58 protein-coding genes (1 of these 58 running past the window's edge) are annotated in these 57242 nt (G+C 56.6%); 31 read left to right on the forward strand and 27 right to left on the reverse strand.

Annotated features, from left to right (window positions below):
* The 6 genes from WMO45_RS11155 to WMO45_RS11180 form a co-directional block, all read left to right on the forward strand.
* A partial coding sequence (locus WMO45_RS11155) for an S-layer homology domain-containing protein (RefSeq protein ID WP_349140838.1) occupies positions 1–867 on the forward strand: 867 nt, incomplete at its 5' end.
* 147 nt (positions 868–1014) lie between these two features.
* The gene (locus tag WMO45_RS11160) at positions 1015–1227 is read left to right on the forward strand and encodes a FeoA family protein (RefSeq protein WP_349140839.1); all 213 of its coding nucleotides are present in this window, start codon (positions 1015–1017) and stop codon (positions 1225–1227) included.
* Between the two features lie 13 nt (positions 1228–1240).
* The gene (locus WMO45_RS11165) at positions 1241–1462 is read left to right on the forward strand and encodes a FeoA family protein (protein ID WP_349140840.1); all 222 of its coding nucleotides are present in this window, start codon (positions 1241–1243) and stop codon (positions 1460–1462) included.
* Between the two features lie 54 nt (positions 1463–1516).
* A complete protein-coding gene (gene feoB / locus WMO45_RS11170; RefSeq protein WP_349140841.1) occupies positions 1517–3685 on the forward strand; it encodes a ferrous iron transport protein B in 2169 nt (722 codons plus the stop codon).
* Positions 3686–3724: 39 nt separating this feature from the next.
* Positions 3725–3889, forward strand: coding sequence for a FeoB-associated Cys-rich membrane protein (locus tag WMO45_RS11175; RefSeq protein WP_349140842.1), 165 nt, complete (start codon positions 3725–3727; stop codon positions 3887–3889).
* Positions 3890–3924: 35 nt separating this feature from the next.
* Positions 3925–4311, forward strand: a complete 387-nt coding sequence (locus WMO45_RS11180; protein ID WP_349140843.1) for a metal-dependent transcriptional regulator — start codon at positions 3925–3927, stop codon at positions 4309–4311.
* A 61-nt stretch (positions 4312–4372) separates the two neighbouring features.
* On the opposite strand, the gene WMO45_RS11185 is transcribed toward WMO45_RS11180, so the two are convergent.
* Both WMO45_RS11185 and WMO45_RS11190 read right to left on the reverse strand, forming a co-directional pair.
* Positions 4373–5974, reverse strand: coding sequence for a peptide chain release factor 3 (locus WMO45_RS11185; protein ID WP_349140845.1), 1602 nt, complete (start codon positions 5972–5974; stop codon positions 4373–4375).
* Between the two features lie 50 nt (positions 5975–6024).
* Positions 6025–6681: an HAD family hydrolase gene (locus tag WMO45_RS11190; RefSeq protein WP_349140846.1), complete on the reverse strand. Its 657-nt coding sequence runs from the start codon at positions 6679–6681 to the stop codon at positions 6025–6027.
* A 158-nt stretch (positions 6682–6839) separates the two neighbouring features.
* Between WMO45_RS11190 and WMO45_RS11195 the strand changes: the two genes are divergently transcribed.
* Positions 6840–7217, forward strand: a complete 378-nt coding sequence (locus WMO45_RS11195) for a hypothetical protein (RefSeq protein ID WP_349140847.1) — start codon at positions 6840–6842, stop codon at positions 7215–7217.
* Between the two features lie 21 nt (positions 7218–7238).
* Here WMO45_RS11195 and WMO45_RS11200 read toward each other — a convergent pair whose 3' ends face one another.
* The 3 genes from WMO45_RS11200 to WMO45_RS11210 are packed head-to-tail and all read right to left on the reverse strand — an operon-like array spanning position 7239 to position 9305.
* The gene (locus WMO45_RS11200) at positions 7239–7658 is read right to left on the reverse strand and encodes a PaaI family thioesterase (RefSeq protein ID WP_349140849.1); all 420 of its coding nucleotides are present in this window, start codon (positions 7656–7658) and stop codon (positions 7239–7241) included.
* Positions 7642–8565, reverse strand: coding sequence for a SufB/SufD family protein (locus WMO45_RS11205; protein ID WP_349140851.1), 924 nt, complete (start codon positions 8563–8565; stop codon positions 7642–7644). Before WMO45_RS11205 ends, WMO45_RS11200 begins: the two co-directional genes overlap by 17 nt.
* A 2-nt stretch (positions 8566–8567) precedes the next feature.
* On the reverse strand, positions 8568–9305 hold the full coding sequence (locus tag WMO45_RS11210) for an ABC transporter ATP-binding protein (protein WP_349140852.1): 738 nt from the start codon (positions 9303–9305) through the stop codon (positions 8568–8570).
* 139 nt (positions 9306–9444) lie between these two features.
* Between WMO45_RS11210 and WMO45_RS11215 the strand changes: the two genes are divergently transcribed.
* Positions 9445–10068, forward strand: a complete 624-nt coding sequence (locus tag WMO45_RS11215; RefSeq protein WP_349140853.1) for a ferritin family protein — start codon at positions 9445–9447, stop codon at positions 10066–10068.
* A 55-nt stretch (positions 10069–10123) separates the two neighbouring features.
* On the opposite strand, the gene WMO45_RS11220 is transcribed toward WMO45_RS11215, so the two are convergent.
* A complete protein-coding gene (locus WMO45_RS11220) occupies positions 10124–11497 on the reverse strand; it encodes a penicillin-binding transpeptidase domain-containing protein (RefSeq protein WP_349140854.1) in 1374 nt (457 codons plus the stop codon).
* Positions 11484–13292: an FtsW/RodA/SpoVE family cell cycle protein gene (locus WMO45_RS11225; RefSeq protein ID WP_349140855.1), complete on the reverse strand. Its 1809-nt coding sequence runs from the start codon at positions 13290–13292 to the stop codon at positions 11484–11486. Before WMO45_RS11225 ends, WMO45_RS11220 begins: the two co-directional genes overlap by 14 nt.
* Before the next feature lie 180 nt (positions 13293–13472).
* Here WMO45_RS11225 and yedF point away from each other — a divergent pair, with 180 nt between their 5' ends.
* A complete protein-coding gene (gene yedF / locus WMO45_RS11230; RefSeq protein ID WP_349140857.1) occupies positions 13473–14069 on the forward strand; it encodes a sulfurtransferase-like selenium metabolism protein YedF in 597 nt (198 codons plus the stop codon).
* Positions 14069–14329 (forward strand): putative Se/S carrier protein, encoded by a 261-nt coding sequence (locus WMO45_RS11235; protein ID WP_349140859.1) that lies wholly within the window; start codon positions 14069–14071, stop codon positions 14327–14329. Before yedF ends, WMO45_RS11235 begins: the two co-directional genes overlap by 1 nt.
* Here WMO45_RS11235 and WMO45_RS11240 read toward each other — a convergent pair.
* The 5 genes from WMO45_RS11240 to secA all read right to left on the reverse strand — a co-directional run bounded on the left by WMO45_RS11240 (position 14326) and on the right by secA (position 23496).
* Entirely contained in the window at positions 14326–14565 is a 240-nt protein-coding gene (locus WMO45_RS11240; RefSeq protein ID WP_349140860.1) for a phage-shock protein, read from the reverse strand. The genes WMO45_RS11235 and WMO45_RS11240 overlap by 4 nt on opposite strands.
* 118 nt (positions 14566–14683) lie before the next feature.
* Entirely contained in the window at positions 14684–18349 is a 3666-nt protein-coding gene (locus WMO45_RS11245; protein ID WP_349140861.1) for a phosphoribosylformylglycinamidine synthase, read from the reverse strand.
* Between the two features lie 20 nt (positions 18350–18369).
* Complete coding sequence (locus WMO45_RS11250; protein WP_349140862.1) at positions 18370–19908, reverse strand: ABC transporter substrate-binding protein; 1539 nt, start codon at positions 19906–19908, stop codon at positions 18370–18372.
* Complete coding sequence (gene pgeF / locus WMO45_RS11255; RefSeq protein ID WP_349140863.1) at positions 19905–20717, reverse strand: peptidoglycan editing factor PgeF; 813 nt, start codon at positions 20715–20717, stop codon at positions 19905–19907. Before pgeF ends, WMO45_RS11250 begins: the two co-directional genes overlap by 4 nt.
* Positions 20718–20748: 31 nt before the next feature.
* The gene (gene secA, locus WMO45_RS11260; RefSeq protein ID WP_349140865.1) at positions 20749–23496 is read right to left on the reverse strand and encodes a preprotein translocase subunit SecA; all 2748 of its coding nucleotides are present in this window, start codon (positions 23494–23496) and stop codon (positions 20749–20751) included.
* A 275-nt stretch (positions 23497–23771) separates the two neighbouring features.
* Here secA and WMO45_RS11265 point away from each other — a divergent pair, with 275 nt between their 5' ends.
* The 4 genes from WMO45_RS11265 to WMO45_RS11280 all read left to right on the forward strand — a co-directional run bounded on the left by WMO45_RS11265 (position 23772) and on the right by WMO45_RS11280 (position 28084).
* A complete protein-coding gene (locus tag WMO45_RS11265; RefSeq protein WP_349140866.1) occupies positions 23772–24584 on the forward strand; it encodes a hypothetical protein in 813 nt (270 codons plus the stop codon).
* Positions 24577–26205 (forward strand): 23S rRNA (uracil(1939)-C(5))-methyltransferase RlmD, encoded by a 1629-nt coding sequence (gene rlmD, locus WMO45_RS11270; protein WP_349140867.1) that lies wholly within the window; start codon positions 24577–24579, stop codon positions 26203–26205. Before WMO45_RS11265 ends, rlmD begins: the two co-directional genes overlap by 8 nt.
* Before the next feature lie 11 nt (positions 26206–26216).
* Positions 26217–26465, forward strand: coding sequence for a DUF6061 family protein (locus WMO45_RS11275; RefSeq protein WP_349140868.1), 249 nt, complete (start codon positions 26217–26219; stop codon positions 26463–26465).
* A 107-nt stretch (positions 26466–26572) separates the two neighbouring features.
* Positions 26573–28084, forward strand: a complete 1512-nt coding sequence (locus tag WMO45_RS11280) for a hypothetical protein (RefSeq protein WP_349140869.1) — start codon at positions 26573–26575, stop codon at positions 28082–28084.
* Between the two features lie 257 nt (positions 28085–28341).
* Here WMO45_RS11280 and WMO45_RS11285 read toward each other — a convergent pair whose 3' ends face one another.
* The 9 genes from WMO45_RS11285 to WMO45_RS11325 all read right to left on the reverse strand — a co-directional run bounded on the left by WMO45_RS11285 (position 28342) and on the right by WMO45_RS11325 (position 35733).
* On the reverse strand, positions 28342–28776 hold the full coding sequence (locus tag WMO45_RS11285; RefSeq protein WP_349140870.1) for a DUF3021 domain-containing protein: 435 nt from the start codon (positions 28774–28776) through the stop codon (positions 28342–28344).
* Entirely contained in the window at positions 28773–29216 is a 444-nt protein-coding gene (locus WMO45_RS11290) for a LytTR family DNA-binding domain-containing protein (protein ID WP_349140871.1), read from the reverse strand. Before WMO45_RS11290 ends, WMO45_RS11285 begins: the two co-directional genes overlap by 4 nt.
* An 11-nt stretch (positions 29217–29227) precedes the next feature.
* Positions 29228–29959 (reverse strand): ABC transporter permease, encoded by a 732-nt coding sequence (locus WMO45_RS11295; protein WP_349140873.1) that lies wholly within the window; start codon positions 29957–29959, stop codon positions 29228–29230.
* Positions 29956–30687, reverse strand: a complete 732-nt coding sequence (locus WMO45_RS11300) for an ABC transporter ATP-binding protein (protein WP_349140875.1) — start codon at positions 30685–30687, stop codon at positions 29956–29958. The genes WMO45_RS11295 and WMO45_RS11300 overlap by 4 nt, the downstream gene beginning before the upstream one ends.
* A gap of 576 nt (positions 30688–31263) precedes the next feature.
* On the reverse strand, positions 31264–32490 hold the full coding sequence (locus tag WMO45_RS11305) for a hypothetical protein (RefSeq protein WP_349140876.1): 1227 nt from the start codon (positions 32488–32490) through the stop codon (positions 31264–31266).
* Between the two features lie 35 nt (positions 32491–32525).
* Positions 32526–33260, reverse strand: a complete 735-nt coding sequence (locus WMO45_RS11310; protein WP_349140877.1) for an alpha/beta fold hydrolase — start codon at positions 33258–33260, stop codon at positions 32526–32528.
* 1 nt (position 33261) lies between these two features.
* The gene (locus WMO45_RS11315) at positions 33262–34071 is read right to left on the reverse strand and encodes an alpha/beta fold hydrolase (protein ID WP_349140878.1); all 810 of its coding nucleotides are present in this window, start codon (positions 34069–34071) and stop codon (positions 33262–33264) included.
* 16 nt (positions 34072–34087) lie between these two features.
* A complete protein-coding gene (locus tag WMO45_RS11320; protein ID WP_349140879.1) occupies positions 34088–35197 on the reverse strand; it encodes a DUF6076 domain-containing protein in 1110 nt (369 codons plus the stop codon).
* 41 nt (positions 35198–35238) lie between these two features.
* A complete protein-coding gene (locus WMO45_RS11325; protein WP_349140880.1) occupies positions 35239–35733 on the reverse strand; it encodes a helix-turn-helix domain-containing protein in 495 nt (164 codons plus the stop codon).
* A gap of 322 nt (positions 35734–36055) precedes the next feature.
* Here WMO45_RS11325 and WMO45_RS11330 point away from each other — a divergent pair, with 322 nt between their 5' ends.
* The 8 genes from WMO45_RS11330 (at position 36056) to WMO45_RS11365 (ending at position 44031) form a co-directional block, all read left to right on the forward strand.
* A complete protein-coding gene (locus WMO45_RS11330) occupies positions 36056–36685 on the forward strand; it encodes a CHC2 zinc finger domain-containing protein (protein WP_349140881.1) in 630 nt (209 codons plus the stop codon).
* A 61-nt stretch (positions 36686–36746) separates the two neighbouring features.
* Entirely contained in the window at positions 36747–37997 is a 1251-nt protein-coding gene (locus WMO45_RS11335; RefSeq protein WP_349140923.1) for a DNA primase family protein, read from the forward strand.
* A gap of 383 nt (positions 37998–38380) precedes the next feature.
* Positions 38381–38602 (forward strand): type 2 periplasmic-binding domain-containing protein, encoded by a 222-nt coding sequence (locus WMO45_RS11340; protein ID WP_349140883.1) that lies wholly within the window; start codon positions 38381–38383, stop codon positions 38600–38602.
* Complete coding sequence (gene mobV, locus WMO45_RS11345; RefSeq protein ID WP_349140884.1) at positions 38602–39582, forward strand: MobV family relaxase; 981 nt, start codon at positions 38602–38604, stop codon at positions 39580–39582. The genes WMO45_RS11340 and mobV overlap by 1 nt, the downstream gene beginning before the upstream one ends.
* Positions 39545–39766, forward strand: a complete 222-nt coding sequence (locus tag WMO45_RS11350; protein WP_435387689.1) for a hypothetical protein — start codon at positions 39545–39547, stop codon at positions 39764–39766. Before mobV ends, WMO45_RS11350 begins: the two co-directional genes overlap by 38 nt.
* A 103-nt stretch (positions 39767–39869) precedes the next feature.
* Entirely contained in the window at positions 39870–41543 is a 1674-nt protein-coding gene (locus WMO45_RS11355; protein ID WP_349140885.1) for a recombinase family protein, read from the forward strand.
* 146 nt (positions 41544–41689) lie between these two features.
* Positions 41690–42085 (forward strand): BlaI/MecI/CopY family transcriptional regulator, encoded by a 396-nt coding sequence (locus tag WMO45_RS11360; protein WP_349140886.1) that lies wholly within the window; start codon positions 41690–41692, stop codon positions 42083–42085.
* Entirely contained in the window at positions 42076–44031 is a 1956-nt protein-coding gene (locus WMO45_RS11365) for a M56 family metallopeptidase (protein WP_349140888.1), read from the forward strand. Before WMO45_RS11360 ends, WMO45_RS11365 begins: the two co-directional genes overlap by 10 nt.
* Before the next feature lie 69 nt (positions 44032–44100).
* On the opposite strand, the gene WMO45_RS11370 is transcribed toward WMO45_RS11365, so the two are convergent.
* From WMO45_RS11370 to WMO45_RS11395, 6 genes are all read right to left on the reverse strand, one after another.
* Complete coding sequence (locus WMO45_RS11370; RefSeq protein WP_349140890.1) at positions 44101–45516, reverse strand: DUF4340 domain-containing protein; 1416 nt, start codon at positions 45514–45516, stop codon at positions 44101–44103.
* Positions 45503–46957 (reverse strand): GldG family protein, encoded by a 1455-nt coding sequence (locus WMO45_RS11375; protein WP_349140891.1) that lies wholly within the window; start codon positions 46955–46957, stop codon positions 45503–45505. The genes WMO45_RS11370 and WMO45_RS11375 overlap by 14 nt, the downstream gene beginning before the upstream one ends.
* Positions 46957–47820, reverse strand: a complete 864-nt coding sequence (locus WMO45_RS11380) for an ABC transporter permease (RefSeq protein WP_349140893.1) — start codon at positions 47818–47820, stop codon at positions 46957–46959. Before WMO45_RS11380 ends, WMO45_RS11375 begins: the two co-directional genes overlap by 1 nt.
* A complete protein-coding gene (locus WMO45_RS11385) occupies positions 47817–48797 on the reverse strand; it encodes an ABC transporter ATP-binding protein (protein WP_349140894.1) in 981 nt (326 codons plus the stop codon). The genes WMO45_RS11380 and WMO45_RS11385 overlap by 4 nt, the downstream gene beginning before the upstream one ends.
* A 137-nt stretch (positions 48798–48934) precedes the next feature.
* Positions 48935–50143 carry a sensor histidine kinase gene (locus tag WMO45_RS11390; RefSeq protein WP_349140895.1) on the reverse strand — a complete coding sequence of 403 codons (1209 nt, stop codon included), beginning with the start codon at positions 50141–50143 and terminating at the stop codon, positions 48935–48937.
* Complete coding sequence (locus WMO45_RS11395; protein ID WP_349140897.1) at positions 50136–50813, reverse strand: response regulator transcription factor; 678 nt, start codon at positions 50811–50813, stop codon at positions 50136–50138. The genes WMO45_RS11390 and WMO45_RS11395 overlap by 8 nt, the downstream gene beginning before the upstream one ends.
* 243 nt (positions 50814–51056) lie before the next feature.
* Here WMO45_RS11395 and WMO45_RS11400 point away from each other — a divergent pair, with 243 nt between their 5' ends.
* From WMO45_RS11400 to WMO45_RS11440, 9 genes are all read left to right on the forward strand, one after another.
* Positions 51057–51668, forward strand: a complete 612-nt coding sequence (locus WMO45_RS11400; RefSeq protein WP_349140898.1) for a hypothetical protein — start codon at positions 51057–51059, stop codon at positions 51666–51668.
* A gap of 137 nt (positions 51669–51805) precedes the next feature.
* Positions 51806–52891, forward strand: a complete 1086-nt coding sequence (locus WMO45_RS11405; protein ID WP_349140899.1) for a tetratricopeptide repeat-containing glycosyltransferase — start codon at positions 51806–51808, stop codon at positions 52889–52891.
* Between the two features lie 233 nt (positions 52892–53124).
* Positions 53125–53898, forward strand: coding sequence for a threonine/serine exporter family protein (locus WMO45_RS11410; RefSeq protein ID WP_349140900.1), 774 nt, complete (start codon positions 53125–53127; stop codon positions 53896–53898).
* A 4-nt stretch (positions 53899–53902) separates the two neighbouring features.
* Positions 53903–54361: a threonine/serine exporter family protein gene (locus WMO45_RS11415; protein ID WP_349140901.1), complete on the forward strand. Its 459-nt coding sequence runs from the start codon at positions 53903–53905 to the stop codon at positions 54359–54361.
* Between the two features lie 12 nt (positions 54362–54373).
* Positions 54374–55072 carry a YjjG family noncanonical pyrimidine nucleotidase gene (locus WMO45_RS11420; RefSeq protein ID WP_349140902.1) on the forward strand — a complete coding sequence of 233 codons (699 nt, stop codon included), beginning with the start codon at positions 54374–54376 and terminating at the stop codon, positions 55070–55072.
* Positions 55073–55100: 28 nt separating this feature from the next.
* The gene (locus WMO45_RS11425; RefSeq protein ID WP_349140904.1) at positions 55101–56042 is read left to right on the forward strand and encodes a GDSL-type esterase/lipase family protein; all 942 of its coding nucleotides are present in this window, start codon (positions 55101–55103) and stop codon (positions 56040–56042) included.
* Positions 56039–56518: a DUF4358 domain-containing protein gene (locus WMO45_RS11430; RefSeq protein ID WP_349140905.1), complete on the forward strand. Its 480-nt coding sequence runs from the start codon at positions 56039–56041 to the stop codon at positions 56516–56518. Before WMO45_RS11425 ends, WMO45_RS11430 begins: the two co-directional genes overlap by 4 nt.
* A gap of 92 nt (positions 56519–56610) precedes the next feature.
* The gene (locus WMO45_RS11435; protein WP_349140906.1) at positions 56611–57093 is read left to right on the forward strand and encodes a sigma-70 family RNA polymerase sigma factor; all 483 of its coding nucleotides are present in this window, start codon (positions 56611–56613) and stop codon (positions 57091–57093) included.
* Between the two features lie 3 nt (positions 57094–57096).
* Positions 57097–57242 carry the 5' end (the start) of a DUF3298 and DUF4163 domain-containing protein gene (locus tag WMO45_RS11440; RefSeq protein ID WP_349140908.1) on the forward strand. It continues 715 nt past the right edge of the window, so the window shows 146 of its 861 coding nt (coding positions 1–146); the start codon lies at positions 57097–57099; its stop codon lies off the right edge, out of view.

Below are 57242 nucleotides of genomic sequence, written 5' to 3' on the forward strand. Positions count from 1 at the left end.
AACTACGAGGCCATCCCGGTCACCAACGTCACCGGCGTGAAGCTGAACGTGGAGAGCGTGTACCTGTACTCCAACTTCGGTCCCCGCGGTGAGCAGCTCATCGCCACCGTGGAGCCCGCCGACGCTGACGACAAGTCCGTGACCTGGACCAGCGCCGACGAGAACGTGGTCACCGTCAACGACGTGGGCTACATCACCGTGGTGGGCGAGGGCATGACCACCGTCACCGTCACCACCAATGACGGCGGCTACACCGCCCAGTGCCTGGTGCAGGTGGGCTCCTACAACGACGGCAGCGATGCCGAGGACGAGGATACCACGCCTCCCACCGAGACCGAGGAGCCCGGCGAGACCACCGAGCCTACCGAGCCTGAGACCCCCGCCTTCTCCGACGTGCCCGCCACCCACTGGGCCAGCGAGGCCGTGGACTATGTGGTGAGCGAGGGCCTGTTCAACGGCACCTCCGACACTACCTTCTCCCCCGACGCCTCCATGACCCGCGCCATGTTCTTCACCGTCCTGGCCCGCCTGGACGGGGTGGACACCACCGGCGGGGCCACCTGGTATGAGAAGGCCATGGCCTGGGCGGTAGCCGAGGGCATCACCGACGGCACCAACCCCGAGGCCACCATCACCCGGGAGCAGCTGGCCGTCATGCTCTACCGCTACGCCGGTTCCCCCGCCACGGAGGGCAGCCTGACCGGCTTTGCCGATGCCGCCTCCGTGTCCGTCTGGGCGCAGGACGCCATGGAGTGGGCAGTGGCCGAGGGCATCCTCACCGGCAAGAACGGCTCCGCTCTGGATCCCCAGGGCACTGCCAGCCGCGCTGAGGTAGCCACCATGCTCATGCGGTTTACTACCCTGTAATATCGCCTTTTGAAAATTTACCCCTGCAGGTGAATACCTGCAGGGGTAAATTTTTTCCACATTTAGGGGTTGACAAAGGCAGTTAGTTGGTGTAAACTCAATGCAGTTTCACGGTTAGTATTCGCTAACCAAAGGAGGGAGGCATCCATGATGCCCTTAACAATGGCCCGGCAGGGGGAACGCGTCACCATCCGGAAAATTACCGGTAAAGATGAAGTCCGCCAGCACCTGGCTGAACTGGGCTTTGTGGTAGACAGTCAGGTAACTGTGGTCAGTCAGCTGGCAGGCAACTTGATCCTTCAGGTCAAGGACAGCCGGATCGCACTGGACAAAACGATGGCTAATCGGATTATGATTTGAGAGGAGACGGGACATGAAGACACTGCGGGATGCAAAGGTGGGCGACACGGTTACAGTCGTCCGTCTGCACGGCGAAGGTGCAGTCAAGCGCCGGATTATGGACATGGGTATCACCAAGGGCGTGACCATCCATGTACGCAAGGTGGCTCCTCTGGGAGACCCCATTGAGCTGAATGTGCGGGGCTATGAGCTGAGCGTGCGCAAGGCCGATGCGGAGATGATCGAGACAGCCTAATGGTTTGCCCATCGATTAGTTATAACTAATCGTCAGTTAGAAGGGAGAAGCAAGATGGAACTCAAAATTGCGCTGGCAGGCAACCCGAACTGCGGTAAGACCACGCTGTTCAACGCCCTGACCGGCTCCAATCAATACGTGGGCAACTGGCCCGGCGTAACAGTGGAAAAGAAAGAGGGAAAGCTCAAGGGCCACAAGGATGTGGTGATCCAGGATCTGCCCGGCATCTATTCCCTGTCCCCCTATACCTTGGAGGAAGTGGTGGCCCGGAGCTACCTGGTCAATGAAAAACCGGATGTTATTCTCAACATCGTGGACGGTACCAACATCGAGCGCAACCTGTATCTCACCACCCAGCTTATCGAGCTCGGCCTCCCCGTGGTGGTGGCGGTGAATATGATTGATCTGGTCCGTAAAAACGGGGACAAGATCGACCTCGCCAAGCTGGGTGAGGCCCTGGGCTGCCAGGTAGTCAGCATGAGCGCCCTGAAGGGCGAGGGCGGCATGGAGGCCGCCGAACGGGCCATCGCTCTGGCCAAATCCCACCGTGCCGGCGAGCTGCCCCATGTATTCACCGGCAGCGTGGAACACGCCATCGCTCACATCGAAGAATCGATTGCCGGCCAGGTAGATGACCGATATCTGCGCTGGTTTGCCATCAAGGTGTTTGAACGGGACGACAAGGTCATGGACCAGCTGCACCTGGAGGGCGAGCTGAGAGAGCATCTGGAGGCCCATATCGCCGACTGTGAGCGGGAGCTGGACGACGACGCCGAGAGCATCATCACCAATCAGCGCTACTCCTACATCAGCTCCGTGGTAGACCGGGCGGTGGCCCGCAAGAAAGCGGTCCACGGCCTGACCCCCTCCGACCGGATCGACCGCATTGTGACCAACCGCATCCTGGCCCTGCCCATCTTTGCCCTCATCATGTTCGCAGTGTATTACGTGGCCATCGGTACCGTAGGCGACTGGGTCACCGGCTGGACCAACGACGTGCTCTTCGGCGAGATCATCCCCCCCGCCGTCAGCGGCTGGCTGGAGAGCGTGGGCTGCGCTCCGTGGCTCCAGGGCCTCATCGTGGACGGCATCATCGCCGGCGTAGGCGCGGTATTGGGCTTCGTACCCCAGATGCTGGTACTCTTTTTCATGCTCTCCATCCTGGAAGACGTGGGCTATATGGCCCGAGTGGCCTTCATCATGGACCGGATCTTCCGCAAATTCGGCCTGAGCGGCAAGAGCTTTATCCCCATGCTCATCGGCTCGGGCTGCGGCGTGCCCGGCGTCATGGCCTCCCGCACCATTGAGAATGAGCGGGACCGCCGCATGACCGTCATGACCACCTGCTTTGTCCCCTGCGGTGCCAAGATGCCCATCATCGGCCTGTTTGCCGGCGCCATCTTCGGCGGCAGCGGCCTGGTGGCCGTGTCGGCTTACTTCATCGGCGTGGCCGCCATCGTCATCTCCGGCATTCTGCTTAAAAAGACCCGCGCCTTCGCCGGCAACCCCGCCCCCTTTGTCATGGAGCTGCCCGCCTACCACGTACCCGCCGTGGGCAACGTGCTGCGGGCCACCTGGGAGCGCGGCTGGTCCTTCATCAAGCGGGCCGGCACCGTTATCCTGGCCTCCTCCATCATTTTGTGGTTCCTCCAGGGCTTCGGCTTTACCGAGACCGGCTTTGGCCTGGTGGAGGACAACAACTCCTCCCTGCTGGCCGCCATCGGCGGGGCGGTATGCTGGATCTTCGCCCCCCTGGGCTTCGGCACCTGGCAGGCCACCGTGGCCAGCGTCACCGGCCTGATCGCCAAGGAAAACGTGGTATCCACCTTCGGCGTGCTCTTCGGCCTGGGCGCCGACCTGACGGAGGAGGACCCCGGCCTGCTGGCCGCTGTAGGCACCCACTTTACTGCCCTGTCGGCCTACTCCTTCATGATCTTCAACCTGCTGTGCGCTCCCTGCTTTGCCGCTATGGGCGCCATCAAGCGGGAGATGAACAACGCCAAGTGGACCCTGGGTGCCATCGGCTATATGTGCGGCTTTGCCTATGTAGTCTCCCTTATCGTCTACCAGATCGGCGGACTCTTTACCGGCGAGGTGTCCTTCGGCGTAGGCACTGTAGCCGCTGTAGCAGCCATTGCAGCCCTGCTCTATCTGGTGGCACGCAAGAACAAGTACGATGAAACCACCCTCACCCTCTCCGCCGTGGCCGCCGCTTCCAAGTGAGGCCCCAGCGGAAGGCCGGATGCAAAGGAGTGTCTGTCTATGAACCTACCCACTCTGCTCATTGCCCTGGCCGTGCTGGCCGTATTCGTAGCCATTGTGGCCCGGGGCATCCACAACCGGCGCGCCGGCAGGAGCAGCTGCTCCTGCGGCGGCTCCTGCGGCCACTGCGGCTGCGGTGAGCTGTGCCACCCCAAGAAGTCGTAAAAGCCCGCCTCTCTGTCTGGAAAGGAACTGTAACCATGGATCTGACCGATACCAACGTGCGTTATCTTCTGGCCATCTACCACCTCTCCCAGGCCCGGCTGGAGGTTTCCTCCAAGGACATCGCCGATGCACTGGACGTCTCCCGGGCCTCGGTTACCAGCATGATGTCCATCCTGACGGACAAGGCACTGGTGACCAAACAGCGGTATGGAAAGGTCCACCTCACTGCCGCTGGGAGCCGCTGGGCCTCCCTGCTGGCCGGGCGGACCGATGAGTTGGCCCGAACTCTGCAGGCCCGAATGAATCTGTCCTATGAGGAGGCCTGGAAAGCCGCCTGCGCAGCGGTATCCACTCTGCCCCGGCACTGTCTGGAGGCCTTTCCCCGGCCCGAGCGCAGCCGGACGGAATCCATCCCCTGCTGATCAAAACACAGCGCCCCCGGGCGCGGCCTTACGGCCGTGTCCGGGGGCGCTGTTGGTTTTATCAGAATCGGGTGCCGCCGAATTCGTGGAAGGTCAGTCTGGGGTTGCGCTCCTGAGTCCAGTTCACCGCCCACTGGGAGCCGAAAAGCAGCAGCTGGTTGCCCTTGTAGTCCTCCACCAACTTCACGTCGGTGCCCAGGATCAGATCCTCTTCCTTTACTGGCTCGCCGTCGTCGGTCTCGATCCAGCGCAGGTACTCATAGGGCAGGCCCTCCATATAGAGGTCCACATTGTATTCGTTTTTCAGTCGGTACTCCAGCACGTCAAACTGCAGGGTACCCACCACGCCCACAATGACCTCTTCCATACCGGAGTAGGGAGTCTTGAAGATCTGGATAGCGCCCTCCTGGGCGATCTGCTCCATTCCCTTCAAAAACTGCTTGCGCTTCATGGTGTCCAGAGAGCGCACCCGTCGGAAGTGCTCCGGGGCAAAGGTAGGAATCGGGTCAAATTTAAACTTTCTGGCAGCGGTACACAAGGTGTCGCCGATGGAGAAGATGCCCGGGTCAAACACGCCGATGATGTCCCCGGCGTAGGCCTCCTCGATGATCTCCCGCTCGGCGGCCATCAGCTGCTGAGGCCGGGAGAGTCGGATCTTCTTGCCGCCCTGAACGTGGTAGACTTCCTTGTCCGCCTCAAACTTGCCCGAGACAATGCGCATGAAGGCGATCCGGTCCCGGTGGGCCTTATTCATGTTGGCCTGGATCTTGAATACGAAAGCGGAAAAGGCGTCGTCCATGGAGTCGATGACCTCGTCCCCTGCCGCCCGGGGCAGCGGGGCGGTGGTCATCTGAAGGAAATGCTCCAGGAAGGGCTCCACGCCGAAGTTGGTCAGAGCCGATCCAAAGAACACTGGGGAGAGCTTGCCATGGCGCACCCGGTCCAGATCGAACTCGGCGGCAGCGCCGTCCAGCAGCTCAATCTCGTCGGTCAGCTGCTGGTGCAGCCGCTCGCCGATGAGCCCATCCAGGTTGGGATCCCCCAGCTCTACCTCGGTGGCAGTGGCCGCCTTGGAACCGCCGTTGGAGGTAAAATGGATGATCTTCCGGCTGCCCCGGTCATACACACCCTTAAAGTCCTTGCCGCAGCCAATGGGCCAGTTCACCGGATAGGTCTCGATGCCCAGTTCCTTCTCCAACTCCTCCAGCAGCTCAAAGGAATCCCGGGCCTCCCGGTCCATCTTGTTGATGAAGGTAAAAATGGGGATGTCCCGCATGGCACATACCTTGAAGAGCTTGCGGGTCTGGGCCTCCACGCCCTTGGCGGCGTCGATGACCATGACGGCCGAGTCGGCGGCCATCAGGGTGCGGTAGGTGTCCTCAGAGAAGTCCTGGTGTCCGGGGGTGTCCAGGATGTTGATGCAGTAACCCTCGTACTGGAACTGCATGACGGAAGAGGTGACCGAGATACCGCGCTGTTTTTCGATCTCCATCCAGTCGGAGGTGGCGGCCCGGGTGTTCTTCTTGCCCTTTACCTGGCCGGCCTGGGCAATGGCCCCGCCGTAGAGCAGGAATTTTTCCGTCAGAGTGGTCTTACCGGCGTCGGGGTGGGAGATGATGGCAAAGGTGCGCCGGCGCTTGATTTCAGCTTCATATTGTGACAAGGTCTGGTTCCTCCTTGTAAATGGTGATGGGGGCAAGCGGAGGGCGCCGGCTACGTGGGCCTGCCCTCCAGGGCGGCCACCGCCTGGGGCAGCTGGGTAAAAGCAGTCACAGCGGGTACCGGGCGGTCAATGGTCCCGAAGCCGTAGGCCGCGTGGAGGAAGGGTACCCCTGCCGCCGTAGCAGCGTCACAGTCCCCCTGAGTATCCCCGATATAGAGCGGCCGCTGCAGGCCGTTGCGGGCAACCACCAGGGCAATGTTATCCGCCTTGGGTTTACCGGTGCGGCCGGGACACTCATAGTCGGTAAAGTATCCGCCCAGCTTATGGGTTTGCAGGAACGCTTCAATATATCCATCCTGGCAGTTGCTGACGATGAACAGCCGGTACCGGCCGGCCAGCTGCTCCAAGGTCTCCCGCACCCCGGGGAACAATACGCTGCCGGCGGCACACAGGCCGATGGTCTCCGGCCCGTCGCATTGCCCGGCAATGCGGGCGCACTCCTCCCGGTCCATCCAGGGGAAGAGTTTACAGGCAATATCGGGCAACAGCATCCCCAGGCAGGGACGCATCCGCTCCGGAGTGACCGTCCCGGCCAGCTCGGGCATCACGCGCCCCAGCACATGGTTCCAGGCCGCGCAGATGCCCTCGGTGGCGTCCCACAGCGTCCCATCCAGATCAAACAGCAATCCGTCGAACAGAGCAAACACCTCAAATCAGAAAAAGGACCACATCCGTTGGGATGCAGTCGGCCAATGGTGATACATGGATACTATAGCATATCTGCCAGCCGCTTTTCAAGCCTTCACACCCCATATTTTGCACAAAACCAGCCTATTTGGATACACTGGGGCAGGAGGTGCTGAATATGGATCAGAACACGCTGTGCCGGCAGCTGCGTATCGCCGACCAGTCCCTGGTGTTTCTTCTGCTGCTGATTGCATCGGTGTTGCTCTCCTGCCAGGGCATACGCCTGCAGCGGGAAGCGCTGTGCCGGCAGCTGCGGGGGGAGAGCGGTGAAACTCCCGGTCTTTTCCCCGTACGCCTTGGAGCCTCGGCCCTGGTGGTGGGGGTGCTTGGCTTCTTCTTGTGCCTGGCAGTACATACATGGCAGGAGATCGCTCCGGAGAGCGCCCCGGCCGAACGCCAGTCGGCCCGGACCAATCTGTGGGCCTCCCTGCTGGTGTTCCTGGCCGCCCTGCTGCGGCTGGATGATCTGATGCAAAACGCCCCGTGTCCGGATTGACCGGCCACGGGGCGCATATTTTTATTTCTGCTCCTGCTCTTTGGCAAAGAACGTGAAGGTCCCGGCCGCAACCAGCCGTTCCTGTGAGTCGGTAATGGTCACGTCATATACCACAATGGTACGCCCGATCTTCTTGGGCCTGGCCAGGCAGTAGATCCGGTCTCCCCTGGCCGCCGCCAGGAACTGCATAGAGCTGTCCAGTGTGACACAGGGCCGGCCAAGGGTAAAGGCGGCCGTACCCGTCACCGTATCCGCCAGGGTAAACAGGGCTCCTCCGTGGATCACCCCCAGAGGGTTCTTGGTATCCTCCCGGACTTCCAGCACACCCTCCGCCTCATGGCCCCGGATGGCAGTGACCCGCACTCCGCTCCTGGGCCCAAAGAAGGGGCCGCTGTTTACCTGCTCCAGCATCTGGCTGTAATCGTTACTGTAAGAATCCATCCAGGATTTTCTCCTCTGCCTCCTGCTCCGTAAGGCCCAGGGTCATGAGCTTGAGGATCTGGTCGCCGGCGATGCGGCCGATGGCAGCCTCGTGGATGAGCTGGGCGTCCACATGGTTGGCCACAATGGCCGGGATGGAGGAGATCCGGGCCTGGCCCATGATGATGGAATCGCACTGTACATGGCCAAAGCATTTGGCGTTGCCTGTCATTTTGGGATAAAACACCTGCTGGGAGTCGTCCTGCGCTACCGAACGGGAGATCACCCGGCCGGAGGCATCCTCACCATCCAGAATGATCTCCATATCGCTCTCGGCGGTCTGCTGGCCGTGGGTGAGCAGCTTTTCGGTGATAACCACCTCGGCCCCCTTGCCGGCTACGATCTTGGTCTCCCGCTTGGTGGAGTCCACCCCCCGGATCTGGGTGCTCTCCATGTTGAGCGAGGCGCCCTCCTCCAGATACACCACGGTCTGAGGATTCATAATGCGCTTGCCGGTACCGGGGCCTTCGCCATAGTGCCGCTCCACATAGCGCACCTTGGAGTTCTTGCCGATATAGAACGTGTGCAGGCCGTCGTGCTGACTGGTCTCGCAGCCAGTATTGTGAATACCGCAGCCGGCCACAATGTCCACATCGCAGTCCTCGCCGATAAAAAAGTCGTTGTACACCATCTCACTCAGTCCCGTCTGGCTGATGATGACAGGGATGTGGACCGACTCATGCTTGGTGCCGGGCTTAATGTGGATATCGATACCCGACTTACCCGGCTCGGTCTTGGTGGTAATCTCAATGTTGGCGGTATTGCTGCGGGAGTCCAGCTGACCGTTGCGGCGGATGTTGTAGGCCCCCTGGGGGGTCTTCTCCAGGTCCGCGATCTCCTTGAGGAGCTTCCACTCTGCCTGATCCATGGTTAGTTCGCTCCTTCCGTCATATAGCTGCACCCGGCCGTGGTATTGGCCAGGATCTGGGGGAAAATCTCCTCCTTGGGGCCGTGCTTCTGGATCTTCCCGTCACCGATCATCACGATCTCGTCGGCCAGGTTAATGATGCGCTCCTGGTGGGAGATGACAATGAGGGTGGCCTGCCGCTTGGCATGGATGGCCCGGAAGGTCTCCGTCAGCTTGGCAAAGGACCACAGGTCGATGCCCGCCTCCGGCTCGTCAAAGATCATCAGTCCCGATTTCCGGGCCAGGATGGTGGCAATCTCAATGCGCTTGACCTCGCCGCCGGACAGAGAGGCGTCCACCTCCCGGTCAATATAGTCGTGGGCGCACAGGCCCACCTTGGTGAGGTACTGGCACCCCTCCTCCCGGGTCAGCTTTTCACTGCCCGCGGCCAGGGCCAGCAGATCTTTTACCCGCAGGCCCTTAAAGCGGGGCGGCTGCTGAAAGCCATAGCTGATGCCCAGCCGGGCCCGGCTGGTAATATCCAGATCGGTGATGTCGGTGCCATTCCAGGTAATGGAGCCCCCGGTGGGCTTCACAAGACCCATGATGGTCTTGGCCAGCGTGGTCTTACCACCGCCATTGGGGCCGGTGATGACCACAAATTGATTATCCTCCACCGTGAGGGAGACGTCGTTGAGGATGCCCAGCTCCTCTCCGGCTTCGCCTTCCACCTGATAGCAGAGGTTGCGTATCTCCAGCATTGGCTGTCGCTCCTTTGTAAATTCCGTTCGTGATTTGTTATTGTACCATGTTAAGCAGAAAAATACAACCCTACGGGCGCAAAAGAAGCCTTCTGAGCATAGAATGAAGAGAATTCATCCAGAATCAGGAGGCAATGCCATGCAACAAGATCATTTGCCCGCACCCTGCGACCGGGAGGTCTTTGAGCGGGTCTGGCGGCGGGTCATGCCGGGCGACCGGGCCGACTGTCCCATCACACTGGGCCAGGCCGACCCGCCCTCTGCCGAGGTGCCGGAGACCCTGCCCGCGGTATCCGCCGTCCCGCTCCCCGCCCGCCAGGCTGTGGAGGCGGAAGAGCACCGGGTCCCCTGTCTGGGGGCCGCCTCTGCTGTGTACGGCGCTCAGCTGCAGCAGTTCATTGACGGAGAACTGTCCGACTGGCGTGCCTATCAGGCTCTGGCCCGCCGGGCCCAGGGCAACGGCGGCAAGGTCCTCTCCACGCTGGCCGCCGATGAACGCCGGCACGCCAAGCGGCTCTCCACCGCCTACTTTCTCATCTCCGGGGTCCGCTACTGGCCTGCCGACCGGACCTCCACGCCTTCTCCCGCGCCGCTCACCGCCGCTCTGCGGGAACACTTCATGGAGGAACAGCGGGGAGCGGCCGCCTACCAGTCTGCCGCCGCTGAGACCGTCGATCCCTGCCTGAGGGAATTATACCTGGAACTGGCCGGTGAGGAGGACGCCCATTCCTGGGCACTGCGCGGCCTGCTGGAACAGATGTGACCGCGTGCAGAACGGGCGCCCGTCTTTGGCGGGCGCCCGTTCTGCGGATTTCTGCTCAGTAGCCGTTGACCACTGCGTCCAGCACCTTAGCAGCCACAGAACCTGCCACATCCGCGCCCGAGCCGCCGTTCTCCACCATCACCACAAAGGCGTAGGGAGCATCCTCGTTGCGCAGAAAGCCGGCAAACCATGCATTGGGGGACTTGCCGCCTCCCACTTCAGCCGTACCGCTCTTGGCACAGATGTCCATATTGGGGAACCGGCCGGCGCCGTAGGTTTGGGTAACGTTATAGGCCATCATATCCGCCATGACCGCGGCAGTGTCGCTCTCAACGAGGGTTTTGGTACGCTTGGTAACAGTCGGAAGCGAGGGCAATCCCAGGGGGCTCTCGGTCTTGAGTACCAGTCGTGGCACCGCCGTCTTGCCTTCCTGAGCGATAGCCCCCATATAAACCATCAGGGCACATGGGTTCACCAGGTCGTTGTATTGTCCGACACCGGCCCAGCCCAGTTGATTGCTGGTCAACCCGTCAAAATCAAAGGTTCCGGCCGCCGTATTCAGTCCACTCACCGGATAGGCGCTGGTGAGGCCGGCCTTTTGTGTATACTGCTCCATCACATCCTCCCCCAGCTCGTCAGCCAACAGGGCAAACACTCCATTGCAGGAGTTGGCCAGGGCGTCGTAGATGTCCATCTCCCCGTGTGCCGAGGGGCAGGTGACTGCCCCGTCGCCCACCATGGTGGAGCCGGTGCACGTCCAGGTCCGGGAGAACAGGTCCGGGATGTGCTCGATGGCTGCGGCCAGAGTCACCGTCTTATACACCGAGCCGGGCGTAAAGGTCCCCGAGAGGAAACGGTTGACATAAACACCATCGTACTGCTCATCCCCCTCCTGGATGACCGGCGGATCCAGGGGGTCAAAGGTGGGGGTGGAGACCATACACAGGATCTCTCCCGTCTCATAATTGTATACACCCACCGCTCCCTTGCGGCCGCCCAGGGCCTCATAGGCAATGTAATTATACCGGGCATCCAGCGTCAAATAGAGGTCATTGCCCTCTCCCAACGGAGAATAGACCCCCGTAAACAGGTTGTAGCCTGAAAGCAGATCAGCAAAGGCCACCAGTGCCCCGGTGCCGATGTTGCCCTGGGCATCTCCCACAGCGTGAAGGGTCGCCTTGCGGACGGTGGCATTGTCATAATAGCGGCGGCTGCCGTTCTCATCCACCCAGGAGAGTACGTCTCCATCCCGGTCCAGGACCCGGCCCACCGAGAGCTGGCCCTGGCTGTTGTAGAGATGCCGGTTGGCGGCAAAAGAGACCCATCGCCCACCGTTGACCACGAACCGGAACACGAACAGCAGCGTACCCGCCAGCAGGGCCGCCGCCAGCAACAGGCACAGCAGGGCCCGTTTTTCAATCTTCTTCATCTTCCGCCTCCCATTCTTCCGTCTTTCTTGGCGCCAGCCGGGCGCTCTTGCGCTCCTCCCGGCGGGAGGGCAGGCGGATGGCAAAACTGGCGTTTGGCCGGGTATCGGTGGCCTTGAGGAAGGCCAGCAGGCCCCAGGAGGCAATCATGGCTGTACCGCCGTTGGACACAAAGGGAAAGGTCACGCCGGTAAGGGGCAGGATATCCACCGCGCCAAACACATTGAGGCAAGTCTGGAATACCATCATGGAGGTAGCGGCACAGGCGGCAATGATATAAAAGCTGCTCCGCCCGGCCCGACAGGCCCGCACGGCAAATACCGCCAGGGTGAGGATGGAACAGACCGCCAGCAGGGCGATGATGAGGCCCCACTCCTCGCACAGCATGCCGAACACCAGATCGGTGTCTCCTGCGCCCACATTGTGCAGCCATCCCTCCCCGGGGCCCACGCCGACCAGGCCGCCAGAGGCGGCGGCCGACATGGTGCGGGTCTGCTGATAGCCGCTGCCCACCGAAGCATTCTGCCAGGCATGCCCCCAGGTGGCAAAGCGGTTGAGGATATAGGGCTTGACAGAGAGGATCGTGAGCACGGCAAATACGCCGCCGCCGCAGATGAGGGCCAAGGTCGCCCAGTCGCCGGAGCGGAGGTAGGCGATGACCAGGAAGGTCACAAAGAAAATGGCTGCGGTACCGAAGTCGCTCATATAGGCCAGGCAGCCCAGACACAAGCCGGTAAGCAGGATGAACAGGCCCAGGTTCCGCTTGCGGAAGAGCCGGTCCAGCGTGGCCGCACCGGCAAAGATATAGCAGATCTTGGCAATCTCCGAGGGCTGCACCGACACCCCGCCGATGGTCAGCCAGTTCGCTGCACCGTAGCGGACCTGGGCCAGCAGGGCGGTGAGTCCCAGCAGACCAATGGCCGCCGCTGCCATGAGCCAGCGGATCTGTTTGGCCCGGTCCAGTTCCCGCAGGAAGATCCCCAGCACCAAAAACAGCACCAGCCCCAGCACCACGCAGAGAAACTGCTTGAACAGCGCCGGTGTGTTGGACGAGCAGGTGACGGCCAGAGACAGAGTAGACAGGAAAAAAGCAATGGTCTCCATCTCAAACCCCACCCGCCGCAAAACCCGCAGGGTAAGGTAGTAAAGCCACATCACCGCCGTCAGACACAGGAAGGTCAGGGGGATCATCACGTCAGCCCCCTCCCCCTCGCTGATGATGAGCTGCAGGGCAGTGAGTACCTGAAATACCGTCAGCAGTACCAGTCCCAGCCAGGGAGAGACTGGCCGGTCCACCTTCCGGCGCTGGCGGCGCTGCGCCTTCTCCTCCGGCGAGAGGGGAAGCAGCACGGTCTCCACCCCGCCGATACCCAGCACGTCGCCGTACTGTACCGTGGCCTGTCCCTCCACCGGCTTGCCGTTGACCGTCACGCCTCCCTTGGAGCCCAGATCATAGGCCGTCCAGGTGTCATCCTCGGCCCGGATCAGGGCAGCATGCTGCCGGGAGACGACGGGGTAATTCAGAATCACATCCGAGTTGCCTCCCCGCCCCAGGATGTTCTCCCAGTGGGTCAGGGGCTCCTGAGCCCCGTTTGGCAAGGTGAGATAGGCCCACACCTCCGGCAGGCAGGGCACGGTCAACAGCGAGCGGATGGTCCGGATAAGAATAAGTAGCGCCAGCACCGGGAAGAGAAAACGCACCGCCGTGGTAAACCAGGCACAGAGCTGGGCATGCTCTCCCATCCAGAGGGTAAGGGCATCCATCCACTGCTGCGGCAGGGTAAGCAGAGAGTCCATCCACCCACCTCCTTTCTTTCTTATCGAGGAGCAGTATAGCACAAGTTTTCCCGATAAAAAAGCGGAAGCCCGCCCGGCTCCCGCTTTTTTCACAAATTCTTCATACTTTTGTCCCGTAAAACCTGCTTGTTCAGACTCTCGCCCGGCGGTATAATAAGGAAAAACAAAGGATGTGATCCCATGTCTCAGATCATCGATGCCAAGGGCAAGCCATGCCCCACCCCTGTACTGATGGCCAAAGGGGCCATTACCGCCGGTGAGAGCGCTTTCACTGTTTTGGTGGACAATCCCACCGCGGTGGAAAATCTCAAACGTCTGGCGGGCAATCAGGGGTTTACCGCCGCAGTCTCCCAGGCAGAGGGGGGCTACTCAGTGGCCTTCTCCCGCACCGGCTGTGTCTCCTGTGAGCAGGCCGTCTCCGCTCCCCTGCCCGTCCCCGGTACGGACTGGGCCGTATTTGTGGGGCGGGACACCGTGGGCGACGGCGACCGGGAGCTTGGGACCAACCTGATGCGCATGTTTTTCTACACCCTGAGTCAGAGCGACGATAAGCCCGGCGCGGTGCTCTTTATGAACGCCGGGGTCAAGCTGCCCACCCTGGACGAGCAGGTGGCCGAGCATCTGAAGGCCCTGACCCAGGCCGGTACGGAAATTCTGGTGTGCGGCACATGTCTAAATTTCTACGGTCTCACCGACCAGCTGAAGGTGGGCACCGTGAGCAACATGTACGACATCGTCACCCGGATGCAGCGGGCCGGAAAGGTGCTCAGCCTGTAATGGACTACGCCCTCATCACCTTTGCCTCCACCTATGGGGCCATCTATGCCCAAAAGCTGCTGGCCCCGGTGGCGCCGGTGCAGGTCATGCCCGTGCTGCGGGAGATCTCCCTGGGCTGCGGCATGGCGGTGCGCCTGCATCCGGAGGACCTGCCCGCCGTCCGGGCCGCCATGACCGGCTCCCAGCTCAAGCCGGAGGAGTACGCCTTTTATGCCGTCACCGGCACGGGAGAAACCCTGCAGGCCGACCGGCTGACTTAAAACAGCCAACCCAGCAGCAGCGACAGGGCAAACGCGGCGATGGCAGGTATAAAATTTTCTCCCCGTACCGGCTTTTCAAACAGGGCCCGGAGCAGCAGCACCACTCCCGCTACCCGCAGCAGCCAAGGCAGCAGGCCCATCAGCAGCAGAAACGGCAGGCCGATGATAGCCAGCACCACAGGGATCAGCACCACTACCACCAGACAGATGATACACAATGTCAGCAAGGTAACCATGTCTCTTCCTCCTTTGTGGTATCAGCTTACCACGCGGCAGGTAAAAGCGTCCTGAAGGGATGCTTAAAATCCCATGAAAAACGCCCGGCGCATCCGCGCCGGGCGTTTGTTCTGCCGTTTACCGGAAGTACTCCGCGCCGCTCTCCAGCAGAGGCTGGTGCTTGTCGCCGGGGATGTTGATCCCCACGAAGGGGCCCCGCCGCTCCGAATGGCCCATCTTGCCAAAGACCCGGCCGTCGGGGGAGAAGATACCCTCGATGGCACACAGCGAACCGTTGGGGTTGACATCGATGTCCATGGAGGGCACGCCCGCTGCGTCCACATACTGGGTGGCCACCTGGCCGTGGGCGATCAGGCGCTCCAGCTCCGCCTGGGGCGCCACAAAGCGCCCCTCGCCGTGGGAGATGGGGATGGCATGCAGGTCACCCACCCGGCTTTTGAGCATCCAGGGGGAGTTGACACTGGCCACCCGGGTGGTGACATACCGGCTCTGGTGGCGGCCAATGGTGTTGTAGGTCAGGGTGGGGCAGTGCTCGTCCATATCCCGGATCTCACCATAGGGCACCAGGCCCAGCTTGATGAGAGCCTGGAAGCCGTTGCAGATGCCCAGCATCAGACCATCCCGGTTCTTAAGCAGGTCGTGGACCGCGTCGGCAATGCGGGGATTGCGGAAGAAGGAGCAAATGAACTTGGCCGAACCGTCAGGCTCGTCACCGCCGGAGAAGCCGCCGGGGATGAAGAGGATCTGGGCGTTCCGGATGGCGCCCTCCAACTCCACGGTGGACTGGCGCAGATCGTCGGCCGTCAGGTTGCGGATGTTCACCGTCTCGGCCGTCATACCCGCCCGCAGGCAGGCCCGGACCGAATCATACTCGCAGTTGGTGCCCGGGAACACAGGGATGACCACCCGTGGACGGGCCACCTTGGACTTGCACACGGCGGGGGAACGCTTGTCCCAGGAGATGGGCTCCACCGCAGCGGTCTTGCCCGCCCGGGTGGGATACACGTCCTCCAGCACCCCTTCGTTGAGGCGCAGCAGCTCATCTACGGTAGCCCGGTCGTCTCCCAGGACGATCACCGGCTCGGCGGTGGTGCGGCCAATGCGCATGCCCTCGCTGCGCTCTCCACTCAGCTCGGCCACGATGGCGCCGGGGCAGGAGGCATACCAGTCCAGCTCCACACCGGCATCGGCGTCAAAGCCTACGCTGTTGCCGAAAGACATCTGCATCACAGCCTCGGCCGCGCCGTTCTCCACGGCCCAGGCTGCCCGCACCACGCCCTCCCGGCGGAGGGCCTGCAGCTGCTTCCAGCCCTCCACACCGCGGAATAGGTACACCGGGTCTCCCGCCGCCTTGAATTCGGGGGAGAGCACCGCATCGGCCTCCACCGGTGCGATGGCAAAGGAGATGAGGGTGGGGGGCACATCCAGGTCCAGGAAGGTTCCGGACATGGAATCCTTGCCGCCAATAGCGGCCGCCCCCAGCTCCAGCTGGGCATCCAGAGCGCCCAGCAGAGCGGCAAAGGGCTTGCCCCAGCGCTCAGGCTCCTGGCGCAGCTTCTCAAAGAACTCCTGGAGGGTCAGATAGGCCTTTTCATAGTCGGCGCCAGCCGCCACCAGCTTGGCCACCGAGGTATATACCGCGCTGTGCGCGCCGACATAGGGGTCGGCGGACAGCTGGTCGGGATCGCAGCCCCAGGCCATGACGCTGGCCTGGGCAGTCTCCTGATTGGGCTCTACGGGGAAGAGGGCCGCCATGGCCTGGGCCGGAGTGCGCTGGGTAGCTCCGCCGAAGGGCATGAGCACGCTGCCCGCGCCGATGGAGCCGTCGAACCGCTCGGTGAGACCACGGCGGGAGGCGGACTTCAGGCTACCGGCCATCTCCCGCAGGGAGTGGGCCGGACGGGCCTGTGTCCGGGTGGGGCAGGCCACCTTCACCTGGGCGTGCTTTACCGCGCCGTTGGTGTTCAGGAAGGCCCGGGACAGGTTGGCTACGGTCTGGCCCCGCCAGGTCATGACCATCCGGGGGCTCTCGGTGACAGTAGCCACCGGGTAAGCCTCCAGGTTCTCGATGGAGGCAAAGTTCATCAGAGCCTGGGCGTCCTCCGGCGCCACCACCACGGCCATGCGCTCCTGAGACTCGGAGATGGCGATCTCAGTGCCATCCAGGCCGTCATACTTCTTGCGCACCGCGTCCAGATCGATGGACAGGCCGTCGGCCAACTCACCGATGGCCACGCTGACGCCGCCGGCGCCAAAGTCGTTGCACCGCTTAATGAGGCGGGTCACGTTGGGGTTGCGGAACAGCCGCTGGAGCTTGCGCTCCTCAGGAGCGTTGCCCTTCTGCACCTCGCTGGCCATGGTATCCAGGCTGGCCTTGTTGTGGCTCTTGGAAGAGCCGGTAGCGCCGCCGATGCCGTCCCGGCCGGTGCGGCCGCCCAGCAGGATGACCACGTCGCCGGGTGCAGGGGTCTCACGGCGCACATGATCGGCAGGGGCGGCCCCCACCACCGCGCCGCACTCCAGGTGCTTGGCGATGTATCCCTCATGGTAAAGCTCGGCTACGTGGCCGGTGGCCAGGCCGATCTGGTTGCCGTAAGAGGAGTAGCCCGCTGCCGCAGTCTGGGCGATTTTGCGCTGGGGCAGCTTTCCTTCCAGCGTCTGGTCCACCGGCACCCGCGGATCGCCGCAGCCGGTGAGGCGCATGGCCTGGTGAACATACACCCGGCCGGACAGGGGATCGCGGATACACCCGCCGATGCAGGTGGCAGCGCCGCCGAAGGGCTCAATTTCGGTGGGGTGGTTGTGGGTCTCGTTCTTGAACATCAAAAGCCAGTCCTGCTCCCGTCCGTCCACCAGGGCGGGCACATGGATGGAGCAGGCATTGATCTCCTCGCTCTCATCCAGCTCGGGCAGCAGGCCGCGTTTTTTCAGGGTTTTGGCTCCGATGGTGGCAATGTCCATCAGAGTCTGAGGCCGCCGGGCGGCCTTCTCTTCGCCGTACACCTCCACCCGGGCAGCCAGGTAGCGCTCATAAGCGGCCTGGACGGCCGGATCCGCAATCTCCACCTGATCCAGATGGGTGGAGAAGGTGGTGTGGCGGCAGTGGTCAGACCAGTAGGTATCCACCACCCGCACCTCGGTCAGAGTGGGGTCCCGCTTCTCCTCATCCCGGAAATAGCTCTGCAGGAAGGTCAGGTCGGCCAGGTCCATGGCCAGACCGTACTGGCCCAGCATCTGCTCCAGCTGCGCCTGGTCCAGGGTGGTAAAGCCCTCCAGCACGGGCACCGCATCCGGCACGGGGTAATCCTGCTGCAGGGTCTCCGGCTTGTCCAGGGTAGCTTCACGGCTCTCCACGGGGTTGATCAGATAGCCCCGGGCCTTATTCACCTGACTCTGATCCAGGGTCCCCTCCAGAACATAGACGGTAGCCGCACGGACGGTGGGCCGTTCTCCGCCGGTCATCATCTGGATGCACTGGGCGCAGGAGTCGGCCCGCTGGTCATACTGACCAGGCAGCGCCTCCACCGCCAGCAAAGTGTGCGCCCCCTCCGGGTCTGGCATGGTCTCGTCCCAGATGTCATCCACCTGAGGCTCGGACAGGATGGTCGTACGGGCGGCCTGGTAGACCTCCCGGTCCACACCTTCCACATCGTAGCGCCGCAACACCCGAATACCGGTCAGGCCGGTCAGGCCCAGGGTGTGGTGCAGCTCGGTGAACAGATGCTCTGCCTCTACGGCAAAGCCGGGCTTTTTCTCCACAAAACAGCGAAATACGTAACCCATTCTCGTTCTCCCCACTCTCTTTAGACTAAGTTCCAGTCGGCAAAGCCGTAGAATATATTCTGCTGGGTAGGCGTCATTCCTGAGATCTGGCTCCACTGGGTAAGCACCGATCCGTTTTTGAAGCAGAGCACCGCGAAGGGCGGCTCCTCCATAAGGCGCGCATACAGCCGCCGCCCTGCCAGATCCCGCCCCTGCCCGGAGGCTATCCGGAAGGCCTCCAGCAGGCTGGACGCTTCGGTATCCTGATATTTTCCGTAATTCAATGTCCCATTCGGCGTGATAAGTGCGGTCAGATCGAAGTCGGCGGTCAGGCGCACTTCTCCCAGATAGAGATCAAACTCCCCCTTCTGCAGGGCCTGGAGGTAATCCGCCCAGGCCAGGGCCTTCACCTCTACCGCGATTCCCTCCTGGCCCAATCCATCGGCCAGGTGCTGGGCCACCGCCAGGCGGTCGGCGTTGCCTGTGGGTACCACCAGGGTGAGCGCCAGTGTCTCTCCGCTCTTTCGCCAGCCGTCCCCCGACTGGCTCCAGCCCGCTTCACTTAAGGTCTGGGTCAGCATCTGGGGCGAGTACTCCAGCGTCTCCACCAGATCCTCCGGATAGTAGGCACTAGCCGGCGAAATGGGCAGCGCAGCGGACCAGGCGTGGCGGGAGAGCAACACCGTAGCCACCGCCGAGCGGTCAAAGCCCCACTGCAGCGCCCGGCGTACTCCGCTGTCCCGACAGGGGCCCTTCTGGGTATTAAAGCCTACATACAGCATATTGCTGGTCGGATAATCCACCGTATCAAAGGATCCCGAAAAGCCCAGTGCATTGGTCCCGGTCAGATCCGTGGCCACCAGGGCAATATCTCTGGTATCAAAGGCATGGATAAGGTCGTCCGCCTCCTGGATGCTGCGTAAAGGGATGGACTGCTTGGGCAGGTCCTTTCCCTGCCACCAGTCTGTCCGGGCCGTGAGGGCCAGGGTCTCCCCTTCCCCCGTGAGCACATAGGGTCCCGTTCCCAAGGGGTTCCCCCCCGTCTCCTTTACAATTGGAATATCCAGCAAAGAAGGCAGCGCCCCATTGGCCCGGCGGAGAACCACCTGTACCTGAGAGCCCTCTCCCGTCACACTCTGCACATCTGCCAAGCGGTTGGCATACAGCTGGCTGGTGCGTGCCAGGTTCAGGCTGGCCGCCACTTCCGCTCCAGTGAGGGCACTGCCGTCGGAGAAGGTAACGCCACTCTGCAGCACAAACGTCCAGGTAAGTCCATCCTCCGACACGGTATACGACTGGCACAGCTGCTGCTGCACCTGGAAGCTCTGGTCCAGGGCAAACAGGCCTTCATAGAGCAGTCCACCCAAATCCAGGTTGGTCCTGTTGGTGCCGGTGATGGGGTGAAATCCCGCATCGGGATAGCAGGCCAAAGCAAATTCGGCCGCCTCCGGCGCCGGTTGGGCGCTGGGGGCGGCCGTAAGTTCCGGCGAGGGGGTGGGCGCCGCTTCCTCCCCACAGGCCGTCAGCACCGCTACCATAGCCAATGCCAGCAGCAGCGCGATCCATCGTCTTCTCCTCATGCCAGTGCGATCATGGCGGCCTGGCTTCCCCGCTCCCCGTGGGTATAGCGATGAGACCAGTATTTTTCCGGCAGGCAGCAGGTGCAGTCCTCCGCCACAGCGATGTGCTCGGGATCCAGGCCCGCCGCCTCCAACCGTCTTGCATTGAGTCCCTTCAGATCCACACGGAACTTGCCGGTGGGCAACACCTGAATAAAAGACAGAGCCGCCGCACCCATGGCCTCGGTCATGGCATTGGGCACATCCTCGTGGGTCTCAAAGCAGCACTTGGAGATCCCAGGTCCAATGGCCGCCAGGATGTCCATGCGCTGACAGCCATAACACTGGCTCATGCGCTCCACCGCCCGGGTCACGATGCCCAGAGCGGTACCCCGCCAGCCGGCGTGAACCGCACCCACAACCCGGCGCACCGGGTCATAGAGCAGGATGGGCAGGCAGTCCGCGGAAAAGACCGTGAGCGTCACCCCGGGGATATCCGTCACCAGTCCGTCCGCCTGCCACGGCTCAGGCTGGTCCAGCCCCACTCCCAAATCAGCGGCGGTAACGGTGCGCACCGTATCTCCATGGACCTGGCTGGAGCAGACGATCCGTTCGCTCCCCGCGCCGATGGCAGCACAGAAGCGGCGGTAGTTCTCCCGCACATGGTCCGGGTCGTCTCCCCGGTTCATACTCAGGTTCAGCGTGGCGTAGATCCCCTGGGACACGCCCCCCAACCGGGTGGAAAAGCCGTGTACCACACCGCCGGCGGCCTCAAAGCCGTCGGCGGAAAGGTACACCACGCCATTGACGTTGTGTTCGGTGATCTTCATGCTCGGAATCCTCCATAGCCTCAGGCGCCTGTCAGTCTTCCTCGTGCATTCCGCAGCACTTCTTGTACTTCTTGCCGCTGCCGCAGGGGCAGGGGTCGTTGCGGCCGGGCTTGTCGCCCCGCTTGACGGGCTGTTTCTTCACGGTCTGATCGTTGCCCGCGCTCTCGCCGGTGACCTTGGCCACCCGCTGGCGCTTGACCTCGCCGCCTACCTGCACCCGAGCCAGGAAGATACGCCGCAGAGTCTCCTCCTGGATGGCGGCGATCATCCGCTCGAACATCTCATAGCCCTCGCGCTTGTACTCCACCACGGGGTCGTTCTGGCCATAAGCCCGCAGACCGATGCCCTGGCGCAGTTCCTGCATGGCGTCGATGTTGTCCATCCAGTACTCGTCTACCACCCGGAGCATCATCACCCGCTCCAGCTCACGCATCAGAGGCTCGCCCAGTTCCTTTTCCTTCTGGGCATATACCTCGCCAGCCCGGTCCCGCAGCAGCTGAATCAGCCCGTCGGCATCGTACTGCTGCAGTTCTTCGTCGGTAAAGGTAAACTCATCCGGCTGCAGGAAGAGCCCACGATACTGGGCGCACACCTCCCGCCAGTTCTCCGCGTCCATATGCTTGAGCTCACCCATATGGGCATGAACCTCGTTGGAGATGATGGTGGTAAGCATGCTCTGGACCGCTTCCTTCAGGTTCTCGCCGTCCAGCACCTTGCGCCGCTGCTCATAAATCACCTGGCGCTGGGTGTTCATCACGTCGTCATACTCCAGCACGGTCTTACGGGTCTGGAAGTTGCGGGACTCCACCTGGCGCTGGGCGTTTTCAATGGCGCCGGAGAGGATTTTGGCGTCGATGGGGGTATCCTCGTCCACACCCAGCTTCTCCATCATGTTCATCACCCGCTCAGAGCCGAACAGGCGCATGATGTCGTCCTCCAGGGACAGGTAGAACCGGCTCTCGCCCGGGTCGCCCTGACGGCCGGCACGGCCGCGCAGCTGGTTGTCGATCCGGCGGGACTCGTGGCGCTCGGTGCCCAGGATGAACAGACCGCCCACCTCACGAACCTTGTCTGCCTCGGCACGAATCTCATCTTTATACTTGGCCTCCGCCTCGGCAAACATCCGCCGGGCGTTGAGGATCTCCTCATTGTCGGTCTCGGCATAGCCGGTGGCCTCGGCCATCAGTTCGTCGCTCAGACCTGCCTTGCGCAGATCGGCCAGGGCCAGGTACTCGGCGTTGCCGCCCAGCATGATATCGGTACCACGGCCGGCCATGTTGGTGGCCACGGTAACCGCACCCAGCTTACCGGCCTGAGCAACGATCTCGGCCTCTTTCTCATGGAACTTGGCGTTGAGCACGTTGTGCTTGATGCCCTTGCGCTTGAGCATGCCGGAGAGCTCCTCCGACTTTTCAATGGAGATGGTGCCCACCAGCACAGGCTGCCCCTTGGCGTGGCACTGCTCGATCTGCTCCACGATGGCGCGGAATTTGCCCGCCTCGGTCTTGTACACCACGTCGGAATGGTCCACGCGCTGCACCGGCTTGTTGGTGGGGATCTCCACGATATCCAGGGAGTAGATGGTGCCGAATTCCTCCTCCTCCGTCATGGCGGTACCCGTCATACCAGAGAGCTTGTTGTACAGACGGAAGTAATTCTGGAAGGTGATGGTGGCCAAAGTCTTGGACTCCCGGGCAACCTCTACATGCTCCTTGGCCTCGATGGCCTGGTGCAGGCCCTCGGAATACCGGCGGCCATACATAAGGCGGCCGGTAAACTCATCAACAATGATGACCTCGCCGTCCTTCACCACATAGTCGATGTCCCGCTTCATCAGGCCCCGGGCCCGGATCGCCTGGTTGATGTGATGGGACAGGGTGGTATTCTCCGGGTCGGCCAGGTTCTCGATCTGGAACTGCTGCTCCGCCTTCTGAATGCCACGGGCGGTGAGGGTAACGGTGCGCGCCTTCTCATCCACCACATAGTCGGCATCGATATTGGGGTCCTCTTCCTCTTTGGTGTCCACGCTGGCCACCCGCTGGCCCTTCAGCTTGGCCACGAAAGCGTCTACCACCGTATACAGCTGGGTAGACTTATCCCCCTGGCCGGAAATAATCAGGGGCGTACGGGCCTCGTCGATGAGGATGGAGTCCACCTCGTCCACGATGGCAAAGCTGTGGCCCCGCTGGACCATCTCATGGGCATAAATGGCCATGTTGTCCCGCAGATAGTCAAAGCCAAACTCATTGTTGGTGCCGTAAGTGATATCGGCAGCGTAGGCAGCCTTACGGTTTTTGGGTTCCACCTCGTGGATCACCAGGCCAACGGTGAGGCCCATGAACCGGTAGACTTTACCCATCCACTCACTGTCGCGCTTGGCCAGGTAGTCGTTGACCGTTACGATATGCACGCCCTCGCCGGCCAGCGCGTTCAAATAAGCCGGCAGGGTGGCCACCAGGGTCTTGCCTTCACCGGTCTTCATTTCAGCAATGCGGCCCTGGTGCAGAATGATGCCGCCGATGAGCTGCACCCGGTAAGGCTTCATGCCAAGCACACGCCAAGCCGCTTCGCGGCAGGCAGCAAACGCCTCAGGCAGGATGTCATCCAGGCTCTCGCCGTTGGCAAGCCGCTCCTTGAATTCAGGGGTCTTGGCTTTGAGCTGCTCGTCGGTGAGCTTGGAGTACTCCTCATCCAGGGCCTCGATCTTGTCCACGATGGGTCGAATGGCCCTCAGTTCCTTCTCAGAGCTGGTGCCGAACAGCTTTTTCAACAGTCCCATGCGTCTTGTTCACCTTTCTTGTTCTGGATCATCCGCGCCCCCAGGCGCTGGACTTTCAGGTTAATTCAGTTTCCTAGTATACCATATCTACCCCCAATAAAAAAGGGGAAATTGTGAACAAATCCAGTCTTTCGTCCGGAGTCTGTATGAAATCCGCTCCTGCCCGGCAGATAATTGAACATAAAAATTTACAAAACGCGTTTTTCCATTTACGGACGAGACGACGGATGGTACAATAACAACATCCCGATCCACCCCCGCAAAGGAGTTTATGTATGAAAAGACGCACTGTTTTATCCACTCTTCTGGCGTTGACCCTGGCTGCTACGCTCACAGCCTGTACCGGCACGCCGGAAGCACCGGAGATCTCCCCTACCCCCACGCCGGAACCTGCTCCCACTGTCACCCCCACGCCGGAGCCCACCCCCACCCCCGAGCCTGAACCGCCCGTGTGGAGTGAGCAGGTTATCCAGCGCACCTTCACCGCCGGGGACGGCACCCAGGTGATGCAGGTAAGCTACACCCTGCCCCTCATCCAGAATACCGACGCCTGCCCCGCCGGGGCGGCCATCAACGACTGGTACAAGTCTGAGGGCTCCCGCCGTCTGGCCGAGGCGGAGGAGAACTATGAGATGGTGGTAGCCGATTACGACGTATCCCAGGCCTCCGGCTTTCCCTTTACTCCCACTACGGAAGAAATGACCTCCCAGGTCTGCTATGAAGATGAGGCGGTCATCAGCATCTGCCGCAACTGGTACCTGAGCAGCAGCGCTCCCTATCCCACCACCTTCCGCCTGTCCGAACAGTTTGACGCCCAGACCGGTGAGCAGCTGGGCTCGGTGGATTTCTTCTCCGATCCGGACACGGTGCAGGAACGGGTCGTGGACGCTTTCCTGGCCCAGGAGGTCATCCGCTCCGGCGGCTTTACCCGGGACCAGGTGACCCTCGCCTACCAGGCTGAGCACTTTTACCTCACTGACGAGGGATATGTGTTCTGGATCCAGGGCAACACCCTCACCGGCCTGCATGAGCCGGTGGAAGTCACCCTTACCTATGACGCGCTGAAGGACGTGAGCAGCCATGGATAACACTCGGCCCAAGGAGCAGTCGGTCCACCGCCTGCACATCGACGGCTATGCCAGCGATGGTTCCGGCGTGGCCCGGCTGGACGGCATGGTGGTCTTTGTCCAGGGCGGTATCCGCGGGGAGGAGTGCGAGGTACAGCTCACCCATGTGGGACGCAGTGCCCTGTGGGGCAAGGTGAAGCAGATCATCACCCCCTCTCCGGCCCGTACGGACCCCCAGTGTCCCTATTATGGCCGCTGCGGCGGCTGCCAGTACCGGCACATGGACTATGCCGAGGAACTGGAAGCCAAGCGCATCCGGGTGGAAGACGCTCTGCGCCGGCTGGGCGGGGCGGAGGTGACCGTTCCGCCGGTGCTGGGCGCGGCACATATTGACCGCTACCGCAATAAGGCCCAGTTTCCCGTCTCTCCCGGCCCCCGCATCGGCTTTTACCGCTCCCGTACCCATCAGGTCGTGGACGTAGAGGACTGTCTGCTCCAAAGCGAGGCGGCGACCCGCCTGCGCCGGGCGGTAAAACAGTGGATGCAGACATGGTCCATTCCGGGCTACAATGAGCGCACCCGCACGGGACTGGTACGCCATGTTTATGTGCGCACCAACCGGGCCGGGCGCAGCCTGTGCTGTCTGCTGGTCAACGGCCGGGGGGTTCCCCGGCAGTCCGAGCTGGTAGCTGCCCTGCGCCAGGCAGAGCCCGGGTTGGCCGGGGTGGTGCTTGGAATCAACGAAAGCCACAGCAACGTCATTCTCGGAGAGCACTACCGCACCCTGTGGGGGGAGGACTTTTTGTCCGATCTCCTGTGCGGCCACCGCTTTCAGCTGTCGGTCCCCTCTTTTTACCAGGTCAATCCCGACCAGGCCGAGGTTCTTTATGCCAAAGCTTTGGAATTCTCCGGCCTCACGGCTGGTGAAACCGCTCTGGATCTCTACTGCGGCATCGGCACCATCAGTCTGGTTCTGGCCAGCCGGGCGGGCATGGTCTGGGGCGCGGAGGTGGTACCCCAGGCGGTGGACGACGCCATCCGCAACGCCCAGTGGAGCGGCATAGAAAATGTCCGTTTCCTATGCGCCGACGCGGGAGAGGCCGCCCGACGTCTGGCCGCGGAAGGGGTACGTCCCGACGTGGTCTGTGTGGACCCGCCCCGGAAGGGACTGGCCGAGGACGTGGTGAATACCATCGCCGCCATGGCCCCCAGCCGGGTGGTCTACGTCTCCTGCGACCCCGGCACTCTGGGCCGGGACGTGAAGCGGTTTGCCGCTCTCGGATATACCTTACGCAAAGCCGCCGCCGTGGATATGTTCCCCCGCACCGCCCATGTGGAGACGGTATGTTTATTGTCCAAACTTAATGCAAAGCAACATATCGAGATAAACTTGGATATGGACGAGCTTGATTTGACCGATGCAGAAAAGAAAGCTACCTACCAAGAGATCAAAGATTATGTGTTGGAGCATAGCGGCTTGAAAGTCAGCAGCTTGTATATTGCACAGGTAAAGCAGAAGTGCGGTATCATCGAGCGAGAGAACTATAATAAGCCGAAGTCTGAGGACGCTAAACAGCCCCAATGCCCGCCGGATAAAGAAAAAGCAATCGAGGAGGCATTGACGCACTTCGGTATGATTTGAGGAGGGCGGATATGACGCATTTGATTTCTTGTGAGTTCAACATGGATACCGCTTGTGTGGAGCTGAAATTTGCAGATGGCAGCATGATTGCCATTGATACGATTGCGGTAGAGAATGAGGTTGCCGATAATATGTATCAGCGGTCGGAGCTTGACTATCTGATCTACAATGCTCCATTGGAGTATGCAGACCTAATCTTGAACGGTGATCCCGAAACCTATTTGAAAACTGTCACAGAGTATAAATCTTTGGATAGCTGATAAATTTTAAGGCGGCAGGGAGATTGATTTCTTCTTGCCGCCAAACCTTTTGCAGAATATGGGATACAGCGATATTCCACAATACACATATGAAAGGAGTGTGCAAGATGAAATTATCCTACAGCAAGGTATTCGATAGATATACAATGTCTTTTTCGGATAAACTGGCTGAACTTTCGTATTCTCTGTACAAAACATTGAGATTGCGGTTGACAAAAATATTCCCTCTTTCAGAACATGACAAATATCGGTTCCATGATGACGATCCGTTTTCGAAAGAAAAATCTGCTGATATGCCGCAAGGCTTTGACTACATAAAAAGGGAGAGTGTCGATGGATTTATAAGGTTGGACTACATAGATTTGTATGATTATCTTCCAAAGGAAGACCTACCAAAGTTTATGAAAGAACTAAAAAAATGTGTTCGCCGTAATAAAACAACTCCTTTTGGGGCATTTCGTTCCCGCGAGGATATTGATAGAATCGACAATTTTGGTCAGTATTATGATGGTCAGGCTTTTACAAATATTTTAACGGTTCGATTTTGCAAAAACAAAAAACTTCAACAGTTTTGTTCTGATATTTCCGTATCTCTTCGCAATTTATCGGCTACATTTCTTTTAGTAAAATATCGTGTATATATTACAAAGGAGTTTAACGCCAAAATAGCAGAAATATGTAAGGAAAATTACTCTGGATATACGAAAGTTTGTAGGCAATTCAATACACCTTGGTATGCAGTGAAAAAATTTGGTAGATCATCTTATACGGGCAATAATGTTCGTCAAGAAAAAGTCTACACAATGGTTTCCCAACTGAAGTGGCAAATACTGAAGGAAATTCGCAAAACATTTTCCATCAGGTTTTGGGAAGACAGAATATTTACGCCGACATTTGAAACATATTCGACCAATATCCGTCCCAGTAATGAGCGTCGCAATTTAGAGTTTTGGGATAGTATCTCGTTTGACAGAGTTGCCGACTATGCACCAACGTATAACGCCTGCGTATGCTGGGATTATAAGCATGGAGAAAATGAGGGGTTACGTTTATCTGCTTTCTGCGGCGGAAATTACTCCAAAGACGATCATTTGCCGGAGATAGCCCACCATGATATCTCGGATATATATGGGGTTTATTTAACTGCGGCTACATTAGAATATGTTGCAGATAGAGACATTGCGATCTGCAATAAAAAAATCAGCAAAGTGATTAGAAAAGCTAAAACATCCTCTGTTCTAAAAGTCAGAGTTGCGGTTGAACGGAAGTTATATTATTGTTATCGTTTTATTTCGGAATTTTCAGGTAAATCTATAGATCACGATGATGCTAAAGCCTTTAGACATCAGTTTTATAAAAAAGGTTCTGTATCGTCAAGAAGTCTTGAAGGTATATCTAAAAGAATCCGGGAGACAAAAACGCAAATTGATAATATACTAAAGTTGTTAAATGATGCGGCTGAATACAGAAGCAGTGAATCAAATATCAAACTGCAGTGGATTATGATGATTGTAACCGTTCTGTCTTTGTTTGTTGCATTGTCCAGTATTAATAATAACGATGTTGTAAATGAGATTAAGAACTTGATTGAGTGGATAGAAACAATAATGCCAAAATAAATCTACTACTCAATAGATGCAACGCTGTGGGGAGCGAGTGAAGCGTACCAACTAAAACTTGGCGGCAAAATGCAACAGCGTTTCCTGCTCTGTTACGATAACTGCATCGTCGAAATTGACTTCGAGTGGGATTGGCAATTAACATCGGAACAAATGACCGTTGTTACAGAAAAACTTGAAAAGGAAAATCTGCAACACAACAAACCGCTGCAATTTTCATCCCCATGTAGGATGGAGGTTGCAGCGGTTTTTCTGTTTTATGGATTCTGTTGTTTTTGCCTTAACATTTCATTGAGCTTTTCCGTATTCTTTTTGGTTATGGAATAAATGATCGCCCAAATCACGACATAGCCCACGACAAAAATAGCCGAAAAAACTATAATCGGCATTACACCCCAATCCAGCCAGTCATTGAGCAGATAAGTGCCGAGATAGCTGACATACAACACACCACCGTGAATCAAAATCGCCACCATCAAGGGCAGCCGTTCAATTTGATAAATGGCGTTCATACCGCCTGCAATAAAAGCAAGTGCGGTTATTGAAAAGATTCCAATGCATACCTGATTTACGGTTAGAGTAGCTACGGCAGCGGTCTGTTGCAAAATCAGATAGAGTATCGCTAAAATGATGGGGCCCATGCCGCAAGCTGTAAATCCTCGGCGTAAAAACTCGAAAACAAACTTTCTCATATTCCTTCATACCTCCTTCTGATTTCCGCAAAGCAGCGTCTGGAAACATATTCCCGATAGCCACATTGAAATACGGCATCCACACCGCCGCTGAACACCGCATCAAATCGCAGAATACGATGCTCATTTGCAAGGGTTGATTTGTTGATGCGGATAAAGTAAGAGGGCAGGATATCCTCCAAATCACGAAGCCTGTCTTTGAGCGAAAAGTGGTTGCCGCCTGTATCAATGGCAATCACTTTTCTGTTAAGAATGGTGATACATTCGATTTCTGAAAATGCCAGTTTCCGCATCTCATCATCCCTGTATCCCATAATGTAGTCCTCACCGGAATAACTACAGACAAGATTCTCGATTTGCTGTGTCAGAGAAGAAGGTGCATGAACAACTGCTATGATTTCTTCTTCTGCGTTTTTGTCGATAATGAGCTTATATTTCATCTCCTCAATCCTTACTGTTTTTTCATTTGCCTGAGAAAGCAGAATACGGCAATTACCGTTACCAATACACCATACAGCAGAACAGGCAGAATGTGTGGTGCTGCAAGTTCAAAACTACCGCTGAATAACGCTTTCTCAAGTTCCGCTGCGTGCATAAAAGGCAGCGCATTGGCAATTTTCTCGAATGCTCCTCCAACAAGTTCAAGATCAAACCATACGCCGGAAAGCCATGCGGAAAGATTGGTCAACAGTGCGCCGCAGATGCCGCCTACCTGCTTTACACCAAAAACGCTGCCGCACAAAAGCCCCAAGGCAATATTGAAAATCGCCATTGGTATAATTCCGATAATGGCATAGACAATATTTTCGCTGACAGTCAAGCCTAATGGAATCGCAAACAGATAACAGATTACAGTCTGTCCGATGGCAATAGGCAGAAGTGGGAGCATATAGCCAAGGACGAAGTTCAGTCCCGTCAGAGGTGTTGTGTACAGTCGTTGCAGTAAGGCACTTTCCCGGTCTTTGGCAATTAGTGTCGCTGAAAACAGCGTCATAAATGATAGACCGAATACGGTAATCCCCGGTGCCAAGGTGTCGATCTCAAACAGGTGTACCGGAATATTCTTTTGCATTGTAGTCAAAAGCAGCAGCAAGACCAACGGAAATCCCAGACCGAATCCAAGATTGACGGGATCTCGGAGAATTTCTTTGGCACATCTTTTGGCAAATGTCATCATTCTCATACCGCAGTATCCTCCTTCACAATAGAAACGAACGCTGTTTCAAAATCATTTGTTCCTGCTAATGCGTTCAGTTCTTCTACTGTTCCTACCGCAAGAAGTTTTCCGCTTTTCATAATGCCGATGCGGTCAGAAAGAGCCTCTGCTTCTTCCATGTAATGTGTTGTCAGAATGATGGTTACCTTGCCCTTAAGTGAACGAATTGTTTCCCAAAGCTCGTGCCTTGCAATGACATCCAAGCCAAGGGTAGGTTCGTCCAGAAACAGGATTTGCGGTTCGCTGATCAGAGCCATGGCAATGCTGACTCTGCGTTGCCAACCACCGGATAACTTACCGGCTTTTCTTTTCAAAACGATATCCAAAGCAAATTGCCCGGAAAGTTCTCTAATCTTTGCTTCCGTTTTCTCTTTTGAAAAACTGTGGATGCCGCAGATCAATTCCAGATTTTCTTTCACGGAAAGATTTGGAGCAACAGCCGTTTCCTGCGGAGATACGCCAATCAGCCGCTTTACCTGTTCCGGCTCCTTTGTAGTGCTATAGCCACCTACGAGAGCCTCTCCGCCCGTGGGCTTTGTCAGACAGGAGAGCATTTTAATAGTTGTGGTCTTTCCTGCACCGTTCACACCCAGCAGAGAAAATAATTCGCCCTGCTGAATTTCTAAATAGAGCTTGTCCACGGCAGTCAGGTTTTTGTACCGCTTGACCAGCTCCGTTGTTTTAATTGCTTGCATTTCTGCTATCCTCCATTTTGTTTTTTGCTGGTATCATTATAGCAAACAAAAATGGAGAAATGTTGATTCCTGTCTGTTCGGTCGTTTCTGATGTCTAATCGGTACTGCTGCTTTGTGCCGCAGCATCGAAACAGGATTTTTTCTGTAACATTGAAACAGAAAATAATCCTGTTTTGTATTTTCTGAGGAAAGGTGTCAAACTGCATTTTTACAGTTTGGGTACCATTTTCGAGGAAAATATACGGGTGTCCAGAGGGGCGCAGCTCCTTGGCTCTGGGTTTCCAATAGGGGCGAGAAGCATCCCTGTTGGCACACGATTTTGCTTGCAAAGTCTAGTGTGTTATACCTTTTGCGACCGCTAACGCTGGAAAGGGGCTGTCCCACGCCAGACAGTCAATTTCAAGCGGCAGCAGAACAGGCGGATTTTGTGGGCTGTAAGCAACAAAAGACAAGGAATTTGCAATGAGCAAAATCCGGCTGTTCGGGTGTAGTTGGCATAGGAAATCTTGAAGCTGAGCGGAAAGATTTGTTGTGCCAACGGGGGCGCAAGAGGTATATAAAAACCCGCCGCAGCGATCAGCTCCCGTATCGTATTTTCTCCTGCTCCAACTCAAAGGGAATCGTCAATTTCTTCGGAAGCTCGCTCATGGAGAGTTTCAGAATTTGACGGATTGCGATTTTTGCAAAGACGTTCGTTCTGCTCAAATCGCCGTCTGCCAGTTTTACGATCTGCGCTGTTCCCGCAGAAAAGTCAAAACGGATTTCTCCCCATTCATCGTCGTCGTTTGCATACCGATGTACTGCTTTGTACTCGTATGCAGCGGCGGCGATTTTTTTGTTTTTGTCGATCAGCTTCAATTCCACCACACCGAGAACACCGGCATCCACCAAAAGTCCGGTCAGCTTGTCCACGATCTTTTTGTAAGCTCGCTCCGCGCCGCTGGTGGTGCTGTACTCGTAAGCGGTGGCAAGCTGTTCAAATGAATAACGCTCGTCCCACGGCATCACCCGTCCGCAGTTCATACAGATGGCATTTCTCTTTTCAAGGAAGAACTTTTCCTTGCGGCTGAGTTTGTCAAAGGCAGCTTGTACCGCATCGGCACGAACACCGTTCCAGAGAATGTCTGCGTAGTTCCAGCTATCGTCACAGGTAACATCTTCGCCTGTTTCCTCGCTGTTCTCGTCCTGCATGGTGGAGTAAAAAGGAACACGGCTGCGGTTTTGTCTTGCAAGGGTCAGATACTCGGCGGCAGTTTCTTCGGTGCAGTTCTGCTCGGTGGCATATTCGGCAATCACTTCCTTTGCGCTCTTGCCGGAATTGTTATAGAGCCATGCAACGCCACGGGCAGCTTTGTATTCGTCCAGAGATTTGAACGAGCCTGCTTCCTCCTGTCGGCGGCAATCCAGAAGTGCGTTGCCGATGAAGTGATGGGCGTAGGTCAGAAAGTCTGCGCCCTTGTCGGGGGCATAATTCGGTAAGCACTCCAACATAGCAAGGACACAACTGAGCTTGTAATCCAGAAAGCGCAGAGGGTCATATCGGTCAATGCCCTCGGTCAGCAGAAAGCGGTACACTCGCTTGTTCAGCCTTGGCTCGTAGTGATGCAGGAAGTATGTAAAATAGATCAGATCATTTTCACGGACAGCGGAAACGATGTAATCATTGATGTCATCTACCTTGGGCGGCGCAGAGTCAAGACGGAAGATGCGCCCTGCCTGTCGCATGGTCATAGCTCTGTCCTGCACAGCGAATTTAGCTGTGCTGGCATATTCATCGGTATTCCAGAAGCGTTCTTCGGACATTAGGCGCACCTCCTTTCAGTTTATTTTGAATATTCTTATAAGCTATTGATGTATTCGGCGTATTCCGCAGGATGATTGATAGAATACTCGCCATGATACAGCTTATCCTTGATGAACAGTGTGCTGCCCGGTATCATTTGATGCAGCTTTCGGGCTGACGAAATCATATTGGATTGCTCTCTTGCGCCTACCACAACGGTTACTTTGGCTGTAGTTCTGCTGATTTCTTCTTTACAGGAATAGCTTGTGTTGGCTTTCATAAATGCAATCATATCCTGCTTGGATATTTTACAGGTATCCTCATAATAATTCCGGAACAAATCTGACTTGATTTTCAGCGACTTGAATTGCAGCTTGGCAAACCATTTTTTCTTGATAAGTCCGAAACTCATATCAAACATGGGCTTTATCAAAGTATTCGTAAGCTTTGATGGGATAACACAGGCACTCTCAATAATGGCATATTCACAAAAGGACGGACGCTGTGTCAACATTTCAACCAGAACCTGTCCGCCCAAAGACAAACCGCCTATCAGAAAAAGCTGTCCTTGGCAATGCTCATCTATGTAATGCAATAGAGCTTCTGCGTTATCTTCAATACTGGTAAAGTTCCGAGAACTTCCTGCATGACCATCCAAAATTGGGAGAATGACGTGGTATCTGTCTTTCAGCAATTCAGCCACTTCTTTGTAATTCCACCAAGATAAACCGCCGCCATGCAAAAGCATAATTGTCTGTTGATTTTCTTTTCCGTATTCAAGTTCGTTCATATTAACTGTTCTCCTTGCCGGTCAAAAAGGCATATACCCTGTCGTTGAAGTCCCTGGCTTCTTCATATGCGGCGTGCCCAAACTTCTCATACATATATATTTCGCAACCGAGCTTCTCCGCAATTTCGCTCGAAGCTATACCACTAACCACTTTATCCTGTTGTCCGCCGATTACAAAAACTGGACATTGGATTTTGTGCAAGTCCTCATAAGAATTACAAGTAAGACAAGCTCTTGCCAATTTTATAAAACGATTGACATCTTTCGGTTTTTGCATAACAGTCAGCAACGGCATAAACGGTTTATATCGCTTTACATAGGCATCGGAATACATACGGATTGCCATATCTTCCACAAGCTCTTTTATATTTCCTTGTTCAGTCAATACAATCCATTTCTCGATTGTCGATTCGACAACAGGATTGTTCTTGGACAGCGTAACGGCAAGCACCAATTTGTTTACCAAGTCAGGACGGTCAATGGCGAGATACTGCGCAATCATTCCACCCTGCGAAACACCAAATACATCAGCATTCGTAATTCCCAATGCATCCATCGCTGCAGCAACATCCGAAGCCATATCTCGTACTGTCATACCATCTGGAATATCCGGTCTGCGGTCAAATAGATACACAGTGTATTCTTTGGCGAAAAGACGATACATATAAGCAAGTGATACGGAAGCACCCTTAATGCCACGAGTGTTCAATCCTTGAATCATAATTAAGCTTTTCTTGCCACTGCCGAAAGAAATAGTATCAATTTGCATATTATGTAGATTTGTTTTTTGCTCCTTTGCGTTGTAAATCATGATTATTTCTCCATACTCAAGTTTTGTTCGTTGCCTCAATAAACAAGGCATCCTGCGACATCTCCGTTTCATAGCGGCCCTTGGCATACTCGTAGTCGAAGATCGCACGCTCCAATTTATCTTTTGCCAGACGCTTCATCACATCGGCGATCTGCTTGTCCAGAGTGCCACGGCGGAGATACTGCGTAATCGTGTTCATTCGGCGTGTGTAAATCGCCTTGATGGGATGATCGTCCGCAAGCTCTCTTTGCTCTCTGCCTTTGAGATTGCCAATCTGACGGCAGGTACGCCCACGCTTGTCCCCCGGCGCAAGACCTCCGCAATATTTAGTCTGCCTTGCATCGGTAGTTAGAAACCACTTGCCGCAGATGGGACATTTCCTTGGCGCATGACCGACACACAATCCCTCAAACAAGTCGGAACGGAACATACCCACAAAAGAAACGTAGTGCATACGCTTCACAAGCTGCGGTATGCCTTTCTCCGGCATAACAGAAGATACATACTGAATTGTGGTATTGGTCAACTGCATCCACATGGAATTTTCGGGAGATAATGTTTCATCTTTTGGAAACTGCTTGGCAAAAGCGGCGGCATATCCGTCCGGCGTGCGTTTGCTGTCATGGAGCTTGTGGGCGAAGTCAATCATGCCGCCCTTGAATATTTTCAGCGTGTTTCCAAGCTGAGACATTCTCTGTATCAGCTTCAAGACACCGACAGCGTGGCTGTATTTTTCATCAAAAGAAGCTGCTGCGCCGATTTCCTGTAATGCCTTGATGTACGAGACGATGTTTTCTATGTGTTCCTCGTCAAAGAGACGGTGCAATTCCTTTTCATCCGTTGCCAGGTCCAGAAAAGAGAACGGTTCTGTTTTCTGCAAGAAGCGGACGATCTTCCATAGAGCTTTCTCTGCCGTGGGGAACACAGACACATCCACATTACCCGTACCGAGCATGAGAATGATTTCGTTCAACGGCTGGCAGAGTGTTGTTAATGCGGCGATCTGTTCATCGGTGATGTTGAGTGCGGCACAGCCAATCGTACCGATGGGAACGGTCTTCTTACCGTATGTTACCTTGTCCTGCCAAAAATCCAATGTCAGCAGATTTTGATTTAGGATGCTCATGTGCCTACCTCCAATCTGTCATGTTTTTCTTGTTTTTGCGGTTAATCATATAGATTGTGTTCTACATAGATCATCATTTTATTGTTTTGATACCCATATTCAATAAGTCCAACAAGTGGTGCTAACCCAATAAACTCTATTCGTCCAAAGAGAATTGGCAGGAGTATGGACATAGAAAAGATTACGCCTAAAAGGACAAACAGTGCTATATGCTCCTTGCGCCATTTCTTTTTGAAATATGATTTTTTCTCTTCAAATGAAAATGCACTGCTTTTGGAAACTGCAATAATATTTTCATCAGCCTTTTTTCGGAAATCAGCGTCAGACATTCTTTCTCCGGCTAATATCTCATTGATATTGACATGAAATTCCTTTGCAAGCAGTTGCAGCATTTCGATGTCCGGCATATAGTTTCCATTCTCCCAACGAGAGATGGTTTTATTGGTTACGCCAAGTTTCTCGCCCAGCTCCTCTTGCGTGAGTTCTGCTTGTTTGCGGAGCGAAGCTATAAATTTTCCGATTTTCACTTGATCCATATTGATCACCTCCGGGATTATTGTATATCAATCACGGTGAGAATTCCTCCTCACAAACAGCGATTCTTCATAAATGCTTGTCTGTGCTGTCATGTTTTTTGTTTTCTTCCATTATACCATATATTTGTGACAAAATATAGAATGCCAGCTGATTTTTTAGCTGTGTTCATCCAGAAATTTACGCTATTTTACTCCAAACCGTCTTGTCATGTTTTTTGAAATGAGCTTGTCATGCCATTAGCCTGCTTTTTTCGATTTTCCTCATAATATACACGAGGGGATGAAAAAACGTCCCCATCAATAAGAATTATGGAGGAATGCGATGAATGTATTCGGAACAGTAAAAACAAGCATCAACACAAGAGAAGCGGCAGAAAGGTACGGCGTGGAGGTCAACCGTCATGGAAAAGCCCTTTGTCCGTTCCACAATGACCGCCATCCGAGCCTGTTTGTGGACGATGATCACTACCATTGTTTCGCTTGCGGCGAGCATGGAGACGTTATCGACTTCACATCCAAGCTCCACGGTCTGTCCCTGTACGATGCGGCGAAGAAGCTTGCATACGACTTCGGCATCACGCAGGACAAGCCACCCGACAAGGCGGTGCAGGAAAAACTAAATAAGAAAAGCGAAGCACGGCGACTCAGAGAAAATGAGAAGCTGTGCTTTTCTGCGCTCATGGAGTATTACAAGCTCCTGCAGGAATGGATGATACTGTACGCACCGAAAACCCCGGAGGAGACACCGCATGACAGATTTATTCAAGCCTGTCACCATCTGTCCTATGTGGAGTATCTGGTGGATCTGCTGGTTATGGGCGATTCCTACGAGCGCACCGAGGTGATCGACATGATGATGACCGATGGCAAGCTGAAAAAGCTGCAAACGTATCTGAAAAAAATGAAGAAGGAGGAAAAAGCCTGTGAACGAAGAAAAGATTTTGCACGATGAAGCATTGGACGAGGACAGCGATTGGGCGTTCTGGTTTGACGGTAAGAACATCAATGAAGTTATGTTCTGTCAGTATTTCTTACAGCTTCATCCCATGAAATGCGTACGAGGTCGCCTGTTTACAGTGGATGGCATCGTTGAGGACGAGGGCGAGATCAGTCAAATGATACTGGATGAAGTACGTGGGTGTCTGACAAATGGCGTTGCCAAGGCGGTTTCCAATCTGCTTGCCAGTCTGAAGCTTATGGCGTACTCGCCGCCGCTGCCTGTAGAAACAGACCGCATTCATGTGGCAAACGGCACGTATTTCTTGAACGGCACATTCACTGAGGACAAGACCTACTGCAACAACCGCTTGAAAGTGGCATATAACCCAAACGCACCGCAGCCGAAACGATGGCTGCATTTTTTGTCCGATCTGCTCGTACCGGAGGACATTCCTACCTTGCAGGAATATCTCGGCTACTGTCTGATACCCTCCACCAAGGGTCAGAAGATGCTCATGCTCATCGGCAAGGGCGGCGAGGGCAAAAGCCGTATAGGGCTTGTGATGCGCTCCATTCTGGGTGACAGTATGAACACCACAAGCATCCAGAAGATCGAAAATAACCGTTTCGGCCGAGCCGATCTGGAAAGTAAGCTCTTGATGGTGGACGATGATATGGATATGAGCGCACTTCCCAAAACCAACTATATCAAGTCCATCGTCACAGCGGAGTGCAAAATGGATATGGAACGCAAGGGTGTACAGAGCTACCAAAGTCTGCTGTACGCCCGTTTTTTATGCTTCGGCAACGGAGCATTGACTGCACTCCATGACCAGTCGGATGGATTCTTTCGCCGCCAGATCGTGTTGACCACCAAAGAGCGACCCGCTGATAGAATGGACGATCCGTTCCTTGCCGAGAAGCTGATGCAGGAAAGCGAAGGTATCTTCCTGTGGTGCATGGAGGGGCTGTATCGTCTGCTTGCCAACAACTACCGCTTTACCATCAGCGGACAAGCCAGGGAGAACGTGGAAACGGTCAAACGCAGCAGCAACAATGTCATTGAGTTCCTGCAATCGGAGGGATATATCCTCTTCAAGGCAGATGCAGAAGCAAGCTCCAAGGCACTCTATGAAGCCTACAAGCTGTGGTGCGAGGACAATGTGCGAAAACCAATGTCAGCAAACAGGCTCAGTTCCGAGCTTGCACAGAATAAACGCCTTTACAATGTGGAAGCCACCAACAATATCTATGCCGGAGGAAAGCGTGTGCGTGGATTTATGGGTATCGAGGTACTGGCAAAGTCCTCTTTTCTGAAATGGTGAGCGAAGTGAAAAAGTGCTGTACGTACCGTACAGTACGTACGGCAGTTTTCAACTCCACCTCTATATGAGCATTGAAAACGATGGCAAAAATCAATGCTCTAAAGCAAGCCTTGTGAAATCCGTGAAGATTTACACCGCAGGAAGTATCAAAATCATCATTTGGTGATTTACGGAACAGTAAAGCACATTCACGGAACTGTGGTGTTTCTTCCTGTTCGGTCTGCTCTCCCACAAAACAGTAGAACAGATAGGGTGCTGTTATGGACAGGACTACGCAGAGCGAAATCTGAGAGGAAAACACCATCTTCAAAATCAACACTTATCGGTGAGGACAGTTCACCGCACAAAAAACCAATATCACGAAATTATGGAGGAATTTTTGTATGAAATCGAATCTGAGAAATGAAATCAAGTCGTACATTGTACGGCAAGGGATGACCATGCAGGAGGTCGTTGACCTTCTGGCAGACGAATACGGATGGAGCGACAGCGTTTCCAACCTATCCAACAAGCTCCAGCGTGAATCTCTCCGTTATATCGAAGCGGTACAGCTGGCTGATGTGCTGGGCTTTGAAATCGTATGGAGAAAGAGAGGTGATCGCTGATGGCAGCACCGCAGTATGCTATTTTACGTTTTGCCAAGTACAAGGGACCGGAGATCAGCGGCATTGAAGCTCATAACGAGCGCACCAAAGAGAAATACGCAAGCAATCCCGACATTGACCCGTCCCGTACACACCTCAATTTTCACCTTATCAAGCCTGAAAGAAAATACAGGGCTGAATCCGAAAAGCAAATTGCTGAAGCCGGATGCCGCACACGCTCTGACAGCGTTCGTGTGGTGGAAGCTCTCATTACCGCTACGCCGGAGTTCTTCAAGGGCAAGAAACGGGCTGAAATCCGTGAGTTCTTCAATGAAGCATTGGAGTTCATAAAGCAGAATCAAGCTCCCGAAACCATCATATCTGCTGTGGTGCATCTGGACGAGAAATCACCTCATATGCACCTTTGTTTTGTCCCTCTGACAGAGGATAAGAGACTGTGCGCCAAGGAGATTTTGGGGAACAAAAAGAAGCTGACCCAGTGGCAGGACAAGTATTGGGAACACATGGTCAAGAAATATCCCGATCTGGAACGTGGCGAAAGTGCCAGCGAGACCGGGCGTGACCATATCCCTACGAGAGTATTCAAGCAGATGGCACGTCTGAACAAGCAGCACGACAAGCTGGCGGAACTGCTCTCTGATATGAAATTTACGAACTACAAGGAACGCTCCGCACAGATTGCGGCATTTCTTGAAAAGTATATCCCCGATGTGGCAGCCATGGAAACGCAGATGAAGAAATACGAAAAGTTCTTCAAAACGGCAGACGGCAAGCAGAAAGCATTGGAGAAGAAAAATGACGAGCTGACCGCTGCTCTGGAAAAGAGCGAGAAAGAAAGCACCGTCAAGAAGTTGCAGGAAATGCGGCTGCACAGCGATTATGAACGTATCAAGGGTATTCTTGACCGTATCCCGCCAGAGATCATTCGAGCATATACACATCGTGACAGCAAAACGCAGGAGGTACACCATTATAGATAATCGAAAAAAGGATGAATGGAGCGGCTTTGCCGATTTGCTTGCCAACTTAATAGAGAAATATGCGGCGGTTCTGGATATTGAAAATCTTCCGGAGCCGCCGATTTGTTTGGACAGCGAGAAAAAGGAAATTGTAAACAATTCCAAACATTTTGCGGAATCTATTGAAAAAGAGGACATTGCATGATATAATATACGTGTGATGAGTGTCCAAACCTACTCTGAGAGTGATTTCGGAGTAGGGGTTACATAACGGTGCTGCATACGGCGGCACGAATGAGGATGACGATATGAAAAAAGACAAGATAAAAGTATATATTTATACGAGAGTATCCACCACGATACAGGTGGATGGATACTCTCTGGATGCTCAGAAAGCCAGAATGAAAGCATTTGCCGAATACAATGAGTATGAGATTGTCGGTGAGTATGAGGATGCCGGTAAATCCGGCAAGTCCATCGAGGGCAGATTAGAATTCAATCGCATGATGGAGGACATCAAATCCGGCAAGGACGGTGTTTCCTATGTGCTGGTGTTCAAGCTCTCCCGTTTCGGCAGAAATGCGGCGGATGTGCTGTCCACGCTGCAAGTGATGCAGGATTTCGGTGTCAATCTTATCTGTGTTGAGGATGGCATTGATTCCTCCAAGGATGCAGGAAAGCTGATGATCTCCGTTCTGTCTGCGGTTGCCGAGATCGAGCGTGAGAACATCCGTGTTCAAACGATGGAGGGCAGAATCCAGAAAGCCCGTGAGGGTAAATGGAACGGCGGCTTTGCTCCCTACGGATACACACTTGAAAAGGGCAAGTTGTTCGTCAATGAGGAAGAAGCAGAAGCAATCCGTATCATCTTTGATAAGTATGTGCATACCGATATGGGCGCAAACGGGCTTGCCCGATACCTCGCCAATCACGGAATCGGGAAAATACAACGGCAGAACGGTAAGAATCCTTTGTTTGATGCGGCTCTGATTCGCAGGATACTGAAAAATCCTGTTTACTGCGGCAAGATCGCCTATGGCAGACGCAGAACGGAAAAGGTGCATGGCACAAGAAATGACTATCGCCTTGTGGAACAGGACAATTATCTATTGGTCGATGGTCTGCATGAAGCGCTTGTTTCCGAAGAACTCTGGCATGACGCACAGGTAAAGCTGCTTGCACAGGCAAAGAAGTACGAAAAGGTCAACCACGGCAAGGATAACAAGGTGCATCTGCTGACAGGCTTGCTCAAATGTCCGATCTGCGGTGCGGGAATGTACGGTAACAAGAGTGTCAAACACAAGGCAGACGGCACGAAGTACAAGGATTTCTACTACTATGGCTGCAAGCACCGCACTATGACCCGTGGGCATAAATGCGATTATAAGAAGCAAATCCATGAGGAACTACTGGAAACCGCTGTGGCAGAGGTTATTACCAAGCTGGTGAGCAATCCGAAGTTTGCCGCCTTGATGCAGCAGAAAATCAGCATGAAGGTGGATACCTCCGCTATAGAGCAGGAGATCGCTAACTATGAAAAGCAGCTTCGTCAGAGCTATTCCATCAAGTCAAGACTGATTGAGGAAATTGACACCCTTGACCCCGACGATAAGCACTACATCAAACGCAAGGCAGACCTTGATGATCGCCTTTACAAGATGTATGATAAGATCGAGGACACGGAATCTCTGCTGATTGAAGCCAGAGCAAAGAAAACGGCAATCGAAGCGGAAAAGCTGACTGCCGATAATATCTACAAAGTATTGATTTACTTTGACAAGCTGTACGCCGTGATGGATGATGCGGAACGCCGACAGCTTATGGAGTCGCTGATCTCCGAAATCCATATCTTTGAGGAACGGAAGCCCAACGGACAATGGCTGAAATCCATCAAATTCAAGCTGCCGATCATAGAGGAAGATATGGAAATAAGTTTGGACAATGATACACAAGTCGAATCGGTGGTGCTGCTTACCCAGTAACCCTCTCGGTTCGGTTCAAAACGGCCGGCGCCTTCCTTGACAGGAGGCGCCGGCCGTTTTCTTTCTTCTCTTTGGTTGACATTGTAAACCATTTATGCTACCATGGCGTCAGATAGGTCTACAATGTAAACCAAGGAGGAATTGTCATGGGCGAACCGGCCGTACGGTTGACGGGTAGTGAGTGGAACGTGCTTGCCTGTCTGTGGGAAAAAAGCCCCCAGAGCGTCATGCAGCTGGTGGGAGAGCTGGAGCATCGGGTTGGTTGGAGCAAAAGCACCACCATTACCACCCTGCGGCGCATGGAGGACAAAGGGCTGATTCACAGCCAGAGCGCCGGCCGCGGCAAACTCTATGTCCCCGCCGTGGATCAGGAGCAGGCCGTGGTGGCCGAGACCCGGAGCTTCCTGCGGCGCGTCTATCAGGGCAGCGTTGGGCTGATGATGAGCTCCATGGCCCGGCGGCAGGAGCTGACACAGGAGGACCTGGAACAGCTGCGGGCCATTCTGGCTGACGCAGATCGGGAGGAGCCGCCATGTTCCTGATACAGTGGATCGTCTCCTCCTGCGCGCTTATCCTGGCAGTATTGCTGCTGCGGGCAGCACTGGGCGGGCGTATCAGTGCCCGGCTGCGGTATGCGCTGTGGGCGGCGGTGCTGCTGCGTCTGCTGATTCCGGCCCCTCTGTTCTCCGTCACGGTCCCGGCCTCTTCCGACACCGGACCGGTCCAGAGCTCCTCTGCACCAGTGCAGGCGTCCGCCAGCGCAGAACCGGAGCGCGGTGGTTTTGCCGGGACTATGACGGAGGACGCCGCTGCTCCGGCGGAGCCGGCACAGCCGGCCCCATCTCCCGCCCGGATCTTGGCGGCGCTCTGGCTGACCGGGAGCGTCTGCACCGCCCTGGTGCTGCTGGGGTCCAATTTGCGCTTTGCCCGGCGGATACGCCGGACGCGGCAACTGGTGGACCTTGCCTGCACACCTGCCGTATACACCGTTGGGGACCTCCCCTCCCCCTGCCTGTTTGGACTGGTGCGCCCCGCCATCTATCTGACACCGGAAACGGCTGTCTCCCCCGTCCGGCTGCGGCATGTGCTGGCCCACGAGCGCACCCACTACCGCCATGGAGATCATATCTGGAGCGCCCTGCGGGCTCTGGCTCTGGCGGTCCACTGGTGGAACCCGCTGGTATGGGCCGCGGTATGGCTGTCCCGTCGGGACGGGGAGCTGGCCTGTGACGAGGGCACCCTGCGCCGCCTGGGCGATGGGGAGCGGACCGCTTACGGGGAGACCCTTCTGGCCCTGATCACCGCGCCGCCCCATCCGGGCGACCTGTTCTCCTGCGCCACCACCATGAACAGCGGCAAGCACGGGCTGCATGAGCGCATCCGGCGCATCGCCCGTACTCCCCGGCAGCTGCTGTGGGCGGCAGCCGCCGCCATAGTGCTGACAGCCTTGACGGCATGCTGCGCGTTTACAGGAGCGGCACGGCCGGAGCAGACAGCCGGACCGGTCCCGGACCCGGACCGTTCGGTGGCCTGCGATTTGGACCGCAATGGCGTCTCCGAACAGATCCTGCTGCACACCGAAGAGGGTCTCTACACCCTGCGGGTGGAGGAGCCTGCGGGTTCCGGCGCGGACACGGCCGCCTCCAAACTTCTCTGGTCCACCGAGGCCGCCGACGCACACCCGGGCTGGAAGGCCGTGTTTCTCACCCAGGCCGGGGACGGTGACTGTTTGATGGAGTATACGCCCACCATGTACTGCGGAGAGGCCACCTACGCCTACCGGGTATTTTATCTGGACAGAGACGGCGGCGAGATCGTGGTGGACGAGGACTCGGTATCCTTCGGGCTCAATTTTATGTTTGAGGACAATTCCTTTGACGCCCGGGCCCTGGCTGCTTTTATGGAGCAGGTCAACGCCTGGTTGGCCCAGAGCACCCTGCTGCTGAATACCGACCCAGAGCTGTCCTCCACCTTCCAGCGGTTGGGGGTGCTTCAGGATGATCTGTGGTTTCTGGAGAGGGACGGCTTCACCCGGGACCCGAACAAGAGTCTGCTGGAAAATCTGCTGTCCTACCAGAACGCCATGACCGCTCAGGCGGCGGTACCCACGGCCGCAGAACTGCTCGCCGGCATTCAGGCGGCAGATCTGTCCGAGACGGGTGGCGCGGATGCCGCCGCTCTGGCCCAGGCCCTGAACGGTGCGGCCTATGCGCCGGAAACCGACGCAGAGACCTGGGCCCCCGCCTTCCGCCTGACGGTACACTACACGCTGGAGGGCTCTTCCTCCCCCCAGACCGCCGTGTTGGAGGCTCCAGCGGAGGGCGATACGGTCCTGCTTTCCCTGACGGGACAGGTCACCTACCTGTTCCACTCGGAAAATCCGGAAAACGAGTCCATTTATCTCAGTCAGACACCCTATTCTCTTACGCTCTGTGTGGAAGACACTGACCTGTGTCAACTGGTCCGCACCTGGGGACAGTCCATGTGACCTTCTCCGGACCAGGCAAGAAAAAACGGGCCACCCCCTCCTCGGGGGTGGCCCGTTGCTTTGTCTCGGTCAGTTAAGCACGATAGCGTTGATCGCCTCGATAAGTTCCACCACGCTGCTGCGGGCCACCAGGCAGACGGGCTGACCGTCCACCACTGCCAGGCAGTCGCTGCCGTCATAACGGTAGAGCTCAATGGAAACCGTGGGCTCTCCCTCCAGATCCAGGTGGAGCGTCAGGCTGATCTCCTGCTTCTGGGTGGGCTCCTCGTCGGTAAAGCGGTCAGCCTGCAGGGCCTGCAGGGCGCTTTCCAGATCCGTAAGATCCAGTTCCTGCTCCTGATAGGAGTAAGTCCGCTCCTCGCCGGAGCCCTCAGAGGTAATGGTATACGCTACCCCTTCCAGCGTAATATCGATCTGACTGATATCCTCAGTCTCGGCGGGGACCACCTCAGGATGCCGCAGATCGTCGTATGCGGCGGCCATCAGCTGCTGATACTCTTCACCCGTGATCTGATAGAGAATCTGAGACTCACCCACTCTGGCATAGGCCGTGATGCTCTCGGGATCCTCTTCCTCGTCCGTCTCCCCGCTCTGCTCCGCCAGTTCGGCCAGCTGATCCGGGTCGCGGCTGACACTCAGGGTAAAGTCCTGGGTGCTCTCGTTGCCTTCTTCATCCTCCGTGGTATAGTTCACCTGGATGATAAGTTCCGGATCGTCCAGCCCACACCCCTGGATGGCCTCCTCGGTGGCATTATAAGTCACATAATGGGTCAGGTCCAGATAGCTCAGGTTCTTGAGGTAGCTGTTTACCCGGGAGGTATCCAGCGGCACGTGGTCCCCATCCACCTCGGTAAAGTAGACGTCAGAATCCCGATAGGTGTCCGCGCCGTCCTCCTCGTAGGTGATGGTATAATTCTCGCTGCCCGAGAAGGTAATCTGATTGGCCTGCTCAAAGTAAGGCACATCATCCTGAGCGATGAGATCACTCAGCTGCGCGTCAAAGTCGTCCAGCGGATCGTCCTGAACCAGGTAGACATTTCCATCCCCGATGGAGACATAGCGCTGAGAGTCCATGGTACTGTAGTCGCCCAGTTGGACCGTATAGTTCTGTTCTTCGGTGGTGATCTCAATGGTACATACCGGGTCGTCCAGTCCGTACTGCCCCAGATCTTCCACTTCCTCAATGATAAAGGCCACGCCAAAGGATGCAAACCGCTCCAGCATCTGGCTCATCTTGTCTTCATCCACCGGGAAGGCTGCATCCTCATCGTAGACCCAGACACCGTCCTCCCGATGGAAGGCCAGGCTCTGCCCGTCGTACTCCCAGGACAGGGACTGGACGGAATCGGTGGGGATCTCCAGCACCACCTGGTCGCTGTTGCTGATCTGCTCTTTGTGCTCTTGGTACCGGCTCACGCCGAAGGTCACCGCGCAGGCGACCACCAGCACGGCCAGCAGAAGATAAATGCGCTTATACCGCTTCATTCTGCAACCCCTTTCTTCTCACTACCACACCGATGCCGATGCCCAGATACACCAGCGGGAACACGCCGATCATCAATACCTTCAGCAGAGAAGAAGTGGACTCGCTGATGGTCAGATAGTTGTAGTCCAGCGACTTGCTGCGGATCGCCATAGCCTCACTCTCCCCAATGAGAGAGGACAGGGCATTCATACCCAGATTTACATTGGCTCCCGAGGAATAGGCGTTATACATATCCTCCAGGAACGCCGACGAGGAGAACCAGACCATCTGGCCGCCGGTGCTGCAGTCAACCGATACCGCCAGAGCAAAGGGCCCATCAATATCTCCTTCCTCTTTCTCATAGGTGTCCAGGTCATACCCGGCCACCTTGCTGAAGGAGTCGGCGGAGGTGGTGAGCAGAGCGGTTACCGTGGCATCCGTTTCATTCTCCCCAATGGTCAGGCCCTGCGCAACAGGCAGGATGGGGAAATAGTGCTCTTCCATGAGCGAATCGGTCATATCGCTCTCAGCCATGTCGGGCATCAGGGCCAGGGGCGACTGGAAGGCGTAGTGCTCCCGGTCTCCTTCCACCACGATTCCCTCGTTGGCCGTCACACCGTAGTCTGCCAGAAGGCTGTACAGATTGTCCAGCGATGCATCCTCAACAGGGCCGGCCATGACCAGCAGCTTTCCGCCACCGGCTACATAGTCGGAGAGCATCTCTGCCTCCTCGGTGGAGATGTCGCTGGACGGGGCATAGAGCATGACACAGTCGGCCTCCTCGGGCACAGCGTCCACTGTCAGCAGGGAGAAGGTGGTCATCTCAATGTTTTCCTTCTCGATCTGCTCGCTGAAGGTGGAGGGCAATTCGGCCTCACCGTGGCCCTCCAGCACATAGAGCTGGGGCTGCTCCTCGTTCACCACATAGTCAATGGCCGAGGTGATGGCCCCCTCTCCGTCAAAGGCGGTCTTGTAAGAGCTGGAGGCCAGGTCCAACTGATAGACATAGATATCGTCATAGCCGATAAAGCGGCTGCGATCTCCGCACTCTACCACCAGACTGTTGTTGTCCACCGTTTCGTCGGTGTACTGCTCGGCAAAGGTGGGATAAATGTCGGGATTCTTTTTTACTACCTGGATATGGTCGGACAGGCTCTCGTACTTGCCCAGCAGGTTCTCGATGACCTGGTCCTCTTCCCCCGACTGCACGATCCAGTAAATGGTCACGTCCTCCTCCAGTGCATTTACCACCACCTTGGTGTTGCTGGTAATGGAGTAAAGCTTGGTGGAGCTGATATCATATTTGGTCAAAGTGGTAGGCAGGGCGCCAGCCAGGATGTTGAGCACGATCAGCAGTGCCAGCACCACCGCAGTCATAGCCAGGGAGTAGGAACCGCCCTGGAACGCAATGCGATTGTGCCCCGCTCTGTCCGTCCGCTCCGGAAGCTTGGATTTCTTCATCAGTTATACCTCCTTTTTTCCAGGGACTGGACCGACAGGAACAGGAAAAAGACGATCACGCTGACATAGTAGACGATGGCCGTCAAATCAAACACGCCGCTGACAAACCCATTGAATCGCTCAAACAGGGACAGCTTGGTCATAATATCGGGCAGCAGTCCCTCAAAGGCCGACCCGTTGAGCAGGTACAGCACAATGACACAGAGCGTCAGCGCGATGCATACCCCATAGGCCAGGTTCTCATTCTTGGTCATAAAGCGCACAATGGCACCCAGCACCAGGATCAGCACCAGCAGGGCGATGATGGTGCCAAGGGCAGTGGAGGAGACATACTCGGACAGGCTGACGCTGTAGTAATTGAACAAAATCACCGCGATGCCGATGCCGGCCGCCAGGCCTTGGTTATCGGTCAGGGAAGAAATAAACATGCCCAGGGCAATCAGAGCCGCTCCCATGATGAAAAAGGCCAGAATCGAGCCATAGGAGGTCAGCAGGTACACCTCACCAAACTGAGCAAAGATAAGCGGGTAAATGGAGATAATGGCCAGAGGAATGAGATAGAGGATCAGCAGCGCCACATACTTGCCCAGAATCACCTGTGTGGTGGTAATGGGCAGAGAATAGAGCAGCTGGTCGGTCCTCTGGCGCCGTTCCTCGGCGATGACCCGCATGGTCAGGATAGGCACAATGACCACGAACACCAGGCTGCCGAAGCTGAGCACATATTCAAAATTGCTCACCGCTGCCTGGAGGTTGTAGAGCATGGCGCCCACCCCTACAAAGGCCAGCAGAAACGCCCCGAAGACATAGGCCGTCAGGGAGTGGAAGTAGCTTCTCAGTTCATGTTTCAATACCGCGCTCATGCGTCTTCCGCCTCACTTTCCGCCGGCTCACCGGCCGTCTCGCTTTGCTCGGTCAGTTCCAGGAAGATGTCCTCCAGATTGGCCTTCTTCAGCGTCATCTCCAACAGAGCCGTTTCCTGTCTGGCAAAAGCGAAAAAGATCGAGCGGGAGACGGCATAAATATCCGCTCCATCTGTTTTGAGGTGCACGCACACCCCCTGAGGCTGGGCCTCCTCCACGGTAATCTCCGTAATATGCTCCACCTGCTCCAGAATGGCCCGGGCCTCGTCGGCGGTGGTCTCAGCAGTCAGGGTAATCTCGCTGGGAGAGAGCAGCTGCCGCTCCAGATTTTCCGGCGCATCAAAGGCGATGAGCCTGCCCTTGGCGATGATGAGGATCTTCTCACACATGGTCTGGACCTCAGAGAGGATGTGGGAACTGAGGATAACCGTATGATCTTGCCCCAGCTGGCGGATTAGCTCCCGGATCTCGATGATCTGAAGGGGATCCAACCCCACCGTGGGCTCATCCAGAATGATGACCTTGGGATTGCCCAACAAAGCCTGGGCGATGCCCACCCGCTGCTTGTAGCCCTTGGAGAGCGCCGAAATGCATCGGCGGCGCACAGGCTGAAGCCGGGTCTGCTCAATCACCGAGTTAATCTGCCGTTCCAGTTCCGCCCCCCGCAGTCCCTTTGCCTCTCCGACAAAACGCAGGTACTCCTCGGGCGTCTCGTTCATATACAGCGGCGGCTGCTCAGGCAGGTAGCCAATCAGCTTTTTGGCTTCACCGGGTTCATCAAAAATATCGTGGCCGTCGATGTGCACGTGTCCCGCTGTAGCGGACAGACAGCCCGTCATGATGTTCATGGTAGTGGATTTGCCGGCGCCGTTGGGGCCCAGAAACCCGTATACATGTCCCTCTTCGATCTCAAAGGACAGGTCGTTGACCGCCATAAAATCACCATAACATTTGGTTAAGTGCTCCACTGTGATCATGGTTGACCTCCTTGTTGGTGGTGTTGCATCGAGGCCATTATAATCACTCTCGCTGAAAGGACGCTGAAAGCCTGTTAAAAAACAAAACCAGGGCGGCACACATCAGCTGTGTGCCGCCCTGGTTTCCAAACGCACCCTCAGGCGCAGGGAAGATCCACAAAAAAGGTGTTAATCCCGTCTTTGCTCTGGGCCCATATCGTCCCGTGGTGCTGCCGCACAATGCTCTCGGCAATGGACAGCCCCAGCCCGAAACTTCCCGTGCGGCTCCGGGCCGGATCCGCGCGGTAAAAGCGTTTAAAGATCTGTCCCAGCTCCTCCTCTGGGATGGGGGCGCCCTCATCGGCCACTTGGAGTACACACCGCCCCTTCCCCCGCCGCCGCAGGCTCACCCATGTGGTCCCGCCAGGACTGGAATACTTATGAGCGTTGTCCAGCAGAATTTCCATCAGCTGGCGCAGCTGGGCCTGATCTCCCATCACCTGAATCTCTTTTTCAATGTCCAGGGTAAGGGTAAGGCCCCGCTCGAAATAGAGCGGTTCAAACGGCAGCGCCGCCTGAGCCGCCAGGCGGCTGAGTTCCACTGGCGCAAAGGCCTGCTCCGCCTCGGCGCTGTCGGCCCGGGCCAGCTCCAGCATCTGCTCGATCAACCGGCGCATCTGCCGGGACATGGTGAGGATGCTTTCCAGAAACCGTTCCCGCTTTTCCTCGTCGTACCCCGGCTCCTGCATCAGTTCCGCATTGGTCAGGATGACCGTCAGGGGCGTTTTCAGCTCATGAGAGGCCGCCGCCACAAACTGCCGCTGCTGCTTCCAGGCTCGCTCCACCGGCCGCACCGCCCATTTGGACAGCAGGATACTCACCCATAAGAACGCCACAAAGCTCACCCCGCCAATAAACAGGCAGGTGCGCATCAGCCCATCCATCGTGGCCTTCTCACTGGAGATATCGGCAAACACCAGGCACTGGCTCATGGGCGTGTCCACCCGGTAATAGCGCAGGTTATATTCCTGAATCACCCCAAGCCGTTTGGGGGAGGCAAAGGCCATGTCAATGAGCTGATCCAGAAAGACGTCATCCGATAGATCATAATAGCCCCCGCCGGTGGAAATCAGTTCCCCATGGGGGCCCAGTTGAAGGGTAAAAAAGGGCAGCCGCACCTGCTCATCCAGCTCACTGGGGGTCCCCAACTGCACTGGCTGGCTGGCAATGTTCTGCATCATCTGGATGCTTTCCCGCTCCAGATTTGCCCCGGTAAAATAAAAAATCAGTCCGAAAATGACACACAGAAGCAGCGCCACGATACTCATGTTCACAAACACAAATTTAAAACGCAGGCGCTTAATCATCTCCGTTCACCTCCAGATGATAGCCCAACCGGCGAATGGCTTCAATACGGATATTGGAGCCAATACTGGCCAGCTTCTTGCGCAGAAATCCAATGTAGACCTCCACATAGTTATCCACCGCATCAGAATCATATCCCCATACTTTGGCCAGCAGCGCTTCCTTGGAGATATTTTTCCCTCCGCTCTGAAGCAGCGCACGCATCATATCAAATTCCTTTGCAGACAGTCGAACGCGGTTTTCCCCACACAGCAGCATGGCCGAGGAGAGATCCAGCGTGGTATTGCCAAAGGTCACCTCATCCACCTGGGCACCCTGACGCCGCAGCAGGGCGTTGATGCAGGCCAGCAGCTCCCGGATATCAAAGGGTTTGGTCAGGTAGTAATCCGCTCCGGCGTTCAGCCCGGTGATCCGGTCCTCCAGTCCGGAGCGGGCCGTCAACATCAAAATAGGTGTTCCCAGATGCTTGGAACGCACCTGCCGCGCCACCTGATAACCATCCAGATTGGGCATCATGACATCCAGAATCAAAAGATCATAAATCCCCAGCTCCGCATACTGCGCTCCACTCTCTCCATCATAAACGGCCTCCACTTCAAACCCCTTGCTCTTGAGCAGTTCGGCAATGGAATCGGCCAGGAGTTTTTCATCCTCAATGATCAGGATTTTCAATACCGTTCACCTCTTTTTCTTGGTGCTATCATAACGCAGTTTGCTGAAATAAGGCTGAAAATGCACGCGTCAGTCTTACCTGCACATCAGCCGGCCAGGGGCATAAGATAGGATGCGGGGAGACTTTCCCCGCGATCCTGCCTGGAAGGGAGAATGTCACGTGGCAGAATTCCACTTGTCTCATACGGGCGTGCCCCGCTCGGACGAATGTTCCATGAACCGGGTCCACGCGCAACCGGAGCTTTGCTCCTGCGGTTGTGTTCCCTGTCCACCGCCCTGCTGCCCCATCCCCGGTCCGGTAGGCCCCACCGGACCTACCGGTCCCACCGGCCCCACTGGGCCCACCGGAGCCACTGGAGCTACCGGAGCCACTGGAGCTACTGGAGCTACCGGAGCCACCGGAGCCACCGGACCTACCGGAGCTACCGGACCTGCCGGAGCTACCGGACCTGCCGGTCCCACCGGGCCCACTGGAGCCACCGGACCTGCCGGTCCCACCGGGCCCACTGGAGCCACCGGACCTACCGGAGCTACCGGACCTGCCGGTCCCACCGGGCCCACTGGAGCCACCGGACCTGCCGGCCCCACCGGGCCTACCGGAGCCACTGGCCCCACCGGGCCCACCGGAGCCACCGGACCTGCCGGTCCCACCGGTCCCACCGGCCCCACCGGAGCCACCGGAGCCACCGGACCTGCCGGTCCCACCGGAGCCACCGGAGCCACCGGACCTGCCGGTCCCACCGGGCCTACCGGAGCCACCGGACCTGCCGGTCCCACCGGGCCTACCGGAGCCACTGGTCCCACCGGCCCCAGCGGTACAGTTGCAGCCGCAGCGGCAGTTCCAAATGCCACTAGCGAAACCGATATTGTCACCAACTTCAACCAGCTGTTGGCCAATCTGCGCGCAGCTGGGCTGTTGGAGTCCTGACAGAGCGGTCCATGAGGGCGGCGCGGCGGCGCCGCCCTCCGCATTTTATAGAAAGGAGCAGGGCATGATTATCTATGTTTACGCCATCTGTAAAAACGAGAGCGCCCATGTAGCAACCTGGATGGCCTCCATGAGAGAGGCCGACGGCGTCTACGTCCTGGATACCGGTTCGGAAGACGATACAGCAGAACGCCTGACCGCCGCTGGAGCAATCGTGACACGGGAGTCGGTGTCTCCCTGGCGATTTGACGCCGCCCGCAATCGATCCCTGGACTTGGTCCCCGAGGATGCAGACCTTTGTGTCTGCACCGATCTGGACGAATGCTTTCACCCCGGCTGGCGTGCCGCACTGGAGCGCGCCTGGCGGCCGGGAATCACCCGGATGCGTTACCGCTACACCTGGAGCTTCCGCCCGGACGGCTCAGAGGGCACTGTATTTTGGAGCGATAAAGTCCACACCCGCCACGGTTATCGCTGGCACGCCCCCGTCCATGAATTTCTCCAGCGTCTGCCCGGCTGGGGGCCCGAATACCTTGTGGACGCGGAGGGCGTACAGCTGGACCACCATCCCGATCCATCGAAATCCCGGGGACAATACCTCCCTCTGCTGGAACAGTGGGCAGCCGAAGCTCCTGAAGACAGCCGTGCAATGCACTATTTAGGAAGAGAATACCTGTATTACGGCCGGTGGACAGACTGCATCGACACGCTGGAGCGTCACTTGGCACTTCCCTCCTCCATCTGGGTCGAAGAGCGATGCGCTTCCATGCGCTACCTGGCACGCGCCTGGCAAGGACTGGGAGATTCCGAAGCCGCCCTGCGCTGGTTTTGGCGTGCCATCGGAGAAGCGCCTCACTTGCGGGAGCCCTATGTGGAGTTGGCCCAGCTACTCTACCAGCGTGAGGAGTGGGACGGGGTCGTTTATCTGACCCGGCGTGCCCTTTCCATCTCCCGGCCGCCCCGCAGCTATCTCTGTGAGGAAACGGCCTGGGGCAGTCTCCCCTGGGATCTCCTCTGTCTGGGGCTGTTCCACACCGGCCGTACAGCCGAGGCCCTGGACGCAGCAGAACATGCTCTGGCACTTTCTCCCAATGACCCCCGGCTGACCGACAATGTTGCCCTGCTCCGAACGATGGCAGCCAGCCAGTAACTCTGCTGCTTCGCAGGCGAAAAAACCCCGCTGGGGAGGCAGTCCTTTTCTGGACACAGGGGCTGATTCATGATAGGATTAAATTGTATGGCCCATTTTCTTTTTCTCTTTTTCTTTTTTTACAGGCAGCATGAATTTCGACAACTTTTTGTTTTACCTGTGCGTCTGTGGAACAGCCGGAAAAAGAGAGGAGGGTCGTCTATTCCAGATAATAAAGGCGGGTGTCTTCCACCGTGGAGACCGATTATAATCAATTGTTGGGCCTGGTCAGCGAAGTTGGGTTCCGGCTGATGGAAAGCGGAGCAGAGATTTACCGGGTGGAAGAGTCCATCAGTCGTCTGCTCCAGGCTTATGGGGCGGAACAGGGGGAGGTTTTTGCCATCCCCAACTGCATCATTGTCAGCCTGACCTCCCCTCAGGGCCATCCCTTGACCCAGATCCGACGCATGCCGGCCCATGGTACCGACATTGATCTGCTGGAGCAGTATAACAACCTTTGCCGCCGTCTGTGCCGGGAAACGCCTCCCTTTGAGGAAGCTATGGAACAGATGGCCCGGATTCGCCGCTCCCACCGCACCTATTCCATACCAGGTCAGCTGGCTGCCCATTTCCTGGGCTGCGGAATGTTTTCCCTGTTTTATGGCGGCACCTTATTGGACGGAATCTGCGGCGGAATCTGCGGTATGGTGATTTGTCTGAGCCTGCTGATCATGTCCCGGTTTGGGGCCAACCTGTTTTTTAAGACCATGGCTGGCGGTGCGCTGTCGGCCCTGGTTGCCATTTCTCTGACTACCCTTGGCGTGGGACAGAATCTGGATCGGATTATCATTGGCGCTCTCATGGCCCTGGTACCGGGTATTGCCATGACCAATGCCATGCGGGATATCATGGCCGGTGATATGGTGGCAGGTATCAGCAAGGGAGCCGAAGCCCTGTTGATCGGCGCGGCCATCGCCTTGGGCACCGCACTGGCACTGGGCTTGACCCGAATGCTGGTGGGAGGCTGAACCGATGAGAGAAACGATCTTGTACTTTATGCCGTGCATATATGCCTTCCTGGCCTGTATCGGTTTTTCCATGCTCTTCAACATTCACGGCATCGGCATGCTCATCTGTGCCGGTGGCGGCGGGCTGGGGTGGCTGTGCTACCTGCTGGCTGCGCCACTGGTGCACAGCGACATCATCCAGTCTTTTCTGGCCGCGCTGGTGATTTCCGCCTGGGCAGAGATCATGGCCCGCCTGCGCAAGTGTCCGGTAACCAGTTATCTGCTGGTGGCACTCTTTCCCCTGGTACCCGGGGGCGGCATCTACTATACTATGGAACACGCCCTCAATGGCGAGACCGACCTGTTCCTGGCATCTTTGCTGCACACACTGGGAATGGCCGGTGCATTGGCAGTAGGCGTGCTCCTGGTGGCCTCCTTTGTGCGGCTGTTCAGTGATCATAAAAACCGGCAGTCCCGGCCTTGAAAGGAGCGCCTTATGCCCCGCTATGATTTTATTCTTTTTGACGCAGACAACACCCTGTTTGATTTTGACCGGGCCGAACACGAGGCATTGCTGCGCACGCTGAACCAACACGGTCTGCCCGCCGGGCCGGAAACGCAGGCGCTCTATGTATCCATCAACCGCGGACTGTGGGCCCGTTTTGACCGGGGCGAGGTGCGCCGGGAATGGTTGGTGGTGGAACGCTTTGCCGCTCTGTTGCGGGCTCTGGGTTGTCCGGGCGATGCGGAAGCGCTGAACCGGGATTATTTGACCCATCTGGGAGAGGGCGCGTTCCTGCTGCCAGGAGCGGAAGACCTCTGCCGCGCGCTTGCCCCTCACTGCACCCTGGCCATCGTCACCAATGGTGTGGCCCGGGCTCAGCGGGGACGTTTTGACCGCTCTCCCCTGCACGGACTTATCCCCTGGCTGTTCATCTCCGAAGAGGTGGGAGCCAGCAAACCCAGCCGCGCCTTCTTCGACCCTGTATTCCACGCTATGGGTATCGCCGACCGCCGCCGGGCACTGGTAGTCGGCGACAATCTGCTCACCGACGTCCAGGGTGGCCTGGATGCGGGAGCCGATGCTGCCTGGTATAACCCCCGCCACCTTCCCGCCGATCCCTCCCACGTCCCCACCTGGGAAGTGGCTGACTATTCCGCCCTTCAGGCGCTTATTCTCTCCGATCCCCTTTGAAATTCAAATGCTAAATGAGGTGTCCACATTGTCCTCTCCCCGTTATCAGCCCAAGCGCCGCAGACACAGACGCTCCCGTACCTGGAAGCTGCCTCTGCTGGTAGCAGCCCTGGCCGTATGCCTGGGTCTGCTGTTTATCCCCAGTCTGGGTCGTGCGCCGGACGGCAGCGAGCCCGCCTCCGCCGATGTCTCCCCCTCTGCCACACCCGTACTTACACCCGAGCCCACTCCTACTCTCACGCCGGAACCCACGCCGGAAATTACGCCGGAACCCACGCCAGAAGCGGCGGACGTATTTGATTTTACTCAGCCTGCTCCAGCCTCGGAAAAGGTGGATATGGATTATTTTTCCGATGCGCTGTTTATCGGCGACTCCCGTACCGATGGACTGCGGCTGTACAGCGGTATTAAAGGTGCCGACTTTTACTGCTACAAAGGTCTGACTATTTTTGAAATGGACAACCGCAAGGTCGTGGAACTGAACGGGACCAAATATACCGTGGTAGAAGCCCTAGAGAAGGGGCCCCAATATGCCAAGATCTACATTTCCCTGGGCATCAACGAATTGGGATACTTCAACGACGACGCATTCCACAATACCTTTGGGGAATTTCTGGCTCAGGTAAAGGCCCTTCAGCCCAACGCCATTATTTATCTGGAAAACCTGGTCCCCGTCAACGCCGAACAGTGTGCGGCCAATAACCAGCCCAGCTATGTCAATAATGACCGGGTGGCCGACTACAACGCCATTTTCCCCCAGCTGGCCCAGGAGTATCAGGTGGTCCTGCTGGACGTGGCCGATGCGCTCACCGATGAAAACGGAATACTCCCCGCCGACGCCACGGTGGACGGGGTGCACTTTACAAAAACCTGGTATGAAAACTGGCTGGCCTTCCTGATGGAACACACCGTGGATCCCGACGCCTATGCCGCGGGACAGGCCGCCGCAGAAGGAGTAAATGAAACATGAAGCAGATTATCATCCGGCTGATCCCGGCCATTCTTACCCTTTGCCTGACCCTAACCGCCTGCGGCGGCGGAAACGGGAACACGGCTTCCGGCTATGATCCGGCCTCCACGGCCCAGGCACTGCTGGACTCCGGCGCATTCAGCGAGACGCTCAGCCAGCTGGACCAGGACACCGCCGCCACACTGTACGGACTGGACCCGGAGAGCATTACCGACTGTGCGGTATACGGTTCTCTCTCCGCTGGCGCTGAGGAGTTGGCGGTGATCGCACTGAAGGATGAGGACACCGCCGCCGCTGCCCTGGCCGGTCTGGAGCAGCGCATCGACGATCAGAAGGCCGCCCTGGAGAACTACCAGCCTGAGGAGGTTAGCAAGCTGGATAACGCCATTCTGGAGCAAAACGGCAACACCGTGCTTATGGTAGTGGCTGCCGACAATCAGGCGGCCCTGGATGTTCTGGACGGGATGGGTGAATAAGCAAAAAAGTGCCGGGCTTCCGGCACTTTTTTTCAACTTTTTGACCCGCTGCTCCGTCTAACAAACAGAAGCAGGGAAGGAGCGCCCCGGCCGTGGAACACAGCATCCATCAGCAGCTGACCGATTATATTGTGGCAAACCAGGGGGATTTTTACCGTCTGGCGTACAGCTATGTCAAAAATCGGGATGCTGCTCTGGATGTGGTGCAGGAGAGCATTGTCAAGGCCTTGAGCAAATCGGATTCCCTGCGGCGGCCTGAGTTCCTTAAAACCTGGTTCTACCGCATTCTGCTCAATGAGAGCATGAATTATTACCGGCACAGCAAGCGCCTGGTCCCTCTGGAAGAGGCCTTGCTGGACACCCCTGCCCCGCTCCGGGACGACGGAGCACGGCTGGATCTGTACGACGCCATTGAGCGGCTGGATCCCAAGGAACAGGCCATTATCCGGCTGCGTTTTTTTCAGGATATGAAGCTGGAAGAAATCGCCCAGGTGACCGGCATCAATCTAAACACTGTGAAATCCCGGCTCTATAAGAGTCTGCGTAAGCTGCGCGAGCTGACCGAGGAGGAATGAACCATGCATGACCCCTGGCAAGACGCCCGAGAGCGCTATGAAAATACCCCCCTGCCCGATGATCTGGAGTTTGCCGTTGCCTCTGCCATCCGTACCGGCCAGCGGGCTCGGACCCGCCGCCGTGCCGCCCGCCGGAGCCTGGGCGCCGC

Origin of the sequence: Flavonifractor hominis, assembly GCF_040095835.1 — a bacterium.
Lineage (GTDB): Bacteria > Bacillota > Clostridia > Oscillospirales > Oscillospiraceae > Flavonifractor > Flavonifractor hominis.

Coding starts and splice junctions, on each gene's coding strand:
- WMO45_RS11160 (WP_349140839.1), top strand. CDS start 1,015: ATGATGCCCTTAACAATGGCCCGGCAGGGGGAACGCGTCACCATCCGG.
- WMO45_RS11165 (WP_349140840.1), top strand. CDS start 1,241: ATGAAGACACTGCGGGATGCAAAGGTGGGCGACACGGTTACAGTCGTC.
- feoB (WP_349140841.1), top strand. CDS start 1,517: ATGGAACTCAAAATTGCGCTGGCAGGCAACCCGAACTGCGGTAAGACC.
- WMO45_RS11175 (WP_349140842.1), top strand. CDS start 3,725: ATGAACCTACCCACTCTGCTCATTGCCCTGGCCGTGCTGGCCGTATTC.
- WMO45_RS11180 (WP_349140843.1), top strand. CDS start 3,925: ATGGATCTGACCGATACCAACGTGCGTTATCTTCTGGCCATCTACCAC.
- WMO45_RS11195 (WP_349140847.1), top strand. CDS start 6,840: ATGGATCAGAACACGCTGTGCCGGCAGCTGCGTATCGCCGACCAGTCC.
- WMO45_RS11200 (WP_349140849.1), bottom strand. CDS start 7,658: ATGGATTCTTACAGTAACGATTACAGCCAGATGCTGGAGCAGGTAAAC.
- WMO45_RS11205 (WP_349140851.1), bottom strand. CDS start 8,565: ATGGATCAGGCAGAGTGGAAGCTCCTCAAGGAGATCGCGGACCTGGAG.
- WMO45_RS11210 (WP_349140852.1), bottom strand. CDS start 9,305: ATGCTGGAGATACGCAACCTCTGCTATCAGGTGGAAGGCGAAGCCGGA.
- WMO45_RS11215 (WP_349140853.1), top strand. CDS start 9,445: ATGCAACAAGATCATTTGCCCGCACCCTGCGACCGGGAGGTCTTTGAG.
- WMO45_RS11220 (WP_349140854.1), bottom strand. CDS start 11,497: ATGAAGAAGATTGAAAAACGGGCCCTGCTGTGCCTGTTGCTGGCGGCG.
- WMO45_RS11225 (WP_349140855.1), bottom strand. CDS start 13,292: ATGGACTCTCTGCTTACCCTGCCGCAGCAGTGGATGGATGCCCTTACC.
- yedF (WP_349140857.1), top strand. CDS start 13,473: ATGTCTCAGATCATCGATGCCAAGGGCAAGCCATGCCCCACCCCTGTA.
- WMO45_RS11235 (WP_349140859.1), top strand. CDS start 14,069: ATGGACTACGCCCTCATCACCTTTGCCTCCACCTATGGGGCCATCTAT.
- WMO45_RS11240 (WP_349140860.1), bottom strand. CDS start 14,565: ATGGTTACCTTGCTGACATTGTGTATCATCTGTCTGGTGGTAGTGGTG.
- WMO45_RS11245 (WP_349140861.1), bottom strand. CDS start 18,349: ATGGGTTACGTATTTCGCTGTTTTGTGGAGAAAAAGCCCGGCTTTGCC.
- WMO45_RS11250 (WP_349140862.1), bottom strand. CDS start 19,908: ATGAGGAGAAGACGATGGATCGCGCTGCTGCTGGCATTGGCTATGGTA.
- pgeF (WP_349140863.1), bottom strand. CDS start 20,717: ATGAAGATCACCGAACACAACGTCAATGGCGTGGTGTACCTTTCCGCC.
- secA (WP_349140865.1), bottom strand. CDS start 23,496: ATGGGACTGTTGAAAAAGCTGTTCGGCACCAGCTCTGAGAAGGAACTG.
- WMO45_RS11265 (WP_349140866.1), top strand. CDS start 23,772: ATGAAAAGACGCACTGTTTTATCCACTCTTCTGGCGTTGACCCTGGCT.
- rlmD (WP_349140867.1), top strand. CDS start 24,577: ATGGATAACACTCGGCCCAAGGAGCAGTCGGTCCACCGCCTGCACATC.
- WMO45_RS11275 (WP_349140868.1), top strand. CDS start 26,217: ATGACGCATTTGATTTCTTGTGAGTTCAACATGGATACCGCTTGTGTG.
- WMO45_RS11280 (WP_349140869.1), top strand. CDS start 26,573: ATGAAATTATCCTACAGCAAGGTATTCGATAGATATACAATGTCTTTT.
- WMO45_RS11285 (WP_349140870.1), bottom strand. CDS start 28,776: ATGAGAAAGTTTGTTTTCGAGTTTTTACGCCGAGGATTTACAGCTTGC.
- WMO45_RS11290 (WP_349140871.1), bottom strand. CDS start 29,216: ATGAAATATAAGCTCATTATCGACAAAAACGCAGAAGAAGAAATCATA.
- WMO45_RS11295 (WP_349140873.1), bottom strand. CDS start 29,959: ATGAGAATGATGACATTTGCCAAAAGATGTGCCAAAGAAATTCTCCGA.
- WMO45_RS11300 (WP_349140875.1), bottom strand. CDS start 30,687: ATGCAAGCAATTAAAACAACGGAGCTGGTCAAGCGGTACAAAAACCTG.
- WMO45_RS11305 (WP_349140876.1), bottom strand. CDS start 32,490: ATGTCCGAAGAACGCTTCTGGAATACCGATGAATATGCCAGCACAGCT.
- WMO45_RS11310 (WP_349140877.1), bottom strand. CDS start 33,260: ATGAACGAACTTGAATACGGAAAAGAAAATCAACAGACAATTATGCTT.
- WMO45_RS11315 (WP_349140878.1), bottom strand. CDS start 34,071: ATGATTTACAACGCAAAGGAGCAAAAAACAAATCTACATAATATGCAA.
- WMO45_RS11320 (WP_349140879.1), bottom strand. CDS start 35,197: ATGAGCATCCTAAATCAAAATCTGCTGACATTGGATTTTTGGCAGGAC.
- WMO45_RS11325 (WP_349140880.1), bottom strand. CDS start 35,733: ATGGATCAAGTGAAAATCGGAAAATTTATAGCTTCGCTCCGCAAACAA.
- WMO45_RS11330 (WP_349140881.1), top strand. CDS start 36,056: ATGAATGTATTCGGAACAGTAAAAACAAGCATCAACACAAGAGAAGCG.
- WMO45_RS11335 (WP_349140923.1), top strand. CDS start 36,747: ATGTTCTGTCAGTATTTCTTACAGCTTCATCCCATGAAATGCGTACGA.
- WMO45_RS11340 (WP_349140883.1), top strand. CDS start 38,381: ATGAAATCGAATCTGAGAAATGAAATCAAGTCGTACATTGTACGGCAA.
- mobV (WP_349140884.1), top strand. CDS start 38,602: ATGGCAGCACCGCAGTATGCTATTTTACGTTTTGCCAAGTACAAGGGA.
- WMO45_RS11355 (WP_349140885.1), top strand. CDS start 39,870: ATGAAAAAAGACAAGATAAAAGTATATATTTATACGAGAGTATCCACC.
- WMO45_RS11360 (WP_349140886.1), top strand. CDS start 41,690: ATGGGCGAACCGGCCGTACGGTTGACGGGTAGTGAGTGGAACGTGCTT.
- WMO45_RS11365 (WP_349140888.1), top strand. CDS start 42,076: ATGTTCCTGATACAGTGGATCGTCTCCTCCTGCGCGCTTATCCTGGCA.
- WMO45_RS11370 (WP_349140890.1), bottom strand. CDS start 45,516: ATGAAGCGGTATAAGCGCATTTATCTTCTGCTGGCCGTGCTGGTGGTC.
- WMO45_RS11375 (WP_349140891.1), bottom strand. CDS start 46,957: ATGAAGAAATCCAAGCTTCCGGAGCGGACGGACAGAGCGGGGCACAAT.
- WMO45_RS11380 (WP_349140893.1), bottom strand. CDS start 47,820: ATGAGCGCGGTATTGAAACATGAACTGAGAAGCTACTTCCACTCCCTG.
- WMO45_RS11385 (WP_349140894.1), bottom strand. CDS start 48,797: ATGATCACAGTGGAGCACTTAACCAAATGTTATGGTGATTTTATGGCG.
- WMO45_RS11390 (WP_349140895.1), bottom strand. CDS start 50,143: ATGATTAAGCGCCTGCGTTTTAAATTTGTGTTTGTGAACATGAGTATC.
- WMO45_RS11405 (WP_349140899.1), top strand. CDS start 51,806: ATGATTATCTATGTTTACGCCATCTGTAAAAACGAGAGCGCCCATGTA.
- WMO45_RS11415 (WP_349140901.1), top strand. CDS start 53,903: ATGAGAGAAACGATCTTGTACTTTATGCCGTGCATATATGCCTTCCTG.
- WMO45_RS11420 (WP_349140902.1), top strand. CDS start 54,374: ATGCCCCGCTATGATTTTATTCTTTTTGACGCAGACAACACCCTGTTT.
- WMO45_RS11430 (WP_349140905.1), top strand. CDS start 56,039: ATGAAGCAGATTATCATCCGGCTGATCCCGGCCATTCTTACCCTTTGC.